Source organism: Mycobacterium sp. 155, from assembly GCF_000373905.1.
Lineage (GTDB): Bacteria > Actinomycetota > Actinomycetes > Mycobacteriales > Mycobacteriaceae > Mycobacterium.
The window spans coordinates 2,992,424-3,049,155 of the sequence record NZ_KB892705.1; the positions used below are offsets into that span (position 1 = coordinate 2,992,424).

Annotated in this window: 57 protein-coding genes, 2 pseudogenes and 1 riboswitch (2 of these 60 running past the window's edge); of the genes and pseudogenes, 30 read left to right on the plus strand and 29 right to left on the minus strand. The window is 66.1% G+C overall.

Going from position 1 to position 56,732, the window contains the following annotated elements; genetic code table 11:
* A protein-coding gene (locus tag B133_RS0114280; RefSeq protein ID WP_018602006.1) for an ABC transporter ATP-binding protein crosses the window boundary here: on the minus strand, positions 1-1,494 show its 5' portion. The gene continues 336 nt to the left of window position 1, outside the view; the window shows 1,494 of its 1,830 coding nt (coding positions 1-1,494); its start codon is at positions 1,492-1,494; its stop codon lies off the left edge, out of view.
* A complete protein-coding gene (locus tag B133_RS0114285; RefSeq protein ID WP_018602008.1) occupies positions 1,491-3,302 on the minus strand; it encodes an ABC transporter ATP-binding protein in 1,812 nt (603 codons plus the stop codon). The genes B133_RS0114280 and B133_RS0114285 overlap by 4 nt, the downstream gene beginning before the upstream one ends.
* A gap of 232 nt (positions 3,303-3,534) precedes the next feature.
* Between B133_RS0114285 and B133_RS0114290 the strand changes: the two genes are divergently transcribed.
* Positions 3,535-4,830: an ISL3 family transposase gene (locus tag B133_RS0114290; RefSeq protein WP_026255815.1), complete on the plus strand. Its 1,296-nt coding sequence runs from the start codon at positions 3,535-3,537 to the stop codon at positions 4,828-4,830.
* Positions 4,831-4,888: 58 nt separating this feature from the next.
* Here the strand turns inward: B133_RS0114290 and B133_RS0114295 are convergent, their stop codons facing one another.
* Genes B133_RS0114295 through B133_RS0114305 form a run of 3 tightly spaced genes read right to left on the minus strand, consistent with a single transcriptional unit; the run spans position 4,889 to position 7,029 of the window.
* The gene (locus B133_RS0114295; RefSeq protein ID WP_018602010.1) at positions 4,889-5,449 is read right to left on the minus strand and encodes a chromate transporter; all 561 of its coding nucleotides are present in this window, start codon (positions 5,447-5,449) and stop codon (positions 4,889-4,891) included.
* Between the two features lie 10 nt (positions 5,450-5,459).
* On the minus strand, positions 5,460-6,047 hold the full coding sequence (locus tag B133_RS0114300) for a chromate transporter (RefSeq protein ID WP_018602012.1): 588 nt from the start codon (positions 6,045-6,047) through the stop codon (positions 5,460-5,462).
* Positions 6,040-7,029: a phosphatidylserine/phosphatidylglycerophosphate/cardiolipin synthase family protein gene (locus B133_RS0114305; protein WP_018602013.1), complete on the minus strand. Its 990-nt coding sequence runs from the start codon at positions 7,027-7,029 to the stop codon at positions 6,040-6,042. The genes B133_RS0114300 and B133_RS0114305 overlap by 8 nt, the downstream gene beginning before the upstream one ends.
* Before the next feature lie 73 nt (positions 7,030-7,102).
* Between B133_RS0114305 and prrA the strand changes: the two genes are divergently transcribed.
* Positions 7,103-7,822 carry a two-component system response regulator PrrA gene (gene prrA / locus B133_RS0114310; RefSeq protein WP_081618228.1) on the plus strand — a complete coding sequence of 240 codons (720 nt, stop codon included), beginning with the start codon at positions 7,103-7,105 and terminating at the stop codon, positions 7,820-7,822.
* 135 nt (positions 7,823-7,957) lie between these two features.
* Positions 7,958-9,298 (plus strand): HAMP domain-containing sensor histidine kinase, encoded by a 1,341-nt coding sequence (locus tag B133_RS0114315; protein WP_018602017.1) that lies wholly within the window; start codon positions 7,958-7,960, stop codon positions 9,296-9,298.
* A 21-nt stretch (positions 9,299-9,319) separates the two neighbouring features.
* Here B133_RS0114315 and B133_RS0114320 read toward each other — a convergent pair whose 3' ends face one another.
* A complete protein-coding gene (locus B133_RS0114320) occupies positions 9,320-9,682 on the minus strand; it encodes an FKBP-type peptidyl-prolyl cis-trans isomerase (protein WP_018602019.1) in 363 nt (120 codons plus the stop codon).
* 31 nt (positions 9,683-9,713) lie between these two features.
* Between B133_RS0114320 and B133_RS0114325 the strand changes: the two genes are divergently transcribed.
* Both B133_RS0114325 and B133_RS0114330 read left to right on the plus strand, forming a co-directional pair.
* On the plus strand, positions 9,714-9,962 hold the full coding sequence (locus tag B133_RS0114325) for a DUF2630 family protein (RefSeq protein WP_018602021.1): 249 nt from the start codon (positions 9,714-9,716) through the stop codon (positions 9,960-9,962).
* 12 nt (positions 9,963-9,974) lie between these two features.
* The gene (locus B133_RS0114330; RefSeq protein ID WP_018602023.1) at positions 9,975-11,531 is read left to right on the plus strand and encodes an NAD(P)/FAD-dependent oxidoreductase; all 1,557 of its coding nucleotides are present in this window, start codon (positions 9,975-9,977) and stop codon (positions 11,529-11,531) included.
* A 10-nt stretch (positions 11,532-11,541) separates the two neighbouring features.
* On the opposite strand, the gene B133_RS0114335 is transcribed toward B133_RS0114330, so the two are convergent.
* The 5 genes from B133_RS0114335 to pdxH all read right to left on the minus strand — a co-directional run bounded on the left by B133_RS0114335 (position 11,542) and on the right by pdxH (position 17,021).
* On the minus strand, positions 11,542-11,985 hold the full coding sequence (locus B133_RS0114335) for a MarR family winged helix-turn-helix transcriptional regulator (RefSeq protein WP_018602025.1): 444 nt from the start codon (positions 11,983-11,985) through the stop codon (positions 11,542-11,544).
* Positions 11,975-13,432 (minus strand): MFS transporter, encoded by a 1,458-nt coding sequence (locus B133_RS0114340; protein WP_018602027.1) that lies wholly within the window; start codon positions 13,430-13,432, stop codon positions 11,975-11,977. The genes B133_RS0114335 and B133_RS0114340 overlap by 11 nt, the downstream gene beginning before the upstream one ends.
* A 140-nt stretch (positions 13,433-13,572) precedes the next feature.
* On the minus strand, positions 13,573-14,877 hold the full coding sequence (locus tag B133_RS0114345) for a citrate synthase (RefSeq protein ID WP_018602029.1): 1,305 nt from the start codon (positions 14,875-14,877) through the stop codon (positions 13,573-13,575).
* A gap of 167 nt (positions 14,878-15,044) precedes the next feature.
* The gene (locus tag B133_RS0114350) at positions 15,045-16,349 is read right to left on the minus strand and encodes an MFS transporter (protein WP_018602032.1); all 1,305 of its coding nucleotides are present in this window, start codon (positions 16,347-16,349) and stop codon (positions 15,045-15,047) included.
* A gap of 3 nt (positions 16,350-16,352) precedes the next feature.
* Entirely contained in the window at positions 16,353-17,021 is a 669-nt protein-coding gene (gene pdxH, locus B133_RS0114355) for a pyridoxamine 5'-phosphate oxidase (RefSeq protein ID WP_026256440.1), read from the minus strand.
* A 40-nt stretch (positions 17,022-17,061) separates the two neighbouring features.
* On the opposite strand from pdxH, the gene B133_RS0114360 reads away from it, so the two are divergent.
* The 5 genes and pseudogenes from B133_RS0114360 (at position 17,062) to B133_RS0114380 (ending at position 20,796) form a co-directional block, all read left to right on the plus strand.
* Positions 17,062-18,195, plus strand: coding sequence for a citrate synthase 2 (locus tag B133_RS0114360; protein WP_018602036.1), 1,134 nt, complete (start codon positions 17,062-17,064; stop codon positions 18,193-18,195).
* Positions 18,192-18,581 carry a maleylpyruvate isomerase N-terminal domain-containing protein gene (locus B133_RS22825; RefSeq protein ID WP_018602037.1) on the plus strand — a complete coding sequence of 130 codons (390 nt, stop codon included), beginning with the start codon at positions 18,192-18,194 and terminating at the stop codon, positions 18,579-18,581. The genes B133_RS0114360 and B133_RS22825 overlap by 4 nt, the downstream gene beginning before the upstream one ends.
* Positions 18,582-18,641: 60 nt before the next feature.
* Positions 18,642-19,871 (plus strand): DDE-type integrase/transposase/recombinase, encoded by a 1,230-nt coding sequence (locus B133_RS0114370; RefSeq protein ID WP_018602038.1) that lies wholly within the window; start codon positions 18,642-18,644, stop codon positions 19,869-19,871.
* Positions 19,872-19,969: 98 nt separating this feature from the next.
* Positions 19,970-20,242 (plus strand): annotated as a pseudogene (locus B133_RS22830) (mycothiol maleylpyruvate isomerase); the annotation flags it as partial.
* A 101-nt stretch (positions 20,243-20,343) separates the two neighbouring features.
* Complete coding sequence (locus tag B133_RS0114380; protein WP_018602041.1) at positions 20,344-20,796, plus strand: VOC family protein; 453 nt, start codon at positions 20,344-20,346, stop codon at positions 20,794-20,796.
* Positions 20,797-20,879: 83 nt separating this feature from the next.
* On the opposite strand, the gene B133_RS0114385 is transcribed toward B133_RS0114380, so the two are convergent.
* A complete protein-coding gene (locus B133_RS0114385; protein ID WP_026256441.1) occupies positions 20,880-22,610 on the minus strand; it encodes a 4Fe-4S binding protein in 1,731 nt (576 codons plus the stop codon).
* 17 nt (positions 22,611-22,627) lie between these two features.
* Entirely contained in the window at positions 22,628-23,644 is a 1,017-nt protein-coding gene (locus tag B133_RS0114390) for a diiron oxygenase (protein ID WP_018602044.1), read from the minus strand.
* A 119-nt stretch (positions 23,645-23,763) separates the two neighbouring features.
* Here B133_RS0114390 and map point away from each other — a divergent pair, with 119 nt between their 5' ends.
* From map to sepH, 3 genes are all read left to right on the plus strand, one after another.
* Complete coding sequence (gene map, locus B133_RS0114395; RefSeq protein ID WP_026256442.1) at positions 23,764-24,528, plus strand: type I methionyl aminopeptidase; 765 nt, start codon at positions 23,764-23,766, stop codon at positions 24,526-24,528.
* 9 nt (positions 24,529-24,537) lie between these two features.
* Positions 24,538-25,644, plus strand: a complete 1,107-nt coding sequence (gene serC, locus B133_RS0114400; protein WP_018602046.1) for a phosphoserine transaminase — start codon at positions 24,538-24,540, stop codon at positions 25,642-25,644.
* A gap of 71 nt (positions 25,645-25,715) precedes the next feature.
* Positions 25,716-26,510: a septation protein SepH gene (gene sepH, locus B133_RS0114405; RefSeq protein ID WP_018602047.1), complete on the plus strand. Its 795-nt coding sequence runs from the start codon at positions 25,716-25,718 to the stop codon at positions 26,508-26,510.
* A gap of 50 nt (positions 26,511-26,560) precedes the next feature.
* Here the strand turns inward: sepH and B133_RS0114410 are convergent, their stop codons facing one another.
* Entirely contained in the window at positions 26,561-26,833 is a 273-nt protein-coding gene (locus tag B133_RS0114410; protein ID WP_019970568.1) for a DUF2537 domain-containing protein, read from the minus strand.
* Between the two features lie 9 nt (positions 26,834-26,842).
* Complete coding sequence (locus B133_RS0114415; RefSeq protein WP_018602049.1) at positions 26,843-27,670, minus strand: RNA methyltransferase; 828 nt, start codon at positions 27,668-27,670, stop codon at positions 26,843-26,845.
* Between the two features lie 57 nt (positions 27,671-27,727).
* On the opposite strand from B133_RS0114415, the gene B133_RS0114420 reads away from it, so the two are divergent.
* Both B133_RS0114420 and B133_RS0114425 read left to right on the plus strand, forming a co-directional pair.
* Positions 27,728-27,973 carry a DUF2530 domain-containing protein gene (locus B133_RS0114420; RefSeq protein ID WP_018602050.1) on the plus strand — a complete coding sequence of 82 codons (246 nt, stop codon included), beginning with the start codon at positions 27,728-27,730 and terminating at the stop codon, positions 27,971-27,973.
* A gap of 8 nt (positions 27,974-27,981) precedes the next feature.
* The gene (locus tag B133_RS0114425) at positions 27,982-28,434 is read left to right on the plus strand and encodes an SRPBCC family protein (RefSeq protein WP_018602051.1); all 453 of its coding nucleotides are present in this window, start codon (positions 27,982-27,984) and stop codon (positions 28,432-28,434) included.
* Here B133_RS0114425 and B133_RS0114430 read toward each other — a convergent pair.
* The gene (locus B133_RS0114430; RefSeq protein WP_026256443.1) at positions 28,431-29,249 is read right to left on the minus strand and encodes a DUF3027 domain-containing protein; all 819 of its coding nucleotides are present in this window, start codon (positions 29,247-29,249) and stop codon (positions 28,431-28,433) included. The genes B133_RS0114425 and B133_RS0114430 overlap by 4 nt on opposite strands.
* Before the next feature lie 151 nt (positions 29,250-29,400).
* On the opposite strand from B133_RS0114430, the gene B133_RS0114435 reads away from it, so the two are divergent.
* Entirely contained in the window at positions 29,401-30,990 is a 1,590-nt protein-coding gene (locus B133_RS0114435; RefSeq protein ID WP_018602053.1) for an MFS transporter, read from the plus strand.
* Positions 30,987-31,493, plus strand: coding sequence for a DUF2771 domain-containing protein (locus tag B133_RS0114440; RefSeq protein ID WP_018602054.1), 507 nt, complete (start codon positions 30,987-30,989; stop codon positions 31,491-31,493). The genes B133_RS0114435 and B133_RS0114440 overlap by 4 nt, the downstream gene beginning before the upstream one ends.
* A 104-nt stretch (positions 31,494-31,597) precedes the next feature.
* On the opposite strand, the gene B133_RS0114445 is transcribed toward B133_RS0114440, so the two are convergent.
* Entirely contained in the window at positions 31,598-32,611 is a 1,014-nt protein-coding gene (locus B133_RS0114445; protein ID WP_018602055.1) for a glutathione S-transferase family protein, read from the minus strand.
* A gap of 27 nt (positions 32,612-32,638) precedes the next feature.
* Positions 32,639-33,049, minus strand: coding sequence for a cold-shock protein (locus B133_RS0114450; RefSeq protein WP_018602056.1), 411 nt, complete (start codon positions 33,047-33,049; stop codon positions 32,639-32,641).
* 222 nt (positions 33,050-33,271) lie between these two features.
* On the opposite strand from B133_RS0114450, the gene B133_RS0114455 reads away from it, so the two are divergent.
* The 4 genes from B133_RS0114455 (at position 33,272) to B133_RS0114470 (ending at position 36,255) form a co-directional block, all read left to right on the plus strand.
* On the plus strand, positions 33,272-33,664 hold the full coding sequence (locus B133_RS0114455; protein WP_018602057.1) for a YccF domain-containing protein: 393 nt from the start codon (positions 33,272-33,274) through the stop codon (positions 33,662-33,664).
* A complete protein-coding gene (moaA, locus tag B133_RS0114460; RefSeq protein ID WP_018602058.1) occupies positions 33,661-34,737 on the plus strand; it encodes a GTP 3',8-cyclase MoaA in 1,077 nt (358 codons plus the stop codon). The genes B133_RS0114455 and moaA overlap by 4 nt, the downstream gene beginning before the upstream one ends.
* Positions 34,738-34,739: 2 nt before the next feature.
* Entirely contained in the window at positions 34,740-35,000 is a 261-nt protein-coding gene (locus tag B133_RS0114465; RefSeq protein WP_018602059.1) for a MoaD/ThiS family protein, read from the plus strand.
* Positions 35,001-35,219: 219 nt separating this feature from the next.
* Positions 35,220-35,432: riboswitch (cyclic di-AMP (ydaO/yuaA leader) on the plus strand.
* A gap of 7 nt (positions 35,433-35,439) precedes the next feature.
* On the plus strand, positions 35,440-36,255 hold the full coding sequence (locus B133_RS0114470; RefSeq protein WP_018602060.1) for a transglycosylase family protein: 816 nt from the start codon (positions 35,440-35,442) through the stop codon (positions 36,253-36,255).
* Between the two features lie 6 nt (positions 36,256-36,261).
* Here the strand turns inward: B133_RS0114470 and B133_RS0114475 are convergent, their stop codons facing one another.
* The 4 genes from B133_RS0114475 to B133_RS0114490 are packed head-to-tail and all read right to left on the minus strand — an operon-like array spanning position 36,262 to position 37,842.
* Positions 36,262-36,690, minus strand: a complete 429-nt coding sequence (locus B133_RS0114475; RefSeq protein ID WP_018602061.1) for a molybdenum cofactor biosynthesis protein MoaE — start codon at positions 36,688-36,690, stop codon at positions 36,262-36,264.
* Positions 36,687-37,190 carry a molybdenum cofactor biosynthesis protein B gene (locus tag B133_RS0114480; protein ID WP_036418647.1) on the minus strand — a complete coding sequence of 168 codons (504 nt, stop codon included), beginning with the start codon at positions 37,188-37,190 and terminating at the stop codon, positions 36,687-36,689. Before B133_RS0114480 ends, B133_RS0114475 begins: the two co-directional genes overlap by 4 nt.
* Positions 37,163-37,642 carry a cyclic pyranopterin monophosphate synthase MoaC gene (gene moaC / locus B133_RS0114485; RefSeq protein WP_018602063.1) on the minus strand — a complete coding sequence of 160 codons (480 nt, stop codon included), beginning with the start codon at positions 37,640-37,642 and terminating at the stop codon, positions 37,163-37,165. Before moaC ends, B133_RS0114480 begins: the two co-directional genes overlap by 28 nt.
* Positions 37,643-37,644: 2 nt before the next feature.
* Positions 37,645-37,842 carry a hypothetical protein gene (locus B133_RS0114490; RefSeq protein ID WP_018602064.1) on the minus strand — a complete coding sequence of 66 codons (198 nt, stop codon included), beginning with the start codon at positions 37,840-37,842 and terminating at the stop codon, positions 37,645-37,647.
* Positions 37,843-37,946: 104 nt separating this feature from the next.
* Here B133_RS0114490 and B133_RS0114495 point away from each other — a divergent pair, with 104 nt between their 5' ends.
* Positions 37,947-40,238, plus strand: coding sequence for a helicase-associated domain-containing protein (locus tag B133_RS0114495; protein WP_018602065.1), 2,292 nt, complete (start codon positions 37,947-37,949; stop codon positions 40,236-40,238).
* A gap of 61 nt (positions 40,239-40,299) precedes the next feature.
* On the opposite strand, the gene B133_RS24445 is transcribed toward B133_RS0114495, so the two are convergent.
* Together B133_RS24445 and B133_RS0114500 are read right to left on the minus strand one after the other, a co-directional pair.
* A complete protein-coding gene (locus B133_RS24445; protein WP_157625879.1) occupies positions 40,300-41,211 on the minus strand; it encodes a hypothetical protein in 912 nt (303 codons plus the stop codon).
* A gap of 143 nt (positions 41,212-41,354) precedes the next feature.
* The gene (locus B133_RS0114500; protein ID WP_018602066.1) at positions 41,355-41,723 is read right to left on the minus strand and encodes a hypothetical protein; all 369 of its coding nucleotides are present in this window, start codon (positions 41,721-41,723) and stop codon (positions 41,355-41,357) included.
* Positions 41,724-42,034: 311 nt separating this feature from the next.
* Here B133_RS0114500 and B133_RS0114510 point away from each other — a divergent pair, with 311 nt between their 5' ends.
* The 3 genes and pseudogenes from B133_RS0114510 to B133_RS0114520 form a co-directional block, all read left to right on the plus strand.
* The gene (locus B133_RS0114510) at positions 42,035-43,483 is read left to right on the plus strand and encodes an alpha/beta hydrolase family protein (protein ID WP_232423305.1); all 1,449 of its coding nucleotides are present in this window, start codon (positions 42,035-42,037) and stop codon (positions 43,481-43,483) included.
* Positions 43,484-43,546: 63 nt separating this feature from the next.
* A complete protein-coding gene (locus tag B133_RS0114515; protein WP_018602069.1) occupies positions 43,547-45,196 on the plus strand; it encodes a DNA repair helicase XPB in 1,650 nt (549 codons plus the stop codon).
* A gap of 339 nt (positions 45,197-45,535) precedes the next feature.
* A pseudogene (locus B133_RS0114520) lies at positions 45,536-46,603 on the plus strand (IS110 family transposase); the annotation flags it as partial.
* A 38-nt stretch (positions 46,604-46,641) separates the two neighbouring features.
* Here the strand turns inward: B133_RS0114520 and B133_RS0114525 are convergent.
* Positions 46,642-46,986: a cupin domain-containing protein gene (locus tag B133_RS0114525; RefSeq protein WP_018602070.1), complete on the minus strand. Its 345-nt coding sequence runs from the start codon at positions 46,984-46,986 to the stop codon at positions 46,642-46,644.
* A gap of 131 nt (positions 46,987-47,117) precedes the next feature.
* On the opposite strand from B133_RS0114525, the gene B133_RS0114530 reads away from it, so the two are divergent.
* From B133_RS0114530 to B133_RS0114540, 3 genes are all read left to right on the plus strand, one after another.
* Positions 47,118-48,131, plus strand: a complete 1,014-nt coding sequence (locus B133_RS0114530; protein ID WP_018602071.1) for an alcohol dehydrogenase catalytic domain-containing protein — start codon at positions 47,118-47,120, stop codon at positions 48,129-48,131.
* 258 nt (positions 48,132-48,389) lie between these two features.
* Positions 48,390-48,815, plus strand: coding sequence for a pyridoxamine 5'-phosphate oxidase family protein (locus B133_RS0114535; RefSeq protein ID WP_018602072.1), 426 nt, complete (start codon positions 48,390-48,392; stop codon positions 48,813-48,815).
* Between the two features lie 48 nt (positions 48,816-48,863).
* Positions 48,864-49,460 (plus strand): class I SAM-dependent methyltransferase, encoded by a 597-nt coding sequence (locus B133_RS0114540; protein WP_018602073.1) that lies wholly within the window; start codon positions 48,864-48,866, stop codon positions 49,458-49,460.
* Position 49,461: 1 nt separating this feature from the next.
* On the opposite strand, the gene B133_RS0114545 is transcribed toward B133_RS0114540, so the two are convergent.
* Positions 49,462-50,007 (minus strand): TetR/AcrR family transcriptional regulator, encoded by a 546-nt coding sequence (locus B133_RS0114545; RefSeq protein ID WP_018602075.1) that lies wholly within the window; start codon positions 50,005-50,007, stop codon positions 49,462-49,464.
* 76 nt (positions 50,008-50,083) lie between these two features.
* Between B133_RS0114545 and B133_RS0114550 the strand changes: the two genes are divergently transcribed.
* Positions 50,084-51,292 carry an FAD-dependent monooxygenase gene (locus tag B133_RS0114550; RefSeq protein WP_018602076.1) on the plus strand — a complete coding sequence of 403 codons (1,209 nt, stop codon included), beginning with the start codon at positions 50,084-50,086 and terminating at the stop codon, positions 51,290-51,292.
* Between the two features lie 124 nt (positions 51,293-51,416).
* On the opposite strand, the gene B133_RS0114555 is transcribed toward B133_RS0114550, so the two are convergent.
* Both B133_RS0114555 and B133_RS0114560 read right to left on the minus strand, forming a co-directional pair.
* Positions 51,417-53,564 (minus strand): 3-hydroxyacyl-CoA dehydrogenase NAD-binding domain-containing protein, encoded by a 2,148-nt coding sequence (locus B133_RS0114555; RefSeq protein ID WP_018602078.1) that lies wholly within the window; start codon positions 53,562-53,564, stop codon positions 51,417-51,419.
* Positions 53,565-53,575: 11 nt separating this feature from the next.
* Positions 53,576-54,787 (minus strand): acetyl-CoA C-acetyltransferase, encoded by a 1,212-nt coding sequence (locus tag B133_RS0114560; RefSeq protein ID WP_018602080.1) that lies wholly within the window; start codon positions 54,785-54,787, stop codon positions 53,576-53,578.
* Positions 54,788-55,044: 257 nt separating this feature from the next.
* Between B133_RS0114560 and B133_RS0114565 the strand changes: the two genes are divergently transcribed.
* Complete coding sequence (locus B133_RS0114565; RefSeq protein ID WP_018602082.1) at positions 55,045-56,253, plus strand: pyridoxal phosphate-dependent aminotransferase; 1,209 nt, start codon at positions 55,045-55,047, stop codon at positions 56,251-56,253.
* A 28-nt stretch (positions 56,254-56,281) separates the two neighbouring features.
* Here the strand turns inward: B133_RS0114565 and B133_RS0114570 are convergent, their stop codons facing one another.
* Positions 56,282-56,732: the 3' portion of a universal stress protein gene (locus B133_RS0114570; RefSeq protein WP_018602084.1), read on the minus strand. 443 nt of this gene lie beyond the right edge of the window; 451 of the gene's 894 nt are visible here — the last part of the coding sequence; its start codon lies off the right edge, out of view; its stop codon occupies positions 56,282-56,284.

A 56,732-nucleotide genomic window follows, 5' to 3' on the forward strand; every position in this document is an offset into this window, starting at 1 on the left:
GTCGGTGTCATACCCGTCGGCCAGTGCGTCGATGAACCGGTCCGCGCCCACCGCGATCGCAGCTGCCCGCACCTCGTCATCGGTGGCATCGGGGCGGCCGAACCGGATGTTGTCGGCCACGGTGCCCTCGAACATGAAGTTCTCCTGGGTGACCATCACGATGTGCCGGCGTAGTTCGGACTGCGACAGGTCACGCAGGTCCACACCGTCGAGTGTCACTGCTCCCGAGGTCGGATCGTAGAACCGCGCGATCAGTTTGGCGATCGTCGTCTTGCCGGCACCGGTGGTGCCCACCAGAGCCACCGTCTGCCCGGCAGGCACCCGGACATTCAGCCCCGGCAGCACCGTCCGGCCGAGGGCATAGCCGAATGTCACATCGCGGAACTCGATGTTGCCCTTGATGTTCGACAGCTTCACCGGATGTTGCGGGTCGGCGATGCCGGGACGCTCGGTCAGTACACCGGCCAACTTCTCCAGCGCCGACGAGGCCGACTGGAAGGTGTTGAAGAACTGCGAGATCTCCTGCATCGGCTCGAAGAACATCCGCAGGTACAGCAGGAACGCCGCGAGCGTGCCGACCGTCATATCGTCGTGCAGCACCCGGGAACCGCCGTAGAGCAGCACCACGCCCGTGGTGATGTTGCCGACGAGTTTGACGCCAGGCATGAAGATCGCCAGCAGCTTGAACGTCTTCTCGTTGATCGCGCGATATCCGTCGGCGATGTCGGAGAAGATCTCCTGGTTGCGCGGCTCACGGCGATAGGCCTGTACCGCCTTGATGCCCGTCATGGTCTCGACGAACTGCACGATCACCAGTGCGGCGCTTTCCCGCACCAGCCGGTAGGTCTTGGCCGACTCGTTGCGGAACCACCACACCAGCGCCACCAGAATCGGGAAGGCCGCCAGGCACATCAGACCCAGCCGCCAGTCCAGCGCCACCAGCAGAATCGCCGTTCCGAACAGCGTCAGCACCGCGGTGATCAGGCTGTCGAAACCGGTCTCCAGCATGTCCTGGATGGCCTCGACATCATTGGTCGAGCGACTGACCACGCGGCCCGACGTGTAGCGGTCGTGGAACGCGACATCGAGACGCTGGAAATGCCGGAACACGCGACGGCGCAATTCCAGTAGCACCTTCTGCCCGATGCGGCCGGAGCGGCGCAGGAAGAACATCCGGCTGACCGCCTGCACCACCACTACCGCGCACAGGGTGCCGACGATGACCATCAGCTCATGCGCCGAACCGCCGTCGACGATGGGCGGGATGCCGCGGTCGATACCACGTTGCACGAGCAGCGGGACAGCAAGACGCGCAACGTTTTCCACGATAACGACGAGTGCCAGCACGGCGACGGCCCACCGGTAGGGCCGCAGCAGTGAGCCGAGCAATGCCCTGGCCTCGCGGCGGCGCGGGACGCTCTCGTCGATGGGCAGGTCGTCGTCGGCGTCGTCCCTGACGCGCCCGCGCCAGCCGTCGGTCTCGACCGCAGTCATCGACTCCCACCTCCGATCGTCGCGGGCTCGTCGTCGGCGGCCAGCAGGTAGCGATACTGCGGCACCTCGGCGAGCAGTTCGGCGTGCGTGCCGACGTGCGTGATGGTGCCGTTCTGCAGCAGCGCGACCTTGTCCGCCAGCAGCACGGTCGACGCCCGGTGTGCAACCACAATGCCGGTGACGTCCCGCAGGATGCGGCCCAGCGCCTCGGTCACCGCGGCCTCGGTGTGCACGTCGAGCGCCGACAGCGTGTCGTCGAGCACCAGGATCTTGGGACCGGCCAGGATCGCGCGGGCCAGCGAAAGCCGTTGCCGCTGACCACCGGACAGGGTCATGCCCTGCTCGCCGATGCGGGTGTCGAGACCGAACGGCAGATCGTAGACGAACTGCGCGGCCGCGACGTCGATGGCCTGCGCGAGTTCCTCGTTCGTCGCCCGAGGATGCCCCAGCCGCAGGTTCTCGGCCACCGACATGGAGAACAGCGTCGGATCTTCGAACGCGGTGGCCACCGTCGCGCGCAGTGCGGGCAGGCTCAGCTCCCGAATGTCCTTGCCGTCGATAAGGATCTGTCCCTCGGTGACGTCGTAGAGCCGGGAGAACAGCGCGGCCAGCACCGACTTGCCCGAACCGGTCGAACCGACCAGCGCCACCGTCTCACCCGGCTCGACGGTCAAGTCGACATGGCGCAGCACCCACGCGTCGCTGTCGGGGAACCGAAAACCGACGTCACGCAGCTCGAGCCGGCCACCGTGCGGTGCCACGTCGTGCGGGCCATCGGTGATCTCCCGTGGCGCATCGAAGATCTCGGCGATCCGGTTGGCTGCGGTGAACGATTCCTGGGTCATCGACAGCAAGAACCCCAGCGACGCGATGGGCCACACCAGCGACAGCATCATCGTGATGAACGCGACCAGTGTGCCCATGGTGACGTAGCCGTGACCGGCAGCGTACGCACCGAGCCCCAGCACGACGATGAGCGTCAGGTTGGGGATAACCTCAAGCAGGGTCCAGAATTTCGCCGATACCGTCACCCGGTCGACCTGGGTATCGTGCAGCCGGCTGGCCTGCTCGTCGAACCGGTCGTACGCGTAGTCCTCGCGGCCGAACGACTTCACGACGCGCATACCCAACGCCGACTCCTCGACATGCGTTGCGACATGGCCGGTCTGGTCTTGAGCAAGCCTCGACAGCCGGGTGTACTCGCGTTCGAAATGGAGAACGGTGGCCGCGATCGGCACGATCGACACCAGTACCACGACACCCAGCGGCCAGTACATGGCCAGCAGAATCGCGGTGACCACGACGATCTGCAGCGCGTTGAGGATCAGGAACACCAGCCCGAACGACAGGAACCTGCGGATGGTCGACAGATCGTTCATCACCCGCGACAACAGCTGCCCGGACTGCCAGCGACCGTGGAAACTCATCGGCAGCACCTGCAGCCGCGCGTAGAGATCCTTGCGGATATCGGCCTCGATGCCCATGGTGGCCCGCGCCACGAGCCAGCGGCGGATGAACCACAACACGGCCTCGGAGACACCGACACCCAGTGCGGCCGCGCCCAGTAGCCACAGGCCGTGCTGATCCTGGTGACGCACCGGGCCGTCGATCACGGCCTTGGTCATCAGTGGGATCGCCACCGTGGTACCCAGGCTGACCACCGCGACCACGAGCATCCCGATCCAGCGTGTGCGATATGGCAGGAGATACGGCAGCAATCGCCACAGATCCGAGCTGCCGCGAATCCGCGCCGGTCGGTCAGCGATCGCCGGCGCGGAACGAAGAGCATCTGCTACGGATTCAGCCACTAGTCCCCAATTTTCCCATCTGTTGCAATCGATTTATCGCACGCTGCTGAGCGGCCGATCAGATGAAGAACATCACCGTTCCCACACTCATGACCCTCACCGTAAAACCTCAACAATTGAGGCTCTTGTGACGTATCTGTGGGTGGTTGATTGCGCCTGAATGGCCGGACGCCGTTCTCGGTCTAGGTTTTTGGCTTGTCGAAGGTCAAAAACTCATAGAACGGAGAACGGCGTGCGGAATGCCAGCTTATGGCGTGCGGTGTTGTGCGTCCAGAACACGGTGATCGACGACGTCGAGTTCGATGAGGCAGCGCAGGTGGTTGTGGCCCATGTGCGGCCCCGTCGAGCAGCCCGGGGGCGGTGCGGAACCTGCGGTGCGCGGGCCCGCTGGTACGACCGCGGTCAGGGCCGGCGGCGCTGGCGCGCCCTGGACATGGGCACCATCGAGGTGTTCCTGGAAGCCGATATTCCGCGAGTCGACTGTGCTACCCACGGGCCGACGGTGTGTCAGGTCCCGTGGGCTCGGCACGGCGCCGGGCACACCCGCGCATTCGATCAGCAGGTGGCCTGGTTGGCTACCCACTGCTCCAAACGAGCGATCACCGAGCTGATGCGGATCGCTTGGCGCACCGTCGGATCGATCATCGCGCGGGTGTGGGCCGATACCGCCGCCGGGATCGACGCATTCGCCGACCTGACCCGGATCGGGATCGATGAGATCTCCTACAAACGCCACCACAAGTACCTGACCATCGTGGTCGACCATGACAGCGGCCGGCTGGTGTGGGCCAACACCGGCCGCGATCGGGCGACCGTGCGCGCCTTCTTCGATTCCCTGGAAGCCTCCGGTGCAGGTCGGTGCGCTCGGATCACCCATGTCAGCGCCGACGGGGCCGAATGGATCGCCGACGTGGTCGCCGATCGCTGCCCCGGCGCGATCCGCTGCGCTGACCCGTTTCATGTTGTCGGCTGGGCCAACGAGGCACTCGATGAGGTGCGTCGCCAGGCGTGGAACGCTGCCCGACGAGCAGGTCACACCCAGCGCCACGGGTGGGTCGCTGGCCGGCGTGTCACCGTGGCCACCGGAGAAGCGAAAGCCTTGAAGCGCACCAGGTTTGCGCTGTGGAAGAACCCGGAGAACCTGAGCGAGCGGCAACAGGCGAAACTGGAATGGATCGCCAAGACCGACCCTCGGCTCTACCGTGCCTACCTGCTCAAAGAAGCCCTACGCACGATCTTCAAACTGTCCGTGGACGAGGCCGCCGAAGCACTCGACAAATGGGTCTCCTGGGCGCGGCGCTGCCGCATCGAAGCATTCGTCTTGCTGCAACAACGCATCACCCGCCACCGCAGGCAGATCCTGGCCTCCATCGAACACGGACTATCCAACGGGCTCATCGAATCGGCCAACACCAAGATCCGACTCCTCACCCGCATAGCCTTCGGCTTCGCCACCCCCGAACCCCTGATCGCCCTAGCCATGCTCACCCTCGGAGGACACCGACCAGCCCTACCCGGCCGTCAATGACCCACAGATACGTCACAAGAGCCACAATTGATGAGGTCAACGACTTCCCGGACGCGGCTCAGATGAAACCGAAATACCCGATCACCCCGGCCGCGGCGACCACGACAAGAGGATTGATCTTGGTGAGCAGGAACACTGCGGTGCACACCGCCGTGATGCTGTAGGCCCGCCAGTCGTGGTCGGCGGCCCGGCTCATAACCAGCGACGTGGCCAGGATCAGCCCAACCGTCAAGGGCGCGAAGCCCTTCTCGACGGCCCGGCGCAGCTTGGATCGCTCGGCCTTCTGCCAGAACAGCGTGACGACGTAGACGAACGTGGCGGCGGGAAGCACCATCGCCGCCATCGAGAGGACGCCGCCGATGATCGCGCCGGGAATCCCGGCTGCCTGCAGGCCGGCCCCGTAGCCGACCATCGACACGATCAGGATGCTCGGCCCCGGCGCGGTCTGGGAAATCGAGAAGAGGTCCGCGAACTGGCCGTTGGTGAGCCAGTGCCTGCCGTTGACGGCGTGCATGTGCATCTCCGGCAGAACCACGTTGCCGCCGCCGATGGACAGCAACGACAGCATGCCGAACAGCCCGATCAGCTGCGCATACGTAGCCAACGCGTGGGTATTCACGCCACGGCCCTCATGCGCGATCCGCAGCCGGCTGCTCGCTGGCGCCCCGCGGCCACGCCCAGATCAAGCTGATCGGCGCCAGGATCGCCAGTGTCCCGAGCAGTGGGAAGCGCAGCGCCCCGTTGAGTACGAATGCTCCGGCGAACAACAGCACAGGCACCACGCCCGTGAGGCACTTCTGCCCGGTCTTGATCACCATGGTCAGCGTCAGGGCGACCGCGGCCGCCGACGCCCCGTGCAGCACTCCCTTGACCGCGGGCACCTCCTTGAACCGGAAGTACGCGAACGACAGCGCCAGCACGATCACCAGCGGCACGGCGCACAATCCGAGCACCGCGGCCGCGGCACCGGCCATGCCGCGCATCTTGGTGCCGGCGAATACCGCCATGTTGACCTGGTTGGCCCCGGGCAGGATGCGGCACATCGTCATCGCCGACAGGAACTCGGCCTCGCCGAGCCACCCCTTCTCCACCACCAGCACCTCGCGCGACCAGGCCGACAGCCCGCCACCGAACGAGGCCAGCGCGATGTGGTTGAACGTCCATGCCAGGTCGAACAGTGAAACGCGCTGCACTGGAGGGTCGAGCTGCTCACTCATGGACCAGATCCGGGTCGTGCGGGAAATCGTCCTCGTGATGCCGCGACGGGTCGAGCGGGTCCGGCGGTTCGTAATGGTGCGAGGTTTCCCAGTCGGCGTCGAACACCTGGCCCAATTCCTTGATGGCGGCCGGATCCTCGACCGTGATGCCCAATTCACGACGCAGGTCGAAGGCGCTGCGGTCGATGTTCATCGAACCGACCAGAGCCTGTTTGTCATCGACGATGACGAGCTTGGCGTGCACCCGCAGATTCTTCTGTTTGCGTACCTTCACCCCGAATCGACGCAGGGTCCGCAGCGAGGCGAAGGTGTCGAGGATGTCCCAGTCGCTGATCCCGTGCCGGCCGCCGCACAGCACATGGACGTGGACCCCGCGGCCCACCGCTGCAGCGATGTGGTCGAGGATCACGGCGTCGACGTACTTGGGATGCTGGATCCGCAACCGGTGCTCGGCGGTGTCGATGAGTTTCGCCATGTGATAGCGCGAATTCGAGTTGCTCCACAGCAGCCCGCGATAGACCGTCGGCTCCCAGTCGGCGTGGGACCAGTCCGCGTCGAAAACCTCGACGATCTGGGCCACCTGCGCACTGTCGGTGGTGATGACGCCGTAGTCGCGGGTGAGCGTGAAGTACTTCTCGCACAAGTTGAAAGTGGCCACCAACGCGGATTGCCCGTCCACCACGATCGACTTCTCGTGTGTCACATAGAACGTCGGATTGGACCACTGCACGCTCACCCCGGCACGCGAGAATTGTTCGAACGTCTCGTCATTGACCCGATCCCCGCCGGAACGTTGCGGGTTGAGCATCACCCGTACCGCGACCCCGGCCCGGTGCCGTTCGATCACCGCGGCCACCAACGACGGCTCTGTGAAAGTGAACTGCTTGACGAGCAGCGACTTCTCCGCCGAGGCGATGAAGTCCCGAACCGGTTGCACACCATCGTCGGGTTGAACGATGATCCGCGGCGACACAGGCAGCATAAGGGCCGGATGCTAGCACCGAATGATTTCGAGGAGACGTGCCTGCGGCAATCGGGCGTGGTCATCGGGCAAGATGTCGGGCATGGACAGTGCTGCCGGCGGTGTGGGTTCTCCCCGAGTGCTCGTGGTGGACGACGACCCCGACGTTCTTGCCTCACTGGAACGCGGGTTGCGGCTGTCCGGGTTCGAAGTGTCGACAGCAGTCGACGGCGCCGAAGCGCTGCGCAGCGCCACCGAAACCCGGCCGGACGCCATCGTGCTCGACATCAACATGCCAGTGCTCGACGGTGTCAGCGTGGTGACCGCGCTGCGCGCGATGGACAACGACGTTCCGGTGTGCGTGCTTTCGGCGCGCAGCAGCGTCGACGACCGGGTGGCCGGGCTGGAGGCGGGTGCGGACGACTATCTCGTGAAACCGTTCGTGCTGGCCGAGTTGGTGGCACGGGTCAAGGCCCTGCTGCGCCGGCGCGGCTCGTCGGCAACGTTCTCGTCGGAGACCATCCAGGTGGGTCCGCTGGAAGTGGACATCCCGGGCCGGCGCGCACGGGTCAACGGGATCGACGTGGATCTGACCAAGCGCGAATTCGACCTGCTGGCCGTGCTGGCCGAACACAAGACCGCGGTCCTGTCACGGGCCCAGTTGCTCGAGCTCGTCTGGGGTTACGACTTTGCCGCCGACACCAACGTCGTCGACGTGTTCATCGGATATCTGCGCCGCAAGCTGGAGGCCGGCGGCGCACCCCGCTTGTTGCACACCGTGCGCGGTGTGGGCTTCGTCCTGAGGACCCAGTAACGCCATGACGAGCGCTTGCGCGAGGAATCAACGACCCATGACGAGCGCTTGCGCGAGGAATCAACGACCCATGACGAGCGCTTGCGCGAGGAATCAACGACCCATGACGAGCGCTTGCGCGAGGAATCAACGGCCATGAGCCCACTCACCCGGATCTTCCGCCGCACCCCTTCGCTGCGGACCCGGGTGGCGTTCGCGACGGCGATCGGCGCTGCCATCGTCGTCGTCATCGTCGGCACCATCGTGTGGGTCGGCATCACCAACGACCGCAAGGAGCGGCTGGACCGCCGCCTCGATGAGGCGGCCGGGTTCGCCGTTCCGTTCCTGCCGCGCGGTCTGCACGAGATCCCGCGCTCCCCCAACGAACAGGACGCCGTCATCACCGTCCGGCAAGCCGGCGACGTCACGTCCAATTCGACGGTGGTGCTGCCCGAGCTGCCCGCCGGATACGCCGACACCTACATCGACGGTGTGCGTTGGCGCGTGCGCACGGTACAGATTCCCGCACCCGGACCGATGTGGGTGGCCGTCGGGGCCACCTACGATGCCACCATCGCCGACACCAACAACCTGCACCGTCGGGTGATCGTGATCTGCGTGTTCGCCATCGGCGCGGCGACCGTGCTGGGTTGGGTGCTGACCGCTTTCGCGGTGCGTCCGCTCAAACGCCTCGCCCAGCAGACCCGTCAGATCGACGCCGGCGACGAGGCACCCGACGTCGAGGTCCGCGGGGCCACCGAGGCCGTCGAGATCGCCGACGCCGTCAACGGCATGCTCCAACGCATCTGGTCCGAGCAGGACCGCACCAAGGCCGCGCTGGCCTCGGCTCGCGACTTCGCCGCGGTGTCGGCACACGAGTTGCGCACGCCGCTCACCGCGATGCGAACCAATCTGGAGGTGCTGGCCACCCTCGACCTGCCCGACGAGCAGCGCGAGGAAGTCGTCAACGACGTCATCCGCACCCAGTCGCGGATCGAAGCGACGCTGGGCGCGCTGGAACGGCTCGCCCAGGGAGAGCTGACCACGACCGACGACCACGTCACCGTCGACATCACCGAGCTGCTGGACCGAGCCGCTCACGACGCCAGGCGGATATACCCGGATCTCGATGTGTCCCAAGCCCCCACACCCACGGTCATCATCGTCGGACTGCCGACGGGGCTGCGTCTTGCGGTGGACAACGCCATCGCCAACGCCGTCAAGCACGGTGGGGCGACCCGCGTGCAACTGTCGGCCGTGAGCTCACGCGCCGGGGTGGAGATCGCCATCGACGACGACGGTGTCGGCGTGCCCGAGGAGGAACGGACGGTGGTGTTCGACCGGTTCTCGCGGGGCTCGACGGCGTCCCGCTTGGGTTCGGGCCTCGGCCTGGCACTGGTGGCCCAGCAGGCCGAGTTACACGGCGGGACAGCCAGTTTGGAATCGAGTCCGCTGGGTGGTGCCCGGCTGATACTGCGCCTGCCGGGGCCTCACTAGCCTGGCACCACCCCGGCCTCGTCAGCGAACAGCGAGCAAATCGATGACGAAGATCAGCGTCTTACCTGACAGCCTGTGCCCGGAACCGGCAGGGCCGTACGCCTGCGCGGGCGGGATCACCAGTTTGCGACGTCCACCGACCCGCATGCCCGGGATGCCGTCCTGCCAGCCCTGGATCAGTCCGCGCAGCGGGAACTCGATCGACTCGCCACGATTCCACGAGCTGTCGAATTCCTCACCGGTGTCGTACTCGACGCCGAGATAGTGCACCTCGACGTTTCCACCGGGTACCGCCTCGGCACCGTCGCCGACCACCACGTCGGTGATCACAAGTTCGGCGGGAGCCGGGCCGTCCGGAAATTCGATCTCAGGTTTTGTACTCACCGGACCAACCGTAGTCGGGCAGACTGACCCGGTGGCCAAAGACCAGGACATCCTCGCCGAAGTTCACCGACTCGTCGCCGAGGAGCAGGAGCTGCGGGCCAGACTGCAGCGCAGGGAAATCGACGAAACCGACGAGCGTCAGCGGCTGCATACGCTGGAGGTCGCCCTCGACCAGTGCTGGGACCTGCTGCGGCAACGCAGGGCACTGCGCGAGACCGGACACGACCCGCGGGAGGCCCAGGTACGTCCGGCCGACGAGGTCGAGGGCTACCGGGGCTGAGCAGGCGAGTCGATGACCGAGAACCCATTCGATGCCGTCATCGTCGGCGGCGGGCACAACGGCCTGGTGGCCGCCGCGTACCTGGCCCGTGCGGGACGTCGGGTACAGGTGCTCGAACGCCTGGACCACGTAGGTGGAGCAGCGGTGTCCGCACACGCCTTCGACGGCGTGGATGCTCGGTTGTCGCGTTATTCGTATCTGGTCAGCCTGCTGCCGCGGCGCATCGTCGACGATCTCGGCGCCCGAATCCGGCTGGCGCGGCGCACCTACGCGTCCTACACCCCTGATCCCGGTACCGGCGGACGGACAGGCCTGCTCATCGGGCCCCATTCGTCGTTCGCCGCCATCGGGGCCGAGGCCGACGCTGCCGGTTTCGAAGAGTTCTACCGCCGCGCGGCGCTGATCACCAAGAAGATCTGGCCGACGCTGTTACAGCCGCTGCAGACGCGGGAACAGCTGCGCAGCCAGATACTGGCCGGCCAGGACAGCGATGCCGCGGCTGTTTGGGAGGCACTGATCGACCGGCCGATCGGCGCGGCGATCACCGAAGCGGTCGACAACGATCTGGTCCGCGGGGTGCTCGCCACCGACGCCCTGATCGGCACCTTCGCCGACCTGGACGATCCCACGCTCGTCCAGAACGTCTGCTTCCTCTATCACCTGGCGGGCGGCGGCACTGGCGACTGGGATGTCCCGATCGGCGGTATGGGTGCGGTCACCGGCGCGCTGGCCGCCGCCGCGGAGGGATTCGGCGCCGAAATCGTCACCGGCGCCGACGTTTACTCGGTCACGCCGGACGGCGAGGTGCGCTACCGCAAGGACGGGGCAGCGCGCCGGGTCGGGGCCGACGTGGTGCTGGCCAACGTGACGCCCACTGTGCTGGCCGGGCTACTCGGCGAACCGACGCCCGAGACCGCGCCGGGCGCGCAGGTGAAGGTCAATCTGATGCTGCACCGACTGCCTCGGTTGCGCGACGAGAACGTGACGCCGCAGCAGGCTTTCGGCGGCACGTTCCACATCAACGAGACGTACAGCCAGCTCGGGAATGCCTATCGCGCAGCGGCCGAAGGCTCGGTGCCCGATCCCCTGCCCTGTGAAATCTACTGTCATTCGCTCACCGATCCGACGATCCTGTCCGAGCGACTGCGCGCCGCGGGCGCCCAGACGTTGACGGTGTTCGGCCTGCACACGCCACACGCGCTGGCAGCTGGTGACCCCGACCGCATGCGCGACAGGTTGACCTCTGCCGTTCTCAATTCACTGAATTCCGTTCTGGCCGAACCGATTCAGGATGTCCTCATGGAGGATTCGGCAGGCCGGTTGTGCATCGAGGCGAAGACCACCGCCGACCTGGACGCAACGCTGGGCATGACGGCGGGCAACATCTTCCACGGCGCGCTGCGCTGGCCGTTCGCCGAGGACGACGAGCCACTGGACACCCCGGCACGCCGCTGGGGCGTCGCGACCGCCCATGATCGGATCTTGTTGTGCGGCTCCGGATCCCACCGAGGTGGTGCGGTCTCGGGCATCGGCGGGCACAACGCGGCGATGGCCGTGTTGGAGGCCTGACGCGGCAGTGTCAGCTCGGCGAGATCTTGGCGAGGATGGCGCGCAAGGTGTCGAGTTCGTCGGCGTCGAGCCGGGTCAGCACGTCTGGCGCCGGGTCGTCCACCGCGTCGATCTGGTCCACCACGGCCCGGCCGGCCTCGGTCAGCGACACCGTCTTGCAGCGTCGGTTGGCCGGATCGACCGTGCGGACCACCAGGCCGCGCTCTTCGAGATCGTTGACCGCCACCGTGGCCGCCGGCGCATCGACAGTGGCGGCGTGGGCCAGCTGTTTGACCGTCATCGGTTGCCGGACCAGCCGGCGCAGGATACGGATCCGGCTGAACGGCAGGCCGCTGCGCTCGATCACCGCGCGCTTCCAGCTGTCTCGGTTGTCGAACACCAGGGCCGTCAACGCACGCCATACCTCGTCGGCGGTCGCCTGCATTCCCGGCAGCTGGACCTGCTCATCCGACATGAACTACCTCCGACGGTCGGTGGTGCTCGCCGATCAACGGCGCCAGCTTTTCGGCGGACCGCAGCGCACGTCCCGAGGTCGACACGATACCGAGCACAATGATCACCAAACCCAGTGCGGCACAGACATACCACAACGGCCTGGCGGCGACAGCGAAGTCGCCGCCGACGGCCGCCAGGGCGCTACCCGCCACCGAACCGCACAGCGCCACGCCGATGCTGACGCCGACCTGCCGGCTCGTCGAGGCCACTGCCGAAGCGGCACCGGCCCTATCCAGCGGCATACCGCTGACCGCGGTGGTGGTGATGGGCGCGTTGACCATCGAGAAACCGACGCCGAAGACCGCGAAGATCACCAGCAGTTGCCATACCGGGGTGTGGGCGCTCAGCCGAGCCAGCATCAGCGTCGCCGCGGTGATCATCGTTCCGGACACCAACAGGGACGGCTGGCTGCCGAACCTGCCCACCAGACGCCCCGACACCGGCGAAAAGATCAGTGCGCCAACAGCGACCGGCAGATAGATCAGACCGGTGTGCATGGCCGAATAGCCGCGTTCCTCTTGCAGATACAGCGACATCATGAACAGGAACGCACCGTAGGCGGCGAACGCGCACACGGCGACCAGGGTGGCCGATGCGAACGGGATGCTGCGGAAGAAGCGCAGGTCGATGAACGGGTCGCGGCGCCGCGACTCGTAGCGCAGGAAGCCGGCGAAGGCGACCAGGGCGACGACACCGACGGCGAGCGTGCGGGGATTGGTCCAGCCCAAGCCCGGACCCTCGATGAGCAGGAAGACGACGCCGAACAGGAACGCGACACCGAGCGCCTGACCGATCGGGTCGACGTCGCGCATCGTCGCGGATTTGGATTCCGGCACGAAGATCGCGGTCAGCAAGATCGCCAGGGCGCAGATGGGCAGGTTGATCCAGAACACCGAACGCCAGTCGACGTATTCGATCAGTGCTCCACCGACGATGGGGCCCAACGCCATCGAGATGCCGACCACGCCGCCCCACACGCCGATGGCGCGAGCACGTTCGACGCGACCGGTGAACACCTGCGTGATGATCGACATGGCCACCGGGTTGAGCATCGAGCCGCCGATGGCCTGCAGGAGACGGGCCGCGATGAGCAGCTCGATGTTGGGCGCCAGGCTGCACAGCAGGGACGCCAGCGCGAAGACGGTCAAACCGAGCTGGAAGGTGCGACGACGGCCGAACCGGTCGGCTGTCGCGCCGGACAGCAGCAGCAATGAAGCCAGCACCAGGGTGTAGACGTCGATCACCCATTGCAGTTGTGAGGGCGAGGCGCCGAAAGCAGACCGGATGCTCGGAATCGCAACGTTGACGATGGTGGCGTCCATCGACACGATCAGCAGGCTCAGGCAGCAGGAGATCAAGATGATCGCCTTGCGCCGAGCGCCGAGGACACCGATGGCTGTATTCACACAACTATTGTGAAACTACAATTGTCTCGCGGCAAGTCCGATGTCCGAGACAATCGTCACCGTGAACATTGCGCGAGCAGACGCCAAGGTCCCCGAAACCGGCGTTTTGGGGGACCTTGGCGTCTGCTCGGCGAAAGAAGTCAGCGGGTGCCGATGTCGATGTAGTCACGCTCGGTGTAGCCCGTGTAGACCTGGCGCGGACGGCCGATCTTGTTCGGCTCGCTGTGCATCTCCCGCCAGTGTGCGATCCAGCCCGGCAGTCGGCCCAGCGCGAACAGCACCGTGAACATGCGGGTCGGGAAGCCCATGGCCCGGTAGATGACGCCGGTGTAGAAGTCGACGTTCGGGTAGAGCTTGCGCTCGATGAAGAAATCGTCGGTCAGCGCGACCTCTTCGAGCGACTTCGCGATGTCGAGCAGCTCGTCGTCGCCGCCGAGCTTGCCGAGGATCTTGTCAGCCTGCTCTTTGACGATGCGGGCACGCGGGTCGTAGTTCTTGTAGACGCGGTGCCCGAAGCCCATCAGCTTCACGCCGTCGTCGCGGTTCTTGACCTTCTTGACGAAGTCGCGAACGTCGCTGTGCTCTGTGCGGATCTTCTCCAACATCTCCAGCACGGCCTGGTTGGCGCCACCGTGCAGCGGACCCCACAGCGCATTGATACCGCCGGAGATCGACGTGAACAGGTTGGCCTGCGACGAACCCACGAGCCGCACCGTCGACGTAGAACAGTTCTGCTCGTGATCGGCATGGAGGATCAGCAGCATGTCGAGCGCCCGGACCAGCTCGGGATCGACCTCGTACGGTTCGGCCGGGAATCCGAACGTCATGCGCAGGAAGTTCTCCACCAGGCTCAGCGAATTGTCCGGGTACAGGAACGGCTGGCCCTCGGACTTCTTGTACGCGTAGGCGGCAATGGTCGGCAGTTTCGCCAGCAGCCGGATCGTGGACAGCTCGACCTGCCTCTTGTCGAGCGGATCCAGCGAATCCTGGTAGTAGGCGCTCAGCGCGTTGACGGCGCTGGAGAGCACCGGCATCGGATGCGCATTGCGGGGGAACCCGTCGAAGAACCGTTTGAGATCCTCGTGCAGCAAAGTATGCCGCTGGATCCGGTTGGTGAACTGCTCCAGCTGCTCGGCGGTTGGCAGCTCACCATAGATCAGTAGGTAGCTGACCTCGATGAAGTTCGACTTCTCCGCCAGCTGCTCGATCGGGATACCCCGGTAACGCAGGATGCCTGCGTCACCGTCGATGTAGGTGATGGCTGATTTGGTGGAGGCGGTGTTGACGAAGCCACCGTCGAAGGTGGTGTACCCGGTCTCGGACAGCAACGGCCCCAACGCAATGCCGTCCGAGCCCTCGGTGGCGTGAACGATTTCCAGGTCAAGCTCGCCACCGGGGTACTTGAGGGTGGCGTGCTCCTGCTCACCCGACGGGTTTTCGGCCACGGGATTCCCTTCGTCCTATTTGGGAAGTCGTTGCGAACCTTACGACTGCTCTACCAAAAGGTAGTCGCATTCAGTCGGCGTTGCCCGCGTGGGGCTGCCAACTCCTCACGCCTGGCGGCGCACGCTCTGCCGTCACCTCAAGAAACTCGGCAGCCGTCGCCGGCCGTTCACACTTTGTCGGGATCTCGCAGGTCGGCGGGCGCCGAAACGGGGGCGACCCGGTAACGCACGAACACCGGTACCGCCAGCGCAGCGACGAGGACACCGATGACGACGAGCAATCCACCGCCCGCCGCGGCCACCGTCGTGCCTACCATCGCCGCGACCGCGCCGTGTGCCGCGTCGGCCAATCGCGGACCACCGGCGACCACGACGGTGAACACGCCCTGAAGCCGCCCGCGCACATCGTCGGCGGCCGCCTGCTGCAGGATCGTCGACCGGAACGCCGCCGACACCATGTCGGCAGCGCCGCCAACCGCCAAGAAAGCCAAAGCAATCCACAACAGCGTGCCGGCCCGGCCGTGGGCCATCCCACCGGCCACTCCGAATCCGATCATCGCCACCCCCCACACCACGATCGACACCACGACGGCCAGGCCCTGCCTGCGGATCCGCGGCAGCCAGCCCGAGAACACACCACCGAACACCGCCCCGGCGGACATCGCCGCAGCGAGCAGCGCCATCACGGTGCCGCCCTCCACCGGGCCGCCGAAGCTCTGATGGGCCATCTGCGGGAACAACGCCCGGGGCATCCCGAAGATCATCGCGATGAGATCGACGACGAACGACATCAGCACCACCCGGTGCCCCGCCAGATACCGGAAGCCGTCCAGCACCGCAGCGAACCCCCACCTCGCTGAGCCCGCCTCGGTGCTGGTGGCCGGGATCGGGGCCAGCCGGAATGTCGCCCAGATCGGTACCAGACAGGTCAGGGCGTCGATGAGATAGAGCGTGGACAGATCCATCCAGTTGAGCAGCAGACCGGCCAGCAGCGGACCGACGATCGCACCGAACTGGAAGACCGTCATGTTCAGCGAGTTCGCGGCCGGCAACTGGTCGTCGGGCAGCATCCGCGGGATCGCCGCCGATCTGGTCGGGCTGTTGATCGCGAAGAATGCCTGCTGCACCGATAGCAGACCGAGCACCACCCACACGTTGTTCAGTGCCAGCGCCGCTTGCACCCACAACAGCAACGACGCCGCGGCCAGCCCGATCGAGGCGATGATCAGCAGCAGCCTGCGGTCCATCGCGTCGGCCCAGGCCCCACCCCACAGACCGAAGACCACAAGTGGCACCAACGCGAACAAGCCGGCCAACCCGACGTAGGCCGAATTCTGGGTGAGTACATAGAGCTGCACCGGTACCGCGAAGATCGTCAGGTTGGCGCCGATGACGGTCGGTATGCCGGCCACCCACAAGCGCCGGAAGTCGGGGTGGCGCAGCGGGGTGGTGTCGGCGAAGAAGCGTCTCACGGTTTACGGCTGGAGCCGGTCGGCCCGACCGCCGTGTACGCGGATGCGGTTGTGTACCCGATTTTCCCGGCCCTGCCAGAACTCGACGACCTCAGGGCTGATCAGGTAGCCGCCCCAGTTCGGCGGGACCGGAACGGCGTCGAGTTCGGCGAACCGCTCGGTGACCTCGGCCAGCTGGTCCATGAGCGCAGCGCGTGAACCGATGGGAAGGGACTGGTGCGACGCCCAGGCGCCGAGCTGCGATCCTCGGGGCCGTTTCGACCAGTACTCGGCAGTCGTCTCGGCCGACACCTTGGTCACGGGGCCGCGTATATGCACCTGCCGGCCGAGGCCGAACCACGGGAAGGTGGCCGACGCATACGGGTTGGCAGCCAGCTGCACGCCCTTGGCGGAGCCGTAGTTGGTGAAGAAGGTGATACCGGATTCGTCCACGCCCTTGCACAACACCGTGCGGGTCACAGGCCTTCCCCGCTCGTCGACAGTGCCGACCACCATGGCGTTCGGCTCGGCCAGCCCGGCCCGCTGGGCATCCCCCAGCCAGGTGCGCAGGAGCGTCAGCCAGCCCGTCGCGGGATCGTCGCCGAGCCAATGGGCGTCGAGATCGCCGCAGCCGTCCTTCTCCACATACTCGACACGCATCGCCGCCAGATCATGATTGTCCGGTGTAGCCACCGCGCTCACGCTACGCCCGCCCTAGTGCGAGAATCGGGCCATGGCAGCCGTATCGGAAGAGTTCGTCACCGGCCTGGAAGGCGTCGTCGCCTTCACCACCGAGATCGCCGAACCGGATAAAGACGGTGGTGCACTGCGCTACCGCGGTGTCGACATCGAGGAGCTGGTCGACCGGCGGGTCACCTTCGGCAACGTGTGGGGGCTGCTGGTCGATGGCCGGTTCGGTACGGGCCTACCGCCCGCGGAGCCGTTCCCCCTGCCGATCCACAGTGGCGATGTCCGGGTCGACGTCCAGGCCGGGCTGGCGATGCTGGCCCCGATCTGGGGATACGCACCGCTGCTCGACATCGACGATCAGATCGCCCGCGAACAGTTGGCGCGCGCCTCGGTGATGGCGCTGTCCTACGTCGCGCAATCCGCCCGGGGCATCTACCAACCCGCGGTGCCGCAGCGACTCATCGATGAATGCCCCACTGTCACAGCACGTTTCATGACGCGCTGGCAGGGCGATCCGGACCCGCGCCACGTCGAGGCAATCGATGCGTACTGGGTGACCGCAGCGGAGCACGGCATGAACGCCTCGACGTTCACCGCCCGCGTGATCGCCTCGACGGGGGCCGACGTGGCCGCGGCGCTGTCCGGCGCGGTCGGCGCGATGAGCGGCCCACTGCACGGCGGCGCACCGGCCCGCGTACTGCCGATGATCGACGAGGTCGAGCGCACCGGCGATGCGCGGGCCGTGGTCAAGTCGGTCCTGGACAGTGGCGGCAAGCTGATGGGCTTCGGCCACCGGGTGTACCGCGCCGAGGATCCGCGGGCCCGGGTGCTACGAGCCACCGCCAAGCGTCTGCAGGCGCCCCGGTTCGAGGTGGCCGCCGCACTCGAGCAGGCCGCGCTGGCCGAGTTGCGCGAACGTCGGCCCGATCGGGCCATCGAGACCAACGTCGAGTTCTGGGCCGCGGTGATCCTGGACTTCGCCCGCGTGCCCCCGAAGATGATGCCCGCAATGTTCACCTGCGGCCGCACAGCGGGCTGGTGTGCGCACATCCTCGAACAGAAACGTCTCGGCAAACTGGTTCGGCCATCCGCTATCTACGTCGGCCCCGATCCGCGCAGCGTGCAGGACGTCCCCGGCTGGGACGAATTGCCCGTCGCGCGAGCAGCCTCGGTGTGACCTCGGACGTCTTCGCTTCGGCGGCACAGGCTTTCACGCAGTTGGTGCAGTCGCTCCCAGCCACCGCATTGGACGGACCCGGCCTGGACGAATGGGATATGCGGGCCTTGATCGGCCACACCTCGCGGTCGTTGATTACGGTCAGCACGTACCTGCACGCTCCCGCCACCCACGAGGATGTGTCCAGCGCGGTCGAGTACTACGTGAAGATCCGCGACTATATGTCCGGCAGCGGCGCCGCGGCCATCGTGGAGCGCGGCAGGCAGGCGGGTCGCGACCTGGGTGTCGATCCGGTCGCCACGGTCGAGCAGCTGGTGGCTCGCGCGCTCGATGACCGCGTTGACTCATCAAAAATGTCCGTTTCGTTGATTCGTTGCCTCATGTGACAGTGCCCGGTTGCGGCGTGTCGTTGCGGTGGTGGGGTGGGGGTGGGTTAGCGCCGGGGGATGGGGTTGACGTTGACGGAGCGCACGGCGGTGACCAGGGCGATCGCGGTGCGGTATGTGCAGGCGAGTCGGGACGAGAAGTCCCGGATTCTCGATGAGTTGTGTGCCACGACGGGCTGGCATCGCGATCATGCCCGCAAGGCGTTGCGGGGTGCGCTGCGGCCGCGGGTGGTGCGGGCGCGGCGGCCCCGGCCCCCGACCTATGGCCCGGAAGTCATTGAGGCCCTGGTGTTGTGCTGGAAGGTGGTGGGGATGCCGGCCGGTAAGCGGTTGGCGGAGGTCTTGGGTGAGTTGGTGGTGGTACTGCGCCGGTGCGGGGAGTTGGTCATCGACGATGCCACGGCAGGGTTGTTGGCGGGGATGTCGGCGGCCACCATTGATCGTCGACTGGCTCCGGAACGGAAGAAACACCAGCTTAAGGGTCGTTGCCGGACGAAACCGGGCACGTTGCTCAAGAGTCAGATCCCGGTGCGCACTTGGGCGGCGTGGGACGATGCGGTGCCGGGGTTCGTCGAGATCGATCTGGTCAGCCATGACGGTGGGGTGGTCACCGGGGTGCATGCCTACACGTTGACGGTCACCGACATCGCCACCGGTTGGACCGAGACCCGCAGCGTGTTGGGCAAAGGCGAGAAACGGGTGATGGTCGCGTTGAGTGAGATCGCGGCGGGGATGCCGTTCCCGATCCGGGGGGTGGATTCGGACAATGGGTCGGAGTTCATCAACTTCACCCTGTTGGAGTGGTGCCGAACGCGGCATATCACCTTCACTCGGTCGCGGGTGGGCAACAAGAACGATGGTTGTCACGTCGAGCAGAAGAACTGGACCACGGTGCGGGTCCTGGTGGGCTATCACCGCTACGACACGGCCGCAGAGGTGGTGTTACTCAACAAGATCTGGGTATTGCAGTCGTTGTTGGGCAACTATTTCTCCCCGCAGCAGAAACTCAAGTCGAAGGTCCGTCGGGGTTCCAAGGTGACCAAGAGGTATCACAAGGCCGCCACCCCGTACCGTCGGGCCCAGGCCCATGCGGTGGTCACCGCCGAGGAGGTCAAACACCTGGCCGAGATCTACGCCGGGCTCAATCCCGCCGCCCTGCAACGTCACATTCAAGCGTTGTGCGCTGAGCTGCTCACGGTGACCACCAGCAAAGCCGGTCCCCGACCGATCGCCCGCCTGGGGCGGGCACCGGTGGCTGAGGCAACGAATATTTCCACCCCCAACGCCTGAACCCGGACACCACCAATTGAGGCAACGATCACCGCCGGGCATTGTCCAATTGAGGCAACGAATCCCCCCGCGGGCATATTGACATGAGGCAACAGGATGACCTCAACGGCGTCGGCGATCCGCTGATCGCCGTGATCGGCGGCCTGGGCATCCGGTTGAGCGCCTACCTACAGACCCGGGTCTTCGAGCTGACTGTGCACAGCCTCGACATCGCGGCCGCGGCCGGGATCACGGCAGACCTGCCGCCCGAGGCGCTGGAGGCGGCTGCCGTGTTGGCCGCTCGGATCTCGGTGGCACTCGGGCAGGGTGAAACGGTGTTGCGGGCACTCACGGGCCGGGCCCCACTGCCGTGTCCCTTCTCTGTCACCTGAATGTCAGACCCCCGTGCTTGCATGGGAGGTATCGCGATGAGATCTGTCCGCCCGGCAGGTCTGCATCGAGGTCCGCTCACAACGAGACAGGAGTCCGCACCATGGCCATCGAAGTAACCCCCGCAGTAATCCCGCATCTCGTCGTCGACGACGCCGCTGCTGCTATCGACTTCTACGTCAAGGCATTTGGCGCTACTGAGCTGGGCCGGATACCTGGTCCCGACGGCAAGCTCGTCCATGCCGCTCTCACCGTCAACGGCTCGACCCTGATGCTCAATGATGATTTCCCGGAATTCAACAATGGAAAATCGACGACGCCGAAGGCACTCGGCGGCACACCCGTCACCATTCACCTGACCGTCACCGACGTCGAGGCGCGCTTCGCTCAGGCTGTCGAGGCCGGCGCCGAGGTAGTTATGCCGCTGGCGGACCAGTTCTGGGGCGACCGCTACGGCATGGTGCGTGACCCGTTCGGGCACCAGTGGTCGTTGGGTCAGCCGGTGCGCGAGGTGAGCCCGGAGGAGATCGCGGCAGCGATGCAGAGCATGCAGTAGCTTGTGCGTCACGCTGGAGCGCTGCTCGACGACGAGAGCCGCTCCAGCGTGACACGGGTACCGGCCCAGGCACCGGTGTCAGCTCAGTGTGCGTACAGGGATGCGGTGAGGCGCTGACGCAGAGTGCGTTTCGGTGCTGTCGCGGCGGCCGCCAGCATGGCCTCGACCGTGGTGAACTTGTCGCGCGGACGCTCGTCGCCACCGCGTGCGATCTCAGCCGCATCGATGGCGCGCCACCCCGCGGCATCGATCGCGTCGGGCTGACGATCATGTACGAGCCTGTCCAGGTCCGCCGGCTTATGCGCCGGATCGGTCAGCGCGCCGACGTTGTAGTCGGCAACCAGGCGGTGCACGGTCTCCGATGCACACGACTTGTTGGTACCGATGAACCCGGTGGGCCCACGCTTGATCCAGCCCGCCACATAGGCGCCGCGTACCGGTTCACCCGTCACCGGGTCGACCACTCGGCCCCCGTCGTTGGGCACGACTGCGGCGCGGTCGTCGAACGGCAACCCGTCAATGGCCTTGCCGCGGTAGCCGATCGAGGTGAGCACGAGCCCGGCGTCGATAGTGCACGACTGGTCGGTGCCGGTCAGACCGAACTCGATACCGGTGGTCTTGTCCTCGCCCACCACGCGCTGCGGGGTCAGCTGGTAGGCCAACCGGATTCGCGGCCGCGTGATCGGGGCAGACGCGTCACCGAGCTTGGCCAGGATCTCCAGCTTGGCGCGGGTGAGTGCATCGGGCCCACCGCGCACGTAAGGAGCAGAAGCCGGCTCGGGCACGTGAGGAGCAGGATCAGCCAGGTCACGCATCACCAGATCGTGATCGGCCGCGCTCAGTACCACCTCGCAGGTGGTGGTCAGCCCGATCAGCTCGGGCAGGGTGAACGCCGAGGACACCGGGCCGCGTCGAGCCGCGATCACCACCTCCTGCACCCGCGAACTGCGCAGAGCAGCCAGCGCGTGATCGGAGATGTCGGTGCGCGCCAACACGTCCGGGTCGGTCGTCAGGATCCGGGCGACGTCGAATGCGACATTGCCGTTGCCGATGATCACGACCCGCTCGTGGCTCAGATCCACCGGAAGATCGGTGAAGTCGGGATGACCATTGATCCAGGCCACCATCTCGGTGGCGGTTCCCGTACCCGGCCGGCCCATGCCGTCGATGTCCAGGCGCCGGTCGTTAGGGGCACCCACGGCGTACAGCACGGCGTGATGATGCTCCAGCAGCTCGGCGTGGGTCAGGTGCTTGCCCACCTCGACATTGAGGAAGAACCGCAGGTTGCGGTGCTTGCCGATGGTGTCGAACAGCCGAGTCACCCGCTTGGTGCTCTGGTGGTCGGGGGCGACGCCGGCGCGCACCAGACCATAGGGCGTCGGGAGCTTCTCGAAGACGTTGACTCGCACGCCTTTTTGCGTCAACAGCTCGTCGGCGGCGTACATCGCAGCGGGCCCCGAACCCACGATCGCCACGGTCAGCGGGCGCCCGGTGAGCCGGTCGATCTTGGGTGCGTCGAGCACCGGTGCCAGTTTTGACGTCGGCGGCAGCTTGCCGTCCCTCTTGGGGTAGAACGCCGCGTTGAGCTCGATGAAGGGCAGCTGCTTGTCGGTCAGCCGGGTGTCGGGCCCGATGGCGCCGACCGGGCACGCGCTGACGCACGCACCGCAGTCGACACACGCATCGGGATCGATGTAGAGCATCTCGGCGGTCGCGAAGCCCGGCTCATCCGGTGACGGATGGATGCAGTTGACCGGGCACGCATAGACACAGGACCCGTCGCTGCAACACGACTGGGTGATCACATGAGGCACAGCGAGGCTTTCGTCAGCTACGCGACGGCGACGAGGTGCTCGCGCTGCGGCTCGCTGCGATAACGGCTCGGCGGCCCGTCGATCTTGCAGATCTTCCACATGAGCTTGGCGATCGGGTTCATCAGTCCGGTGTCGGTGCACAGCATCCGCACGTCACTGAACATGTCGCGCAGCATCTTGCGGGATTCGGGCGCGCCGAAGAACAGGTCCTTGCGCACCGAGCGTGGAATGTCGAATTCCTTCCAGAACGCCCGCGGCGGAACAATGATCGCCGAGCACAGGATGCGCATGGTCAGCGGCACGAACAGCGATAGCAGCCAGCGCTGACGACGGTGCAGGTGCGGTACCCGCTTGTGCAGGTACTGGTGCGCGAACGAGATATGGCGGGCTTCCTCTGCGACGTGGATCGCCATCACCCGCTCCATGATCGGATGCAGTTCTTTACCTTCACGCAGCACGTTCTTCTGCGTGTGGTCGATGGGTTCCTCGCCGGCGAGCACACCGAAGAAGAACGGGATGGGCAGCGGCCCCGCAGCCAGCGGGATCAACGGCTGCAGCCACTTCAGGAGCATCGGCATACCCGGTACGTCCTTGCCGATGTGGTTGACCATCTCCTGGAACATCAGGGTGTGGTTGCACTCCTCCACGGACTCGTGCAAGCAGTACCGGTACTCCGGCGAGCCGTTGGGCACCCAGAATGAGTACTGCATCAGACCGCGGATCAGGATGTTCTCGAAGTGCAGGCCGACCTTGGCCACGTTGGCCTGGCGCCACATGCCGATCTCAATCTGACGCTGCAGCGGCTGCGCCCGGTACCACGGGTGACCACCGATCGGATCGGTCGCCGGAAGCACCCAGCGGGGATCATTCGGAGTTACAGCAAACTCCGGCGAATCCCACTCGATGTCGAGGTAGGGATTGAAGTTGCGCCGCACCGACCCCTCGGACAGTGTGGTGAGCATGTCGACGTACTCGGCGTCGTCGGTGACGTCCATATTCTTACGCCAGCGTCTGACCATCTTGGTGCGAGCCATGTTGCAGACCTCTCCCTCTCCCATGAGGTTTACATCTATGCGCCTTGTGTACAACGGTACCGCAGGTATCGACTAAATGTCTACGCCGAATTTCAAAATTTGCCGAGAAGGTGGATGACGTGGTCAAACTGAAGACGCAAGACGAGATCGAGGCCATGTCCGCCGCGGGAGCCGTCGTCGCAGAAGGGTTGCGGGCGGTGATCGCGCAGGCCACCCCCGGATGTACGACAGCCGATCTGAACCGGATCGCCGCCGACGTCCTGGCCGGTCACGGCGCCACGTCGCCCTTCCTGAACTACCACCCCCGCTGGGCCCCGAGCCCCTTCCCCGCGGTGCTGTGCGTGAGCGTGAACGACGCCGTCGTCCACGGCGTACCCGACGACACCGTGCTGGCCGACGGCGACCTGGTGTCGGTGGACTTCGGGGCAATCTTGAACGGCTGGTGCGGTGACGCTGCCCGCAGCTTCGTCGTCGGCACGCCCCGGCCTGCCGATACCGCGTTGATCAAGGCCACCGATGCGGCGCTCGCGGCAGGTATCGCAGCGGCCCGGCCCGGCAACACTCTCGGTGATGTTGGACACGCCATCGCGACCGTGGCGCGCCAGGCGGGCTACGGCCTGCTGGCCGATCACGGTGGTCACGGCGTCGGCCGCACAATGCACGAGGCGCCACACGTCCCCAACGAAGGGCGCCGCGGCAAGGGCCTCAAAATACGATCCGGCCTGGTGATCGCCATCGAACCGATGCTTATCGCCGACGGCACCGACGACTACCTGCACGACTCCGACGGCTGGACGCTGCGCACCGCGACCGGCGTGCGCGCCGCCCATAGCGAGCACACCGTCGCGGTCACCCCGGATGGAGCGCAGATTCTGACGCTCTAAGCTTGTCGGGTGGCTGAACTCTCGATTCCCGCCGACCTGAAACCCCGTGACGGCCGCTTCGGCTGTGGACCGTCCAAGGTGCGTCCTGAACAGCTGACCGCCCTGGCCTCGGCCGGCGACCTGTTCGGCACCAGCCATCGGCAGGCGCCGGTGAAGAACCTCGTCGGCCGGGTGCGCGACGGGCTGCGTCAGCTGTTCTCGCTACCCGACGGCTACGAGGTCATTCTCGGCAACGGTGGCTCGACGGCGTTCTGGGACGCTGCGGCCTTCGGCCTGATCGACAAGCGGTCACTGCATCTGACCTACGGCGAATTCAGCTCGAAGTTCGCCTCGTGCGTCGCCAAGAACCCCTTCGTCGGCGACCCGATCGTCATCAAGGCCGAACCGGGCACCGCCCCGGAACCGACCTCGGACCCCTCGGTCGATGTCGTCGCCTGGGCGCACAACGAGACCTCGACGGGTGTCGCGGTACCCGTCCAGCGCCCTGCCGGCGACGCTCTCGTGGTCATCGACGCCACGTCCGCGGCCGGTGGCCTGCCGGTGACCATCACCGACGCCGACGCGTACTACTTCGCGCCGCAGAAGAACTTCGCCAGCGACGGCGGGCTGTGGATCGCGGTGCTCTCCCCCGCCGCACTGGCCCGCATCGACGCGATCGCCGCGTCGAACCGGTGGGTGCCCGACTTCCTGTCGCTGCCCATCGCCGTGGACAACAGCCTCAAGAACCAGACCTACAACACCCCGGCCATCGCCACGCTGATACTGCTGGCCGAGCAGATCGACTGGCTGCTGAGCAATGGCGGACTGGACTGGGCCGTCAAGCGCACCGCCGATTCCTCGCAGCGGCTGTACTCGTGGGCCGAGAGCGCGTCGTTCGCGACACCGTTCGTCACCGATCCCGCGCTGCGCTCCCAGGTGGTCGGCACCATCGACTTCGGCGAAGCCGTGGACGCTGCCGCGGTGGCGAAGACGTTGCGCGCCAACGGGATTGTCGACACCGAGCCGTACCGCAAGCTGGGCCGCAACCAGTTGCGCGTCGGCATGTTCCCCGCGGTCGATCCTGAAGACGTCAGCGCACTGACGCGCTGCGTGGACTGGGTCGTCGAACGACTCTGAGGCCGGCGCCTACCGCGTGTCAGCACGGTTACGGGCTGATAACGCAGTAGGGTGCGCCAAGGAGGTCGGTAATGCGAGAACTCAGAGTCGTCGGACTCGACGTCGACGGCAAGCGCATAGTCTGCGAAACCGACGACTCCTCGGAGTTGTTCAGTGTGCGGGTGGATGACCGACTGCGCGCCGCGGCGCGTGGCGACCGGGTTGCCTCGAATCAAACCCAGATGGATCTAGAGGTGCACAGCGTGCTGCGTCCCAAGGAGATTCAAGCAAAGATCCGTGCCGGCGCATCGGTCGAGCAGCTGGCGGCAGCCGCCGGTGTACCGATCGAGCGCGTGGAACGGTTTGCCCACCCGGTGCTGCTGGAACGGGCCCGTGCAGCCGAACTGGCCACCGCGGCACATCCGGTGCTCGCCGACGGTCCCGCGGTGCTGACACTGTTGGAAACAGTGACCACATCGCTGGTGGCTCGCGGGCTCGACCCGGACGCCACGAGTTGGGATGCCTGGCGCAACGAGGACAGCCGGTGGACCGTACAGCTCTCGTGGAAGGCGGGGCGCTCGGACAACGTCGCACACTTCCGGTTCCTCCCGGGAGCCCACGGCGGAACCGTCACCGCATCCGATGACACCGCCCAAGAATTGATCAACCCGGACTTCAACCGGTCCCTGCGTCCCGTGGCGATGCTGCCGCAACTCGATTTTGAGGCGCCTGAATCCACGCCCGCGGCTGCCGCCCAGCCCCCTCTGCCCGAGCCGGTCACCGAGCCCGAGCAGCCCAAGCCCGCCCGCTCCCGCAAGGCCCGCCCGGCTGTGCCGGCCTGGGAGGATGTGCTGCTGGGTGTGCGTTCGTCCGGTGGACAGCGTTGACGGTTGACCGGTTGACCTGAAGCGTTCTCGAGGTCATCACGCCGGCAGCCTCACTGCGACAGCACTGTCGCCAACAGCACCACCCAGCCGATGGCCACCCCCGCTCCCGCCCCGAGGACGAACCAGCGCCACACGGGCCGGTGCCGCCAACCCCACACCGTCGGCGCGAGACCACCGACCGCCACCATGTTCAGGCCGATCGCCAGCAGGGGATGCACCCGGGTCAGGCCCAGGCCGAGAACCACGATGGCCGCCGCAAGCACCGCGGCTACGAAACCGGCCACGGTCAGCCCAGTTCCCCAAGGCGTCGAATCGTCGGTCACCGTCTCAATCTACGTGGGTCCCAGCAGTCGGGCCCGTTCGTAGAACGCCAAGGCCGCCGCGGTGGCCACATTGAGCGAATCAGTGCCGCGCGACATGGGGATCCGGACCCGCACATCGCTGGCCCGCATGGTGTGCTCGGTCAAACCCGGCCCCTCGGCGCCGACCAGTATCGCCACCCGCTCAGTTTGCAGGTCCGGCATCACCTCGGGCAGCGTCGCCGCAGCCACATCCGGGGTCATGGCAAGCACGCGGAAACCGTTGTCCTGCAATAGTTTCAGATCAGCCGGCCAGGATTGCGCGCGGGCGAACGGCACCAGCAGCGCGTGCCCCATCGACACCCGCACCGCACGACGATAGAGCGGATCGGCACATCCTGCCCCGAACACCACCGCATCTACGGCCAACCCGGCAGCGTTGCGGAAGATCGACCCCAGGTTCTCGTGGTCGTTGACGCCCTCGAGCACCACCACGGTGCGGGCGCCGGAGATCACCTGGGCCACTGGCAATTCCGGCGGCCGTGACGCCGACGCCAGCACGCCGCGGTTGAGATGGAAGCCGACCGCGGCGGCCATCACTTCGGCGCTGGCCCGGTAGAACGGGACCGACGCACCGGTGAGGTCCTCGGCCAGTTCGCCCAGCCGCCGATCGGTGCCGAGCAATGCCCGCGGAACGAACCGCGAGGCCAGCATGCGTTGCACCACCAGCACGCCCTCGGCAATCACCAAACCCTTGCCGCTGGGCAGATCCGGCCGGCGATCCACGCTGTTGAGGTCGCGGAAATCGTCTATCCGTGGATCGGCCGGATCCTCGATATCGATGACCTGCAACGCGCTCACGCGGCGAATAGTAGTGCCGGGATCGGCGCATCCGGTATTCGAGTACGTTGGTCAGCGATGACCGACGAGCCGCAACCGCCGCCATTGCCTGCCTGGCTCCTGGAGCCGTGGCCGGTGATCGTGGTGATCGCGACGGGGTGGCTGATCGCGACGGTCCTGGCTTTCACGCTGCCGGCTCTGCACAGTTGGCGACCGCTGTCGCTGGCGGGCCTCGCGATCGGTGTCTTCGGTACCTCAATTTTCCTGTGGCAACGGCACGCCGTGCGTCGCGGTGCGCGCGGTGCCCAACGTGGACTGACCTGAGGAGAACCATGGCTGCGCCGCTGCTACAAGCCCAGATCGACATCGATGCACCGGTTGACACCGTGTGGAAGCTCATCTCCGATCTGCGCCGGATGCCACAGTGGAGCCCGCAATGCCGGTTGATGAAACTGCGCGGGCCGCTGCGTCCCGGTGCCCGCACCTTCAACCTGAACAAGCGCAAGTTCACCTACTGGCCAACAACCAGCACCATCACCGAGGTCATCCCGCAGCAGAAGCTGGCCTTCAAGGTCGACGCCAACAACACGGTCTGGTCCTACGAACTTCAGCCCACCGAATCGGGCACCCGGGTCATCGAGAGCCGCCACGCCGAGAACGGCGTGAAGGCGATCTCCAACGCACTGATCAACACCTTCATGGGCGGAGTTCCGAGCTTCGAGAACGAACTCGTCGACGGCATGAACGCGTCACTGGCCCGTATCAAGGCGGCCGCCGAACGCTAGTCGGCGAGGTCGAGCACTCCGTCGTCGTACGGCTCGTACAGCGGGGAACCGGTTCCCGGCGGTTGCGGGGTGTCCGAATGGGCCCCGCAGCCGAAGCCGGCCTCCACGACGTGGCCGTCAGCCGCCAGTTCGTTGGCACACACTCCGAACATCACGCCCAGGGCGCCACCGAGCGGAAGGTAGAAGCCGCAGTCGCGACATACCCGACGGGTCGCGCGGGCCATCGCCGAACCCGGGCCGTACTCACCGTCGTGCCAGCGCTGCGCGGCTTCGGCCCGCCCCAGGGGGCTGAGTATCTGGCGGCGGCCGAGCCCCAGCTCCACCACGGTGTCGTCAATCAGCGGGTCACCGGAGGCCATGAAGCCGGGTGTCAGCCGCGGATCTTCCGGCGGCGGGGCCAGCAGGTCGCCCGGTCCCAGATCGCCCGGCCGGATGCGGTCCTGCCAGGGCACCCATTGCGGCGCGAGGAGGGCCGTCGGTCCCGGCACCAAGACCAGCTCACTGATGGTGGTGTGGTCTGCGCCCGGATAGGCCGCTACCACGACCGCCCACTGCCAGCCCCGGTAGCCGGTCAGGTTGGCCAGGAAACGATGGGTCGCCGAACTGGGGTCCTCGAACGTGGCGCCGAGATACTCGCCGACCGTCTCCGCGCCGCTGAACTCCGCCAGCGCCGCGCGTGCTTGTTCTACGGCGCCCATCAGCAACGCCTCGAGACCCGGCGTCGACGCAGCACCGGTGTCCGGTGCGGCTTCGGGCGCCGGCTCGGATATCACGGCCTGCTCAGAACTCTCGGCCTGCTCGACGGGCTCGGTCATGCTTTCCATCGCCATCCATAGTGCCTGACCGGTTCGGTCGAAAGCCACACCGGTCGCCAGTGCGCCCCGCCGGGCCCGGATAGGCAAGAATCGAGAGGTGACTTACTACCCGCCGCGGCCGCCAGCCGATCGTGGCGCGGAACACCCCGGTATGGCCAACTACCCGAGCGACGAGACGCCGCGACGTCGCCACCGGCCGTCGGGACCGAGCTCCAACCGGTGGTTGCCGCCGCTGGACGAGGAGCCCGCCGACACCTATCGCTCCGACCCAGAGTCAGGCGTCGGGTCGGCCTCCGCCGAAAAGGTGACCGTGACTCGTGCGGCAGCCGCGCGCAGCCGCGAGATGGGTTCGCGGATGTACGGTTTCGTGCATCGCGCAGCCACCGCCGACGGCGCCGACAAGTCCGGGCTGACCGCGCTGACCTGGCCGGTGGTGGCCAACTTCGCCGTCGACGCCGCCATGGCCGTCGCCTTGGCCAACACACTGTTCTTCGCCGCCGCCACCGGTGAATCCAAGAGCAAGGTCGCGTTGTACTTGCTGATCACCATCGCCCCGTTCGCCGTGATAGCACCGCTGATCGGGCCCGCGCTCGACCGGTTGCAGCACGGCCGCCGGCTGGCGCTGGCCGCGTCGTTCGCGCTGCGCACTGTGCTGATCGTGGTGCTCATCGCCAACTACGACGGGGATTCGGGCAGTTACCCGTCCTGGGTGCTCTACCCGTGTGCGCTGGGGATGATGGTGTTGTCCAAATCGTTCTCGGTGCTCCGCAGCGCCGTCACGCCCCGCGTGCTACCGCCGACGATCGACCTGGTCCGCGTCAACTCCCGGCTGACCACCTTCGGTCTGCTGGGTGGCACCGTGGTCGGCGGCGCGATCGCCGCGGGCGCCGAGTACGGGCTCCGTGTGATGCATCTGCCCGGTGCGCTCTATGTCGTCGCCGCTGTCTCGGCAGCCGGGGCGGTGCTGTCGATGCGGATCCCCAAGTGGGTCGAGGTCACCGAGGGCGAGGTGCCGACGACGCTGAGCTACCACGGTGACTCGGCAGGCGGCCCGGGCGAGCTGCGACGTCCCCGCAAGACCAAGACCGCGAGTCAGCCCATGGGCCGCAACACCATCACCGCGCTGTGGGGCAACTGCACGATCAAGGTCATGGTCGGTTTCCTTTTTCTGTACCCCGCGTTCGTGGCCAAATCGCACGACGCGACCGGCTGGCAACAGCTGCTGATGCTCGGTTTGATCGGAGCCGCCGCAGGCATCGGCAACTTCGCCGGCAACATCGCGGCGGCCCAACTCAAACTCGGCCGGCCGGCCCAACTGGTCGTGCGTGCGGCCGTCGCCGTCACCGCTGCCGCGCTGGCCGCCGCACTGGCCGGAAACCTGCTGGTCGCGGCGGGTGCCACGCTGGTGACCTCCGCTGCCAGTGCGATCGCCAAGGCGTCGCTGGACGCATCGCTGCAAGATGATCTGCCCGAGGAGTCACGCGCCTCGGCGTTCGGCCGCTCGGAGTCGGTACTGCAGCTGGCCTGGGTGGCCGGCGGCGCGACGGGCGTGCTGATCTACACGGACCTCACCGTCGGGTTCACTACGATCACCGCCGTGCTGATACTCCTGCTGGCGCAGACCATCGTGAGCTATCGCGGCGAGTCACTGATCCCCGGCCTAGGCGGTAACCGCCCGGTGCTGGCCCGACAAGAAGGCGGAGGCCCCGCGATGGCCAGCACGACGGATACGCAGAGATGAAGCGTTTTCTGACCGTCCTGGCGGTGATCGTCGTACTCGCGACGGCAGGCACGGCCGTGGCGGTATGGCGACTCAGCCGCGGACACGACGAGCTGCCGAAGATCAGTGCCTACACCAACGGCCACCTGACCCGGGTCGGGCCGTTCCGGTACTGCCCCGTGCTCAACCTGAACGACTGCACGCAGTCGGGCAACCAGGGCGAGCTGCGAGTCAACAAGGAACACCCGGTGCAGCTGTCGGTGCCCTCGGCGATCGCCCGCGCGCCCTGGCGGCTACTGCGGGTCTACGAGAACCCGATCGACACCACGTTGTCGATCTACCGGCCGAACACCACTCTGGCCGTGACGATTCCGACGGTCGACCCGCAACGCGGCCGGCTGACCGGCATCGCCGTGCAGCTGCTCACCCTGGTGCAGGATCAAAACGGCCAGGTGTTCGACCTGCCCCACGCCGAATGGTCGGTGCGCACGAACTGGCCCGACAAGGCTCAGCCGGCACCGTGACCGGCGGGTTCCTGAATTGCTCCTCACGTGCGCGGGTCTTGAATTGCTCCTCACGTGCGCGGGTCTTGAATTGCTCCTCACGTGCGCGGGTCTTGAATTGCTCCTCACGTGCGCGGTACCCGCTCGGATTCACGCGTCGGTCCAGGTGGGGTGCCGTCACCAAAAGGCCTGCCGCCCAGTGATTCCCGGCCGTGCGGGGTAAGCCAGTTGGAAAGCTCCGGCCCCTTCGGCACAATCCGGGTCGGATTGATGTCGGCATGCACGATGTAGTAGTGCTGCTTGATCTGGACGAAGTCGATGGTATCGCCGAAACCCGGGGTCTGGAACAGGTCACGGGCATAGGCCCACAGCACCGGAAGCTCCGTGAGCTTGGACCGATTGCACTTGAAATGACCGTGATACACCGGGTCGAACCGGGCCAGCGTGGTGAACAGTCGCACGTCGGCCTCGGTGATGGTGTCGCCCACCAGATATCGCTGCGTAGCCAACCGCTCGGAAAGCCAGTCGAGCGCAGTGAACAACCGGTCGTAGGCGGCGTCGTACGCCTCTTGTGAGCCGGCGAAACCGCACCGGTACACGCCGTTGTTGACCTCGGTGTAGATGCGCCTGGCCACAGTGTCGATCTCGGCTCGCAACGGTTCGGGGTACAGCTGCGGAGCACCCTCGCGGTGGAATTCCGTCCACTCGGTCGAGAAGTCCAGCGTCATCTGAGCGAAGTCGTTCGTCACCACGGCACCCGTCGGCACGTCGACCACGGCGGGAACCGTAATACCCTTGGGGTAGCCGGGATCGCGCGCGAAATAGGCGTCCTGCAGTCGCGGAATCTTCAACACCGGGTCGAGGCCGTCGGGATCGAGGTCGAAGGTCCAGCTGCGGGCATCGTGCGTCGGTCCACAGAAGCCGATCGACAACGCGTCTTCGAGCCCCAGGAGCCGACGCACGATGATCGCCCGGTTGGCCCACGGACATGCCCGGGCCACCACCAGCCGGTACCGACCCGCCTCGACGGGATAACCGTCGAGAGCGTCGCGCGTGATCCGAGTGGTGATGTAGTTGGTGTCGCGGTTGAATTCGCCTCCGGACGAAGACTTGTCGGCGACGTAGGAGCCCTGAGCCATGGCTTCAGTCTCCCCCGCCGCAACGCGTCAGGCGTCGAGTTCCCGTGCGACGGCCTTGACCACCTCGGACACGCGCCGCGCGACCTTGCGGTCGGGGTAGCGGCCCTTGCGCAGCTCCGGCTGCACGGTGTCTTCCAGCAACGTGATCATGTCCGAGACCATGCCGTGCAGCTCGTCGGGGGTGTGCTTGTGCTCGGGACGCTCCGCCTCCCGGCGCGTCTTGCTCAGGCTCGGTGGCGGATCAATCAGCTTGAGGCTCAATGCCTGCGGACCACGACGGCCTGCGGCCACCCCGAACTCGACGCGCTGGCCGGCCTTGAGCGCCTCGACACCCGAAGGCAGCGCCGAAGACCGGACATAGACGTCCTCGCCGTCCTCCTGGGACAAAAACCCGAAGCCCTTTTCGGCGTCGTACCACTTAACCCTGCCGGTCGGCACTGGACTCACCTGCTCGTCGTTGGTAGCTCTAAACAGACATAGAAATTTCGCGTCCCGGTTTGCGCCGGAACGCGATGTGCAGATCCTACTCGGGCGCTGATTGCTCCTGACGTCCGCGACCTAGTTGCTCCTCACGTCCGCGACCTGATTACCGCGTTACGTCCCCCACCCCCATTACTCGGTAGGCTTGGACCACCGCTCGAGGAGAAAAATGCGTCCCATATGCGAGTGATACTGAACATCATCTGGTTGGTCTTCGGCGGCCTGTACCTGGCGCTGGGATACCTGCTGGCAGCGCTGATCTGCTTCATCCTGATCGTCACCATCCCGTTCGGGTTCGCCTCGCTGCGCATCGCCTCCTACGCGCTGTGGCCGTTCGGCCGCACCATCGTCGACAAACCAGGCACCCGGCCGGGCGCGCTGATCGGCAACATCATCTGGATCCTGTTGTGCGGTATCTGGCTGGCCATCGGCCACCTGGTCACCGCGGTCGCCATGGCGATCACCATCATCGGCATCCCGCTGGCGCTGGCCAACCTCAAGCTGATCCCGGTGTCCCTCATGCCGCTGGGTAAGGAGATCGTCCCGGTGGGCCCGGCCAGGGCCCCCGTATGACCATCACCGCACTCGGATTGCCCGCCGTGAACCCTCGCGGGGAAGCCGCTGTCAATCCGCCTCCGACAACCGGCCCGCTCATCGACAGCTACGGCCGTGTCGCGACGGACCTCCGCGTCTCACTCACCGACCGGTGCAATCTGCGCTGCACGTATTGCATGCCCGCCGAGGGTCTGGACTGGCTTCCCGGCCAGGCCCTGTTGACCGCCGGCGAACTGGCCCGGCTGCTGCGCATCGCGGTGACACGACTGGGCGTCACCAGTATCCGCTTCACCGGCGGTGAACCCCTGGTGTCCCGGCACCTCGAAGACGCGGTGGCTGCGGCCGCCGGGCTGACACCCCGCCCGGAGATCACCCTGACCACCAACGGCATTGGGTTGCAGCACCGTGCCGCCGGGTTACGCCGAGCCGGGCTGGACCGCATCAACGTCTCGCTCGACAGCGTCGATGCCGCACATTTCGCCCGGATCACCCGGCGCGACCGACTGGTCGACGTCCTAGCGGGCCTGGCCGCCGCAAAGGCCGCCGGGCTCGAGCCGGTGAAGGTCAACGCGGTGCTCGATCCGGTGACCGGGCTCGACGACGCGGTCGGCCTGCTGCGGTATTGCCTCGAACGTGGCTATCAGCTGCGCATCATCGAACAGATGCCACTGGACGCCGGGCACACCTGGAAGCGCGATCAGGTGATCGACGCCGGCCGGATCTTGCAGACCTTGCATCAGCACTTCGTGTTGCGACCCGATCGCCGGCCGCGGGGCTCGGCCCCCGCCGAACTGTGGCAGGTCGAGCCGGATGGCACACACCCGGGTGGCTCGGTCGGCGTCATCGCCTCGGTGTCGCACGCGTTCTGCTCGGCCTGCGATCGCACCCGACTGACCGCCGACGGCCAGATTCGCAGCTGCCTGTTCTCCACCGAGGAGACCGATCTGCGCGGCCTGCTGCGGAGCGGGGCGGACGATGCTGCGATCGATGCCGCATGGCGCGCAGCCATGTGGGCCAAGCCTGCCGGGCACGGCATCAACGACCCAAGCTTTGTGCAACCGGCGCGTCCCATGAGCGCGATCGGAGGCTAACCATGGCAGCGACGGTCGACGTGACGGTCCGGTATTTCGCCGCTGCAGCGGCCGCTGCGGGCGTCGAGACCGAAACGTTAGGTCTCGAATCGGGAACGACGATCGAGGAGCTCGTCGCGCGGCTCGGCGACGGCAACGATGAACTCGCACGAGTGCTGAAACGGTGCTCCTACCTGTGCGACGGCGTCGCAGTGCACGACAAGACGCGCGCCGTCACAGCGCCGCAGACGCTTGACGTGTTACCACCATTCGCCGGTGGCTAACGTGATTTGCGTCACATAACAAAATGGTCACAAGCTGGCTACGAGTCGCGTTACCAACGCCACGACCTGCGCAAACGCATCAGTAACCTGCACCTTTAATGTTTTTTTAAGTTTTGCCGGGCCTAAAAACGCCCAACCCAACAAAAGGTGACTTGCTTGCGACGAACCGTTACCGTTCATTCCCAAGTCATCAACCGACCCTCACCGGATGACCTGCCATCCCCGATTGCGCCGAGCTCCATCCATCGGGCGGGTGGTCAACGACGAACAACTGGATGGAGGCGGGGGACCCACCGGTCCACCGAGCTACAAGGACCCGGAGCCGCTTGCGGCCCCTTGGGGTGAAGCTGTCGTCGTTTCGACGTCGACGGCCGGGCTACCTCTCCAGCCCGAACCCGACAGCTGACCTCGTGGGCGCATACGAGAGGATCTCACGCTCATGAGTGGACGGCACCGTAAGCCCACCACGGCTTCATCAGCCAAGAATGTCGCCAAGATCGCCGTGGCCGGTGCCGCGCTTGCTGGCGGCAGCCTCGCACTGGCAAGCCAGGCGACGGCAGCGACCGACGGCGAATGGGACACCGTGGCCCGCTGCGAATCGGGTGGCAACTGGGCCATCAACACCGGAAACGGCTACCAGGGCGGGTTGCAGTTCTCGCCGGGCACCTGGTCGGGCCACGGCGGCGGCCAGTACGCCCCGGCCGCGAACATGGCCACCAAGGAGCAGCAGATCGCTGTCGCCGAGCGCGTTCTGGCCAGCCAGGGCAAGGGTGCTTGGCCCGTGTGCGGCCGCGGACTGTCGGGCGCGACCCCGCGCAACGTGGTAAACCAGCCGCAGCCGATGGACAACCCGGCCGTCGAGGCTGATCACCCCGCACCCGACGCCCCTGCCGTCGAGACTGTGGCGTTCGATGCCGCCGCGGCCCCGGCACCTGACGCCCCGCCGCCGGCACCGCAGGATCTCCCCCCGGCACCGCAGGATCTCCCCCCGGCACCGCAGGATCTGCCCCCGGCACCGCAGGATCTGCCCCCGGCACCGGATGCTCCGGCCCCCGATGCTCCGGCCCCGGCCGACGTGCCGCCGCCTGCGCCGGTCACCGACGCTGCGCTGCAGGCTCCGGCCCCCGAAGCGCCGGCTCCCGAAGCCCCGGCCGATGCGCCCGCTCCCGTGGACGCTCAGCCCGTCTCCTACGTGGAGCAGATCCAGCAGGCCATCGAGAAGCAAGGCCTGCACGGCAACGTCATCATCGGCTGAGTCCGCTCAGGCGGAGTTGACCCACTCGTCGGTGCCGTCAGCGAAGTGCTGGTGTTTCCACACCGGTAGCCGTTCCTTGACGGTGTCCACAAGGCGGGCACAGGTTTCGAACGCCGCCCTGCGATGGTCCGCTGCTACAGCGGCCACCAGGGCGGCGTCTCCTATGTTCAGGGTCCCGATGCGGTGACTCACCGCAATGGCCTGGACTCCAACACTCTCCGAGGCGATCTCGGCGGCAACCGCCTCCAGCGTCTGCAGGGCGGTCGGATGGGCGGAGTACTCCAGTCGCAACACCGACCGGCCACCGTCATGGTCGCGAACCACGCCCGAGAATCCCACGACGGCGCCTGCGGCCTCGTGAGCCACCAGCGCTTCGTATTCCGGCAGAGCGATGGGGTCCTCGGTGAGCTCCACCCGGACGACGACAGCGCTCACTGGCCGTGATCCCGGCCGCTCAGCTGATCCAACGCATGCTCCAGCACGTGATCGAGCACGCCCAGGCCGTCCTTCACCCCGCCCGTCGATCCCGGCAGGTTCACGATCAGCGTGCGCCCGGCCACGCCGCAGACGCCGCGCGACAGCACCGACGTGGGCACCTTGTGGCCTCCCGAGCGCCGGATGGCGTCGGCCAGGCCGGGCACCTGATAGTCCAGCACCGCCATGGTGGCTTCCGGAGTGCGGTCGGTGGGCGAGATGCCGGTGCCGCCAGAAGTGATGATCAGGTCGACGTGTTCGGCCAAAGCGGATCGCAGCGCTGCGTTGACGGCGGCACCATCGGGAACCACCATTTGTTCGGTCACGTCATAGCCACGGTGTGACAGCCAACCGACGATCATGGGACCGGTGCGATCGTCGTAGATGCCGGCCGATGCGCGCGTCGACGCGATGACCACCCGGGCCGAACGGGTTACACCGGTGGAGTGTCTGGAGTCCATAGACCCGTTTTACCGCCCTCTTTGCGCAGTACCCGGATCTGGTCGAGACGAGCCGCCGGATCGACGGCCTTGATCATGTCGTAGAGCGTCAGCGCGGCCACGCTGACGGCGGTCAGCGCTTCCATCTCGACGCCCGTGCGATCGGTACTGCGCACGGTCGCGGTGACGTCGACGCGATCGGTTCCGATGTCGAAATCGACGTCGACACCGGTCAGCGCTAACTGATGACACAGCGGAATCAGATCAGAGGTCCGCTTGGCGGCCATGATGCCGGCAACGCGTGCCGTGGCCAGCGCGTCACCCTTGGGCAACCCTCGCGAGGAGATCAATGCGACCACCTCGACGGTGGTCAGCACAGTGCCCGCAGCAACGGCCGTACGCCTGGTGACGTCCTTGGTGGTGACGTCGACCATGTGCGCCGCCCCGGAGTCGTCGAGGTGCGACAGCCCCACCGTTACCGGTTGACGACGGTGACCGACTGGATGAACGGCAGGGTGTCTGCCGGTACAGGGAAGGTCACGTCACCGAACGGAGACAGTGCTCCGGTACGGTCGGTTGCCAGTTCACTGACGGCGTGATCGTCGCCGTCACTGAGGACCGGCCAGCCGTTGTCGACGTACTGTTTCTTGTTGTTGTCAGCCACGCCCCACATTGTGGCAGGCCAGGCATCCGGTGGCGAGACCGACATGTCCCGGCTGGGCCCGGAGCGCAGCGGCCGGGGATGTCCTGAGCGGGCTGCTTTACGCTGGTCGGGAAATGACCGCGAAGACTCCTTCGGAGGACACGAGCGCCGCGACCCGGGCGACCGCCGGGATCCCACTCGGTGCCTGGCTGGCCGATCTCCCCGACGAGGGACTTCTGCGGGTGCTGCAGTTGCGGCCGGACTTGACCCAACCGCCGCCGGCCAGTCTGTCGGCGCTGGCTGCGCGGGCCTTGTCACGACAGTCGGTCAAGGCCGCCACCGACGGACTGGACTTCCTGCACCTGGCGGTGCTGGATGCGTTGCTGGTCCTGCACGCCGACACCTACGCCGTTACGGTCACCGAACTCAACACGCGGCTGGGTGAGCGGGCCGACGCCGACGCAGTCGCCACCGCATTGGACAACCTGCGCGAGCGGGCCGTGGTGTGGGGAACCGACGAGGTGCGGGTGGCCCCGGAGACTGCCGGGTCGCTGCCGTGGTACCCGGGCCAGGCCGTGCTGGAGCCGTCCGACCGCAGCGCCGACGAGATCGCGGCGCAGTTGGCCGATCTCGACGATGCCCAGGCTGACCTGCTGGCCCGGTTAGTGGAGGGCTCGCCGATCGGCCGCACCCGCGATGCCGCCGCAGGGACTCCACCGGACCGGCCGGTGCCGCGGCTTCTGGAGGCCGGACTGCTGCGCCGGGTCGATGACGAAACCGTGATTCTGCCGCGGCTGGTTGGCCAGTCGCTGCGCGGCGAGGTCCCGGGTCCGGTGGAATTGGCGGTGCCCACGCTCGATGCAACGATCACGACGACCGCCGAAGTGGACGCCGTGGCCGCGGGTGCCGCGCTCGACCTGTTGCGCGAGATCGAGCTATTGGTCGAAACCCTTGGCGCCACACCGGTTGTTGAGCTGCGCAACGGCGGTCTCGGGGTGCGTGACGTCAGACGTCTGGCCAAGACGACCGGGATCGACGAGCCGAGGCTGGGCCTCATCCTGGAACTGGCCGCGACAGCCGGGCTGATCGCTGTCGGCATGCCCGACCCCGATCCGGGCGACGACACAGGACCGTATTGGGCGCCGACAGTGGCCGCCGACCGTTTCGTGGAGTCGCCGACGGCCGCGCGCTGGCAGCTGATCGCCTCGACCTGGCTCGACCTGCAGGCCCGCCCGGCGCTCATCGGCACCCGCGGACCCGACGGCAAACCCTTTGCGGCACTGTCAGATTCACTGTTCTCCACGGCCGCTCCACTGGATCGCCGGTTGCTGTTGACGGTGCTGGTCGAACTTCCTCCGGGGTCTGGTGTCGACGCGGCCGAGGCTTCGCGGGCGATGATCTGGCATCGACCTCGCTGGTCGGCACGTCTGCAGCCGGGCACTGTGGCGAACCTGCTGGACGAGGCACACGCGGTGGGCCTGGCGGGCCGCGGCGCGATCAGCACGCCGGGTCGCGGCCTGCTGGCCGACAATCCGCCCGAGGACATTCTGGCGACGATGGCCAAGGTGCTACCCAAGCCGCTCGACCATTTTCTGCTGCAGGCCGATCTCACGGTGATCGTGCCGGGGCCACTGGAACGCGAGCTGGCCGAGCAGTTGGCCGTGGTGGCCACCGTCGAATCGGCAGGCGCGGCCATGGTGTACCGCATCAGCGAAGCCTCGGTGCGGCACGCGCTGGACTCCGGCCGTACTGCCACCGAACTGCACACACTGTTCGAGAAGCACTCCAAAACCCCAGTACCACAAGGCTTGACGTACCTCATCGACGACGTCGCACGCCGGCACGGGCAGCTGCGGGTCGGCATGGCGTCGTCGTTCGTGCGGTGCGAGGATGCCGTCCTGCTGGCGCAGGCGGTGACCTCGGCGGCCACCGAACGCCTCGAGCTGCGGCTGCTGGCCCCGACGGTCGCGGTGTCACAGGCCCCGATCGCCGACGTGCTGGTCGGGCTGCGGGAGGCCGGCTTCGCCCCAGCTGCCGAGGACTCGTCGGGCAGCATCGTCGACATCAGGGCGCGCGGCGCCCGCGTCGCCGTCCCGACCCGGCGTCGGGTGTACCGGCCCGCGACACCTCCGACCGCACAGACGCTTTCGGCGATCATCGCGGTGCTGCGCAAGGTGTCCAGCGGACCGTTCGCGAATGTTCGACTGGATCCGGCGATGGCCATCACTCAGCTGCAGGACGCCGCAATCGCCCAAACCTCGGTGGTGATCGGTTATGTGGACCCGGCAGGCGTTGCCACCCAGCGGGTGGTGGCGCCGATCAATGTCCGTGGCGGCCAGCTCACCGCCTACGATCCCGCCGCGGGGCGCGTGCGGGAGTTCGCGATTCACCGCGTCACCTCAGTGGTATCGGCCGACGGCGACTAGGCCGCGACTAGGCCCACAGCAGATCCGTGCTGGCCGCACGACTGAGCGGCAGGCGATACAACTACTTGTTGCTGCGGCCAGGCGTCAACCACGAGAATGCGAGAGCGAGGATCGCGGTTGCAAAGAATCCGAGGATCGTCGTTCCGACCCAGGCTGGGAACTTCTCTATCAGACCGATAAACCATGAGTTTACAGTCCCTCTAACTGAGAACGGTCGTGTCATGTTGACTCGCCAGACAGCCTCGGAGTTTGTGACTTGATCCGGCATAGGATCCAAACTATTGAAATTGGTTCGAACTTCGCCGTCTCGAGGCTTCTTGGGATCAGCCGTAAAGGCACCATATGAAAATGCCAGAGCGTCGCTGAATTTACCCATACCTGACGTAAGGTTGTAGTCAATTGCCAGCCCAGGGAGGTACTGTAGCTCAAAGTTGTATGCATCAATACCTGCCGGCGTTGTGTTCAGGTTCTGCGTATCGCATGTAACCGACCAGACGGCCAATGCCCTCTGAGTGCTTTCTTCCAGCATTTGTAGCGGCTTCAATTGAAATATCGCATAATTCGCATCCGGCTTGAGACGTGTTGTCGACCACTGCAACCTCTTGGCCCAATCTGGAAACATCCTGCTTGCATACGGAAAGCAGTTGTGAGCGTCTTTTGGCAGGAACACGCCAACTTGTGGTAACCCCTCTGCTGGCGCCCCGAAGACGACATCTTTGACATCGATATAAGCGGCTGCGGTAAATGAAATGGTCCAGGACAGATCGTTGTGCACATAGAACTTGAATTCAGGCCCAAGGGCGCGTGTTATACCGTCAAACTGGTTGGGTGAGGCGATGGCAAGACCCACCGCCGCGCTGGGATCTGCGAGCCTGAACGGACGGTCCTCTGCTCCATGGCGTGACACAGCCCAAATTGTGAGGAATGGCAGGCAGGCGATGATCACTACCCATGCAAGATGCCGTGGCTTCATTGACGCGAAGCGTATCTGAGCCATAAGCATTGCGTCGGAGCGCCACACACTAGCTGCCGGGGCGGACACTGTTCGCAGCCGGATGCCAGATTTATGACGGCACAGTCACCCGGGGGCGAACAATTTCTCGATTCTTTTCGTGGTCAGGTCGGGGGCTGGTATCCAGCTGGAATCTGTTGTTTCGTGGCGTCAATGGCCGCCTTCTTCTCGGCTGACGGCTTAGCGAGCGGCGCCCCTCCTGGGTCCTTGAGTTCAGCAACCTTCGCTGCATCCGTACATGCGTCGACACGTGGCTTCAGTGCAGAGCGTTCGGTCTCAAGTTGGGCTTTCTCGGCGTTGTAGGCATCGACGGCGGCGTGGTCGTATGTGTTGACGCTGCCAGCCGGGGCATTATGGTCGTCTGCGCGTTGCGACCACGCGTCGAATTGAGCCGCGACTTCGGGACACAAATCGGCAAATGCAACCGCCCGAGCTACCGGGAGGACCGCCCCCAATTGATCGCCGGCAACCACACCAGGCTCACCGCCAGCAGCATGCTCATCAACTTGCGGACCACAGCCGCCCTCACCGATTGGCCAACACCCGTGCTTACGCACCCAAGCGCGCCAATCAGGGGGCATCGGGCGTCAATTTCGCGGCGGTGGATGAGCTGTCCTGTGCCTGGACGCCGACGCCAATCTGGTCGAACGGCTGCTGGCGGTGGATTCGACCAGCGTGCGTGTCCATCAGCACTCCGCTGTGACGGGGCGTGACCAGAGCTACTAGCCACGACTAACCCGACGAACAGCCTCGACACAGCTCATCCACAGAACTGTTCACGACCATGTCTCTCGTGACGACCCTGTTGAGCGAGGCCGTTCAGGCGCCGGCGAGACGCGGCGTGTCGCTGCTGCACGGCTGGCTGCCGCCGACGGTATGGGCAGTGGCCGCCATCGTGTTGGTGCTGGCGATCGGTTGGCGAAACCGACGGTGGCGGCTGATCTGGCTGCCGGCGGCGATCGTGATCGGTCTCATCCTGGCCGGGTGGACCCACTGGTACATCGACACCGAGGGACTGGCCGGCGATCCCGCACCGGACTCGCTGTGGATTTGGGTGGGTCTGACCGGTCTGGCGATCGCGGTCGCGGTGTTCGGTTGGCGGGGCAACCGCTGGTGGCGCCGAGGGGCGTCCGTGGTCGCGGTGCCGCTGTGCCTGCTGAGCGCGGGGCTGGCCCTGAACCTCTGGGTCGGCTATTTCCCGACGGTCCCGGCGGCTTGGAACGAACTGACCGCCGGGCCGTTGCCCGACGAAACCGACCTCGCGACTGTTCAGGGGATGCGGGGCAAGGGTGCACCTGAGCACGGGGCACTCGTCCCGGTGGACATTCCTGCCGACGCGTCGGGGTTCAAACACCGCACCGAGTTGGTGTACCTGCCGCCGGCCTGGTTCGCCGCCAATGCCCCGAAGTTTCCGGTCGTGATGATGATCGCGGGTGAGTTCAACACCCCGTCCGACTGGCCGCGCACAGGCAACGCGATCGCCACGATCGACAACTTCGCCGCCGCGCACGGCGGCAACGCCCCGGTGTTCGTGTTCGTCGACGTCGGCGGTTCCTTCAACAACGACACCGAATGCGTCAACGGTCCGCGCGGCAACGTGGCGGATCACCTCATCAAAGACGTGCCCCCATATCTCACCGGCACGTTCGATGTGCAGAAGGCCGGTTGGGGTGTCGTCGGCTGGTCGATGGGCGGCACCTGCGCGGTGGATCTGACCGTGATGCATCCCGAGCTGTTCAGCTCCTTCGTCGACATCGCCGGGGACATGGGCCCCAATGCGGGCACCAAAGATCAGACCATCGCCAGGGTCTACGGCGGCGACGCCTCGCAGTGGCCGATCTACGACCCCACGACCGTGATCAACAAGCACGGGCCGTACCAAGGTGTTTCGGGCTGGTTCGCGATCTCCTCGGATGCGCCGCAACAACGGAGGGGCGGATGGGGCAATCCTGACGCGGTCGGCCTGGGCGGGCAGGACGCCGCAGGCAATCCGGGTGATCAGACCGACGCCGCCAATTCGCTGTGCCGGTTGGGCCGGGACAACGGCATCACCTGCGCTGTTGTCGCCAGCCCGGGCAAGCACGACTGGCCGTTCGCAATGGACGTGTTCAAGGCCTCACTGCCGTGGCTGGCGGGCCAGGTCGGCACGCCGGGCGTTGCCGAGGTGCCGCTGCCCGGAGGCGTTACGGGAGGGGCACCGGCAGGGATCCCGCTGCAGGCCGCGCACCACTGAACTCCGGTGTTGTCGGCGCGTTCGGAATAATGGTCAGAATGACTTGCAAGCGAGGAGCCGCGCATGAGTGACGGCCCGCTGATCGTGCAGTCCGACAAAACGGTGCTGTTGGAGATCGACCATGCCCAGGCCGGCGCGGCGCGCGCAGCCATCGCTCCGTTCGCCGAGCTGGAGCGCGCGCCCGAACACGTACACACCTACCGCATCACGCCGCTGGCGCTGTGGAACGCCCGCGCGGCCGGCCACGACGCCGAGCAGGTGGTCGACGCGCTGGTCTCGTTTTCCCGTTACGCCGTCCCCCAGCCGCTGCTGGTCGACATCGTCGACACCATGTCCCGCTACGGGCGGCTGCAGCTGGTCAAGCATCCGGCGCACGGGTTGACCCTGGTGAGCCTCGACCGGGCGGTGCTCGAGGAGGTGCTGCGCAACAAGAAGATCGCGCCCATGCTGGGTGCCCGCATCGACGATGACATCGTGATCGTGCACGCCAGTGAACGCGGCCGGGTCAAGCAGATGCTGCTCAAGATCGGCTGGCCCGCCGAGGACCTGGCCGGCTATGTCGACGGCGAGGCGCACCCGATCGCGCTAAAGCAGGACGGCTGGGAACTGCGCGACTACCAGGAGATGGCCACCGACTCGTTCTGGGCCGGCGGCTCGGGCGTCGTGGTGCTGCCGTGTGGCGCGGGTAAGACGCTGGTCGGTGCCGCGGCGATGGCCAAGGCCGGCGCGACGACGCTGATCCTGGTCACCAACACCGTGGCGGGCCGGCAGTGGAAGCGGGAGCTGGTCGCCCGCACCTCGCTGACCGAGGACGAGATTGGCGAGTACTCCGGAGAGAAGAAGGAGATCCGCCCGGTCACCATCGCGACATACCAGGTGATCACGCGGCGCAGCAAAGGTGAGTACAAGAACCTGGAGATCTTCGACAGCCGCGACTGGGGTCTGATCATCTACGACGAGGTCCACCTGTTGCCGGCCCCGGTGTTCCGGATGACCGCTGACCTGCAGTCTCGACGCCGTTTGGGATTGACCGCGACACTGATCCGCGAGGACGGCCGGGAGGGCGACGTGTTCTCGCTGATCGGGCCCAAGCGCTACGACGCGCCGTGGAAGGACATCGAAGCCCAGGGCTGGATCGCCCCGGCCGAGTGCATCGAGGTCCGGGTGACGATGACTGACAACGAGCGGATGATCTACGCGACCGCCGAGCCCGACGAACGCTACAAACTGTGCTCCACTGCGCACACCAAGATCGCGGTCGTGCGCTCGATCCTGGAACGTCACTCCGGCGAACAGACACTGGTCATCGGCGCGTACCTCGACCAGCTGGAGGAACTCGGGCAGGAGCTCGATGCGCCGGTGATCCAGGGGTCGACGAAGAACTCCGAACGTGAGGCGTTGTTCGACGCGTTCCGCCGCGGCGAGATCTCCACCCTGGTGGTGAGCAAGGTGGCGAACTTCTCCATCGATCTGCCGGAAGCGTCTGTGGCCGTTCAGGTTTCGGGAACCTTCGGATCGCGCCAGGAGGAGGCGCAGCGGCTGGGCCGACTGCTGCGGCCGAAGGCCGACGGCGGTGGTGCGGTGTTCTACTCCGTGGTTTCGCGCGATTCCCTGGACGCAGAATACGCCGCGCACCGACAGCGGTTCCTCGCCGAACAGGGCTACGGGTACATCATCAAAGACGCCGACGATCTGCTGGGGCCGACGATATAGCGGCGCGTTCAGCCCGGCGAGCAGACGCCACGGTCCCAAAATCTCGGCGCGTCGGGGACTTTCGTGTCTCAGTGTCATTGTGAGGGTGCTGTGTTGCGGTGTGTCGAGGTGACAGACCCCGCGTGCGGTGGTTGGTTCCGGATCATCTGGTGTCTGGCTCATTTCGCGTCTGCCGCCCCTTTTTTGGGGGGTTGGCGTTGAGCAGTAGTGCCGGCACCAGATGAGAAGGACCGGACGGCGCGACTTGATAGGAGCGTGGCATCGCCCCGACTGAGAAGTGTCCGCCGCCCGGCCCAACCTCAATACACCCCCTCTTCATGACTGAAGGAGGCAACCACCATGGTTGTTGTTGGAGCCGATGTACACAAGCGCAGCCACACCTTTGTCGCGGTCAACGAGGTTGGACGCAAGCTCGGCGAGAAGACCGTCAAGGCCACCACCGCCGGGCACCACACGGCCATCACGTGGGCGCGCGAGCAGTTCGGCACCGAGCTGATCTGGGGCATCGAGGACTGCCGCAACATGTCCGCGCGCCTGGAACGTGACCTGCTGGGCGCCGGGCAAAAAGTGGTCCGGGTGCCCACCAAGCTGATGGCCCAGACCCGCAAGTCCGCGCGGGTGAGGGGCAAGTCCGATCCGATCGATGCGCTCGCGGTGGCCCGGGCGGTGCTGCGGGAACCCGACCTGCCGGTGGCGTCTCATGACGAGACGTCGCGGGAGTTCAAACTGTTGACCGATCGCCGTGATGTCCTTGTAGCACAACGTACCTCGGCGATCAACCGGTTGCTCTGGCATGCCCATGACCTCGATCCCGAGCGGGCCGCCGCGGTGGGCTCACTCAGTGCCGTCAAGCAGCAGCAGACGCTCATGGCCTGGCTGACGGAGCTGCCGGGTCTGGTCGCCGAAATTGCCCGCGCAGAGCTGACCGACATCATCCGACTCACCAGCGAGATCAACGCCTTAGCCAAGCGTTTGGCGGCCAGCGCGCACCGGTCCGCCCCGGCGCTGCTGGAGATCCCCGGCTGCGCGGAGCTGACTGCGGCCAAGATCGTCGGCGAAGCCGCCGGCGTCACCCGGTTCACCAGTGAGGCGGCGTTCGCCTGTCACGCCGGAGTCGCGCCCATCCCGGCGTGGTCGGGGGCCAGCGCCGGGCAGATGCGGCTCAGCCGCGCCGGTAACCGTCAACTCAACACTGCCCTCCACCGCATCGCCGTCACCCAGATCCGCATGACCGGCAGCGCCGGGCAGATCTACTACCACAAGCTGGTCGATGCCGGGAAAACCAAAGCCGCCGCCCGGCGCTGCGTCAAACGCCGCATCGCCCGCCGCGTCTACCAAGCCCTCCGCCGCGACGCCGGCCACCCCGACCACCAAACCCCCAGTCAGCCGCCACAATCAGCAGCGGCTTGACATAGGAGCTATTGCTCGGCGAGCTTGGTCAGACGTCACGCATGCGGGCCGACCGCTTTCACGACCGTCAGCAGCACGACGGAGTCCTCGAGCGCATGCAAGCTGTGCCTGCTGCGCGGAACAACAATGTGATCACCTGGCGACCCTTCCCAGCTCGCCTCGGCATTCGCCAACGACACCCGGCCCTCGATCACCTGCAGAGTGGCCTCACCCGGGCTCTCATGCTCATCCAGAGAACTGCCCTCGGTGAGGGCGATGAGCGTCTGGCGCAATGTGTGCTCATGGCCGCCGTACACGGTGTGTGCACTGCGGCCGCTGTTTGCCGATCGAGCCGCAGTCAGCTGCTGACGGGCGAGCGCGGTGAGTGAGATCTTCTCCATAACCGGATCGTGCCACTCGGGTCCGACGGATTCCGGCGGTCGCCCGGTTAACGCCGAAATCGTGACCTGACCGCCCGCGCGGGTACGGTCAGAACTTCCCGGCGAGGAACTCCGACGATAGGAGACGCACCATGGCCACGCACCGCGCAGTCCACGTCGATACCGCAGGGGCTCCTCTGCGATTGGCCGATGTCGAAACCACGTCCCCACCGCCCGGTCACGTACGCATCGACGTGCGGGCCTGCGGGGTATGCGGTACCGACCGGGAGTTCGTCAACGGCTCGTTCCCGTTCATGACGTGGCCGCTGACGCCCGGCCACGAGATCGCCGGCACCGTCGCCGAATTAGGTAGCGGTGTCGAGGAATTCGGTATCGGCGATGGGGTCGCCGTCGGCTGGTTCGGCGGCAACTGCAACCACTGTGCACAGTGCCGCAGGGGCCAGTTCATGCACTGTCTGAACGGGCAGGTCCCCAGCTGGCACTATCCGGGTGGCTACGCCCAGTCGGTGACCGTGCCGGCCACCGCGCTCGCCCGGATCCCCGCTGGACTCTCGTTCACCGAGGCGGCGCCGATGGGGTGTGCCGGGGTCACCACCTTCCAGGCGCTGCGGACCAGTGCAGCCGTCGCCGGAGACCGGGTTGCCGTCTTGGGAGTGGGCGGGCTGGGTCATCTCGGCATTCAGTTCTCGCGCGCCATGGGGTTCGAGACTGTCGCGATCGCCCGGGGTGCAGACAAGGCTGCCGACGCCGAGCGCTTCGGTGCGCACCACTACATCGACTCCACTGCCGGCGATGTCAGCGAGGCGCTGCAGCGGCTCGGCGGGGTCACCGTGGTGCTGGCCACCGCCGCGAACTCGGATGCGATCGGCCAGACGGTCGGCGGCCTGGCGCCGGGCGGCGAATTGATCGTGATCGGGGTGTCCGGCAATCCCCTTCCGATCAGCCCCGTTCAACTCATCACCCCGGCGCTCAGTGTCATCGGACACCCGTCGGGCACCGCCTCGCAGATCGAGGACACCATGCACTTCGCGGTGCTCAACAACATCCGTGCGCAGGTGCAGGAATGCCCGCTCGAAGACGCCGCGAGCGCGTATGCGGCAATGGCCGAGGGACGAGCCCGCTACCGCGGTGTTCTCACCATTTGAAAACGATATGCGGCGCAACGCCACCTCCCGGCCACCGCCTGCGATCCAAATTGCAATAGCGTTGTCCCACAATGGTTTCTATGCCAGCTACCACGTCTCACGGGTGGCCTCGTCGGTGGGCACCGGCAGCCAATACTGTTCCGTAGAAATGCCCACCAGGTCGAGTCACTGGCCTTGTGGGATGAACAGTCCGAAGCGCGTGGCTGACGAATGCCGCTGCGTGGCAGCATTTCCCAAATGTTGATCTAGGCTCTCAAGATGGCCCTTTCCAAAGACGAACGTGAACAGTTTCTGACCGAGCCACACATCGCCGCTCTGTCTGTGTACGCCGGCGACAAGCGCGGCCCACTGACGGTGCCGATCTGGTACCAGTACGCACCCGGCGGTGAGCCCTGGCTGCTGACGGGCTCAGGGTCCCGCAAGCATCGGCTCATCGAAGCAGCGGGGCATCTGTCGCTGATGGTCGAGCGAGTCGAGCCAACGGTGCGCTACGTCGCTGTCGACGGTGCGGTGAGCCGTATCGAGCCCGGTACCGAAGAACAGCTCGCCGAGTTAGCCAAGCGCTACCTGGCTCCGGAAAGGGTCGAGCCGTATCTGGAATACGCCCGTCGCGAGCACGGTGAGAGCGTCGTGATACACCTGAAGCCCGAGCACTGGCTGTCGGCCGACCTCGGACGGCTGTGACGCCGCACCCACCTTGGCAGCCATCGATCGACGCGGCAGGGTGGAGGCATGGCTTCCCGACAACGCCTGTTCCGCGCGTTCTACCGACTTGGCTTCACGCCGTGGGACGGCCACCCGATTGCGCAGGGCTTGCTCGAGCTGATCGAAGGTGACGATCCGCTGCCACCGGGCAAAGCCCTCGACGTCGGCTGCGGCACGGGCGACAACTCGATCTACCTGGCGCAGCAGGGCTGGCGGGTAACCGGCGTCGACTTCGTCGCGACGGCCGTCGACAAGGCACGGACGAAGGCGGCGAAACAGGGTGTCGACGTGCGGTTCCTGCAAGCCGACGCGACGCAGTTGAGCACCGCGGCCGTGGACCGCGATTTCACGTTGATCGTCGACAGCGGCTGCCTGCACGGGATGAGCACCGAGGACCGCGATGCCTACGCCCAGCAGATCACCGCTGTGGCGGCACCGGATGCACTGTTGTCCATCGTGGCGTTTGTCCCGGGCGCAACGTTCGGGGTTCCCGGCATCGTCGAAGCAGAGGTCAAGCACCGGTTCGCCGACGCCTGGGCCCTGGTGTCCAGCGGCAGCGAACCCGCGATGGACCACAACGGGAAAGACCCGGCCCGGCACTATCTGTTCAAGCGGCGGAGCTGACTCACATGGCCAGCGCAGCCATGGCACCGTCGACGGTGGCACGCCGCAGCCGCTCGTAAGGAACGTCCGGGAATTGCAGGCAGCAATCCTGCAGACCGCCGAAGGCGATGACCGCGCGGGTGGACTGCTCGAGCGTGGGACGCCGGCCAAAGACCAGCGCACCCAGCCTCGCCCGCCAGGCCAGCAGTTGGTCGATCAGTCCCAGGTCGGCCAACATGGTCAGCTCGGAGACGATCAGCACAAGATCAGCGCGGTGCCGGTAATGGAAGTCGAAGTAGCCCTCGAGAAGCTCCCGCGCTGCGGCCCGCTCCGCTGGCCGCTTGCACTCCTGCTCTGCGATAAAGGCCTCACCCTCATCGATCAGGGGTTGCACGATGCTGCGGACCAGGTCTTCACGTGACCGGAAGTGGTAGTACAGCGCGGGTTTGGTGAGGCCGAGCCGATCGGCGATGTCCTGCAAGCTGGTGCGCAGAACGCCCTTCTCGGCGAACAGTTCACGTGCCGCCGCCTGGATGCGTTGCCGGGTATCCGAAGCGGGCTTTTCCACGTAGCTACCCTAACTTACTTAACGATCGGTAAGCTCACGAAATGAGCACTTACCGATCGTTAAGTAGGGGGGCATCATGAAAGTACTCATCTCCGGTGCCAGCATCGCCGGACCAGTGCTCGCCTACTGGCTGTCTCGGCATGGATTCGACGTCACCGTGGTGGAACGCTCGCCCGCGTTGCGTAAGACCGGCGGCCACGCCGTCGACCTGTTCCGGCCTGCGATGGAGATCTCCGAACGCATGGGGGTACTCCGTGAGATCGAGGCCGCAGCCACCGGCACCACCCGGTTGACCATCCATCGGCCCGGGACGTCACGTCCCGCAGAAATCGACTACATCAAGCTCATCGGTGCGATGTCCGACCGGCACGTCGAGATCATGCGCGACGACCTCAGCGAGATCTACTTCCGAGCCGGGCAGAGCGGCGTCGAATACCTCTTCGGGGACCACATCACCGAGATCTCACCCGACGGCGATGTGACGTTCGAACACAATCGGTCCCGACGCTTCGACGTGGTCGTGGGCGCAGACGGATTGCACTCCGGCGTCCGTCGGCTGACATTCGGCGAGCATGTCGCCGAGCGCTTCCTCGGCGGATATCTGTCGGTCGTCTCTGTGCCGAAAAGCTCTGCCCGCCATAATGAAATGACCGGTTACTACGAACCGGGTCGGGTGGCGATGGTGTATACCGCCAACCATCTCGACGACGCCCGGGCGGTGTTCATCTTCCGCCCCGACAATCCGCTGGACTATGACCACCGCGACATTGGGCGCCAACAGGCCCAATTGCGCACCGCCTACGCCGGGGCACCCGACGAAGTGCAGCGCTGGCTCGACGAGATACCGCGGTCGCCGACGTTTTACTTCGACGCCATCACACAGCTTGAAATGGCCACGTGGTCGCACGGCCGGGTGACTCTGGTCGGAGACGCAGGCTATTGCCCGGGCCCCGCCGTCGGCGGAAGTACCAGTCTCGCGGTGTATGGCGCCTACCTGTTGGCAGCCGAAATGATAAAGGCCGGTGACGACTATCGCGCCGCATTCGCCGCCTACGAACGCGCGCTGCAGGCACCGGTTCAGGGCAGCCGGAAGCTGGCCCGGGTCAACGCACGAACCATTGTCCCCAGAAGCCGTTGGGGTGTAAGCACATTGGTGGTCGCCGGCCAGCTGATCTCATTGCTGCCGTCGAGCCTGACGAAATCACTGGCCCGGCTCAACGACAAGGGCGTGCGGCTCTACGACACCATGCCGCTGCCGGCGTGGCCGGCCTCGCTGACCGGGTGAGCGCACCCGGTTGAGATTGCACACAGGGTCGTGAAATCGCGAAATCAACAGCCTTGAGCGCAATCTGGATGCCCACGCACGCAAAAGCCCCCGCCGGGCGCCGGGGGCTTTTGACATTTCGTGCTTAGGACTCGAGCGAGGCCGGCGGCAGGAAGCGATCACCGTAGCGGGCGGCCAACTCCTTGGCCCGGGCCACGAAGGCTTCCTTGCCGACACCGCCCGGACCCTCGTACCCGACGATGAATTGGTGTGAACCGCCGGTGTAGGGCGGGTAGCCGATGCCGAAGATCGAGCCGATGTTGGCGTCAGCCGTCGACGTCAAAACCCCTTCGTCCAGGCACTTCTGGGTCTCCAGCGCCTCGGCGAACAGCATGCGGTCGATCATGTCCTGCAGCGGGATGGTCGAGGACCCGGAGTTGAAGGTCTCCCGCAGGCCCGGCCAGAGACCGGTGCGCTTGCCGTCGACGTACTCGTAGAAGCCGGCACCCTTCAGCCGCGACGGGCGGCCGAGCTCGATCATCTTCTCCACCACCGCCTCGGCCGGATGCGGCTCATAGGTGCCACCGGCATCCTCGACACCCTTGCGTGTAGCGGCAGCGATCTTGTGCATGAGCTCCAGGTTGAGCTCATCCGAAAGCTGCAGTGGCGCAGCCGGATAGCCGGCCTGCGACCCAGCCTGCTCGATCGATGCCGGCTCGACGCCCTCGCCCAGCATGGCCAGCGCCTCGTTGACGAAGGTGCCGATCACGCGCGAGGTGAAGAAGCCGCGACTGTCGTTGACCACGATCGGCGTCTTCTTGATGGCCAGCGTGTAGTCGAATACCCGGGCCAGTGCCTCGTCAGAAGTCTTCTCGCCCTTGATGATCTCGACCAGCGGCATCTTGTCGACCGGCGAGAAGAAGTGGATCCCGATGAAGTCCTCCTGGCGCTTCACCCCGGCCGCCAGACCGGTGATCGGCAGCGTGGAGGTGTTGGAGCCGAGGACCGCGTTGGGTTCGACGATGTCCTCGATCTCACCGAACACCTTGTGCTTGAGTTCCTGGTTCTCGAACACGGCCTCGATCACGAAGTCGACGCCCTTGAGATCCTGCGGATCGGCGGTCGGGGTGATCTTGGAAAGCAATGCAGCAGAACGTTCTTCGGTGGTCTTACCCCGCTGGAGCGCCTTGGCCTCCAGGCCCTCGGAGTACGCCTTGCCCTTCTGCGCGGCCTCGAGAGTGACGTCCTTGAGGACGACGTCGTAGCCGGCCTTGGCCGACACGTAGGCGATACCGGCGCCCATCATGCCCGCGCCGAGAACGCCGATCTTCTTGATCTCCTGCTTGGCGATGCCGTCGGGACGCGAACCGCCCCCGTTGATGTGCTGCAGATCCAGGAAGAACGCCTGGATCATGTTCTTGGCGGTCTGGCCGGTGACCAGCTGGGTGAAGTAGCGGCTCTCGATCCGCAAGGCGGTGTCGAAGTCGACCTGCGCACCTTCGACCGCGGCGTCGAGGATTGCGCGCGGCGCCGGCATCGGCGCACCCTTGAGCTGCTTACGCAGCAGCGCCGGGAACGACGGCAGGATCGCGGCGAGCGCCGGGGTGGACGGCGTGCCGCCGGGGATCTTGTAGCCCTTGACGTCCCATGGCTGCGTGCCGGCGTCGGGGTTGGCTTTGATCCAGGCCTTGGCGCGCGGCACAAGTTCGTCGACGGAACCGACCAGTTCGTCGACCAGGCCGGTCTCCTTCGCCCTGGTCGGATTGAACCGGGTGCCCTGGCTCAGCACCTCCATGAATGCCTTTTGGATACCGAACATTCGCACCGTGCGAGTCACGCCGCCACCGCCGGGCAACAGGCCAAGAGTGACTTCGGGCAGGCCGATCTGGCTGCCCTTGACGTCGGCGGCGATGCGGTGGTTACACGCCAGCGCGATCTCCAGCCCGCCGCCCAGCGCCGCGCCGTTGATCGCGGCAACGACGGGCTTCGGCAGGGTCTCCAGCTTGCGCAGGTCGGCCTTGATGTCCTCGACCATCTCGAAGGCTTCGGCAGCATTGTCGGGGCCGATGTTCATCATGCCCTTGAGGTCACCGCCGGCGAAGAAGGTCTTCTTCGCACTGGTGATCACCACACCGGTGATCGAATCCTGTTCCGCCACAAGCCTTTCTACGGCATTGTGCATGGATTCCTTGTAGTGCTCGTTCATCACGTTGGCCGAACCGGTCGGGTCGTCCAGCGTCAGGGTGACGATGCCGTCGGCATCCTTGTCCCACTGAATGGTGTTCTCTGCCATGGTCATATCTCCTAGACGCGCTCGATGATGGTGGCCACACCCATGCCGCCGCCGATACACAGCGTGATCAGGGCACGCCGAGCGCCGCGACGCTCCAGTTCGTCGACCATGGTTCCGGTGATCATGGCGCCCGTGGCGCCCAGCGGGTGGCCCATCGCGATGGCGCCACCGTTGACGTTGAGCTTCTCGTCGGGAATGCCCAGATCCTTCTGGAACTTCAGCACCACCGACGCGAACGCCTCGTTGAGCTCGAACAAGTCGATGTCGTCGACCGTCAGGCCGGCACGGTCAAGCACCTTGCGGGTGGCCGGGGTCGGGCCGGTGAGCATGATGACGGGATCGGCACCGCTGGTTGCGGTGGCCACGACGCGCGCCCGCGGGGTCAGATTCTGAGCGCTCCCCGCACTTTCGCTACCGATCAACAGCAGGGCGGCACCGTCGACGATGCCCGAGCTGTTACCGCCGGTGTGCACGTGGTTGATCTTCTCGACCCAGTGGTACTTCTGCAGCGCCACGTCGTCGAAACCGCCCATCGCACCCAGGCCCTCGAATGCCGACTTCAGCTTGCCCAAGTCAGCCACGGTGGTGCCGGGACGCATGTGCTCGTCGTGGTCGAGGATGACCAATCCGTTCTGGTCCTTGACCGGGACGACGGACTTGGCGAAGTAGCCGCCGGACCATGCGGCCGCGGCGCGCTCCTGCGAGCGTGCCGCGTAGGCGTCGACGTCGTCGCGCGAGAAGCCCTCGATGGTGGCGATCAGATCGGCGCCGATGCCCTGCGGCACGAAACCGACGCGATAGTTGGTCTCCGGGTCCATCGCCCATGCGCCGCCGTCGGAGCCCATCGGAACCCGGCTCATCGATTCGACGCCACCGGCCAGCACCAGGTCGTCCCAGCCGGAGCGAACCTTCTGGGCAGCCAGGTTGACGGCTTCCAGGCCCGACGCGCAGAAGCGGTTGAGCTGGAACCCACCGGTGGTCTCCGGCAGCTTGGCCACCAAAGCCGCGGTGCGGGCGATGTCGCCGCCCTGGTCGCCGACCGGGGACACCACACCCAGGATGACGTCGCTGATCAACGTCTCGTCCAGGTCGGGGTAACGGCTGCGGATTTCGTCGATCAGACCGACCACCAGGTTGACGGGCTTGACCTCGTTGAGAGCGCCATTGCGCTGTTTCCCACGCGGCGTACGGATCGCCTCGTAGATGAAGGCTTCTTCGGACATGTGTCTGCTCCCTGCCTTGTGCAGTCCAGGTTCAGGTTTTGGTTGTGGATCCGCCGCACGGATACAGACGGACCTCTGTCCGCAGCGTAACAGGATTACAAACCAACCTGTTGGTCGGGAGATTTAGACCACACGAAACGGTGGCATCGCATCACCGAGCGTGCGTCCAGACCGCGGATTCGCCGGGTTTCACGGTCTCACCGCACACTGGACCTCACCGCACACTGGACATCGAACAGCCCCTACGCTCAACGACCATGACTGTCGAGCGGCTGCGGCCCTATGCCGTCACCATTTTCGCCGAGATGTCGGCGCTGGCCACCGAGCTTGGCGCAGTGAACCTCGGCCAGGGCTTTCCCGACGAGGACGGCCCGGCCGCGATTCTCAAGGTCGCGCAGGACGCCATCGCCGAGGGCATCAACCAATACCCGCCCGGCCTCGGCATCCCCGCGTTGCGGCAGGCGATCGCCGGACAGCGACAGCGCCACTACGGCACTGTCTACGATCCTGACACCGAGGTGCTGGTGACTGTCGGCGCGACCGAGGCCATCGCGGCCTCGGTGATCGGCCTGATCGAACCCGGCTCCGAGGTGCTGGTCATCGAGCCGTTCTACGACTCCTACTCCCCCGTGATCGCGATGGCCGGTTGTGTGCGCCGCAACGTCCCGCTGGTCGCAGACGGACGCGGGTTCGCCATCGACATAGAAGGACTCCGTCGGGCTGTCACTCCACGAACCCGGGCGCTGATCCTCAACTCACCGCACAATCCGACGGGCTCGGTGGCCTCTGACGCCGAGCTGCGGGCCATCGCCGCGCTGGCGGTCCAGCATGACCTGCTGGTGATCAGCGACGAGGTGTACGAACAGCTGGTCTACTCATCGCCCAGCGGGCACCGGCATCTGCCGATCGCCAACTATCCCGGGATGGCCGAACGCACCGTCACCATCTCCAGTGCGGCCAAGATGTTCAATGTCACCGGATGGAAGATCGGATGGGCTTGCGGCGGTGCTGATCTCATCGCAGGCGTGCGCGCCGCCAAGCAGTACCTGACCTATGTCGGTGGGGCACCGTTTCAGCCCGCGGTCGCCCACGCGCTGAATCACGAGGACGCCTGGGTGGCCGATCTGCGCGACGCGTATCAGGCCAAACGGGACCGGCTGAGTTCGGCCCTGGCCGAGATCGGGTTCGAGGTGCACGACAGCCCGGGCACGTACTTCCTGTGCGCCGACCCGCGGCCACTGGGCTACGACGAAAGCAGCGCGTTCTGCGCCGAGCTACCGCACCGGTCCGGTGTAGCGGCCATTCCGATGGCGGCGTTCTGCAACCCCACCGGAGCCGGGCTGCCGGCGACATCCGGTCAAGCCCCGCACGCCGACCTGTGGAATCACCTGGTGCGCTTCGCGTTCTGCAAACGCAACGACACCCTTGACGAGGCGATCCGCCGCCTGCAGGTGCTCAAGCCGTGAACCGCTAGCGGTCTGCGGCCACCATTTTCTAACTGCCGGTTTCCGCCGATCCGCGGGCGACGATCACGGGCACCTGCACCGATTCGACCACGGCCGCGCTCACCGAACCGAGCATCATGCCGACGAATCCGCCCCTGCCCCGGCACCCCACTACGACCAGTTGCGCCCCTTCGGACTGCTCCACCAACTGCTGTGCGGGCCGGTCGCGCATCAGCTCGCGCCGCACCACCACGTCGGGATAGCGCTCGCACCAGCCGGCCAGCTGTTCGGAGACCGCACGATCCTCGCGGGGTTTGAGATCGGTCCATTTGACGTCCGGAAACTCGTAGTCCACGTCGTTCCACGTGTGCACCACGACAAGTTCGACTCCACGCCGCGACGCCTCGTCGAAGGCAATCTCGGTGGCCAGTTCCGACGCGGGTGACCCGTCGACGCCGACCACGATCGGTGCGTCGTCTCGGGGCTTCTGACCGTCGCGG

Coding starts and splice junctions, on each gene's coding strand:
- B133_RS0114425 (WP_018602051.1), top strand. CDS start 27,982: ATGGCTGCGCCGCTGCTACAAGCCCAGATCGACATCGATGCACCGGTT.
- B133_RS0114315 (WP_018602017.1), top strand. CDS start 7,958: ATGAGCCCACTCACCCGGATCTTCCGCCGCACCCCTTCGCTGCGGACC.
- B133_RS0114335 (WP_018602025.1), bottom strand. CDS start 11,985: ATGTCGGATGAGCAGGTCCAGCTGCCGGGAATGCAGGCGACCGCCGAC.
- B133_RS0114550 (WP_018602076.1), top strand. CDS start 50,084: ATGAAAGTACTCATCTCCGGTGCCAGCATCGCCGGACCAGTGCTCGCC.
- B133_RS0114435 (WP_018602053.1), top strand. CDS start 29,401: ATGGCCAACTACCCGAGCGACGAGACGCCGCGACGTCGCCACCGGCCG.
- B133_RS0114330 (WP_018602023.1), top strand. CDS start 9,975: ATGACCGAGAACCCATTCGATGCCGTCATCGTCGGCGGCGGGCACAAC.
- B133_RS0114420 (WP_018602050.1), top strand. CDS start 27,728: ATGACCGACGAGCCGCAACCGCCGCCATTGCCTGCCTGGCTCCTGGAG.
- B133_RS0114370 (WP_018602038.1), top strand. CDS start 18,642: ATGGGGTTGACGTTGACGGAGCGCACGGCGGTGACCAGGGCGATCGCG.
- prrA (WP_081618228.1), top strand. CDS start 7,103: ATGTCGGGCATGGACAGTGCTGCCGGCGGTGTGGGTTCTCCCCGAGTG.
- B133_RS0114360 (WP_018602036.1), top strand. CDS start 17,062: ATGGCAGCCGTATCGGAAGAGTTCGTCACCGGCCTGGAAGGCGTCGTC.
- B133_RS0114515 (WP_018602069.1), top strand. CDS start 43,547: ATGAGTGACGGCCCGCTGATCGTGCAGTCCGACAAAACGGTGCTGTTG.
- B133_RS0114465 (WP_018602059.1), top strand. CDS start 34,740: ATGGCAGCGACGGTCGACGTGACGGTCCGGTATTTCGCCGCTGCAGCG.
- B133_RS0114305 (WP_018602013.1), bottom strand. CDS start 7,029: ATGCTGCCTGTGTCGCCGCGGATCATCGTTCAACCCGACGATGGTGTG.
- B133_RS0114565 (WP_018602082.1), top strand. CDS start 55,045: ATGACTGTCGAGCGGCTGCGGCCCTATGCCGTCACCATTTTCGCCGAG.
- B133_RS0114530 (WP_018602071.1), top strand. CDS start 47,118: ATGGCCACGCACCGCGCAGTCCACGTCGATACCGCAGGGGCTCCTCTG.
- sepH (WP_018602047.1), top strand. CDS start 25,716: ATGCGAGAACTCAGAGTCGTCGGACTCGACGTCGACGGCAAGCGCATA.
- B133_RS0114535 (WP_018602072.1), top strand. CDS start 48,390: ATGGCCCTTTCCAAAGACGAACGTGAACAGTTTCTGACCGAGCCACAC.
- B133_RS0114510 (WP_232423305.1), top strand. CDS start 42,035: ATGTCTCTCGTGACGACCCTGTTGAGCGAGGCCGTTCAGGCGCCGGCG.
- B133_RS0114440 (WP_018602054.1), top strand. CDS start 30,987: ATGAAGCGTTTTCTGACCGTCCTGGCGGTGATCGTCGTACTCGCGACG.
- B133_RS0114380 (WP_018602041.1), top strand. CDS start 20,344: ATGGCCATCGAAGTAACCCCCGCAGTAATCCCGCATCTCGTCGTCGAC.
- B133_RS0114470 (WP_018602060.1), top strand. CDS start 35,440: ATGAGTGGACGGCACCGTAAGCCCACCACGGCTTCATCAGCCAAGAAT.
- B133_RS0114540 (WP_018602073.1), top strand. CDS start 48,864: ATGGCTTCCCGACAACGCCTGTTCCGCGCGTTCTACCGACTTGGCTTC.
- B133_RS0114555 (WP_018602078.1), bottom strand. CDS start 53,564: ATGGCAGAGAACACCATTCAGTGGGACAAGGATGCCGACGGCATCGTC.
- B133_RS0114525 (WP_018602070.1), bottom strand. CDS start 46,986: ATGGAGAAGATCTCACTCACCGCGCTCGCCCGTCAGCAGCTGACTGCG.
- B133_RS0114560 (WP_018602080.1), bottom strand. CDS start 54,787: ATGTCCGAAGAAGCCTTCATCTACGAGGCGATCCGTACGCCGCGTGGG.
- B133_RS24445 (WP_157625879.1), bottom strand. CDS start 41,211: ATGAAGCCACGGCATCTTGCATGGGTAGTGATCATCGCCTGCCTGCCA.
- B133_RS0114480 (WP_036418647.1), bottom strand. CDS start 37,190: ATGGACTCCAGACACTCCACCGGTGTAACCCGTTCGGCCCGGGTGGTC.
- B133_RS0114390 (WP_018602044.1), bottom strand. CDS start 23,644: ATGGCTCGCACCAAGATGGTCAGACGCTGGCGTAAGAATATGGACGTC.
- B133_RS0114495 (WP_018602065.1), top strand. CDS start 37,947: ATGACCGCGAAGACTCCTTCGGAGGACACGAGCGCCGCGACCCGGGCG.
- B133_RS0114300 (WP_018602012.1), bottom strand. CDS start 6,047: ATGAGTGAGCAGCTCGACCCTCCAGTGCAGCGCGTTTCACTGTTCGAC.
- moaA (WP_018602058.1), top strand. CDS start 33,661: ATGACCATCACCGCACTCGGATTGCCCGCCGTGAACCCTCGCGGGGAA.
- B133_RS0114430 (WP_026256443.1), bottom strand. CDS start 29,249: ATGACCGAGCCCGTCGAGCAGGCCGAGAGTTCTGAGCAGGCCGTGATA.
- B133_RS0114445 (WP_018602055.1), bottom strand. CDS start 32,611: ATGGCTCAGGGCTCCTACGTCGCCGACAAGTCTTCGTCCGGAGGCGAA.
- B133_RS0114490 (WP_018602064.1), bottom strand. CDS start 37,842: ATGTGGGGCGTGGCTGACAACAACAAGAAACAGTACGTCGACAACGGC.
- B133_RS0114455 (WP_018602057.1), top strand. CDS start 33,272: ATGCGAGTGATACTGAACATCATCTGGTTGGTCTTCGGCGGCCTGTAC.